Below are 55198 nucleotides of genomic sequence, written 5' to 3'. Positions count from 1 at the left end.
CATCGCGGCGATGCCGAGGGTGTCGCTCCACGCGGGCCACGCGGCGGTGCCGCCGTCGACCCACGCCGCCGACTGCCACGAACCGTCGAGGGCGATCGCCAGCTTGCTCGAGGGCAGCCAGTCGGCGGTCACGCTGGTGAAGATGTTGGGGTCGAGCGCCTGCTGCAGCGAGGGTCCGAGGCCGCCCTGGTAGACGTCCGAGACGAACTGCAGCGAGTCCTTGAAGCCCTGGCTCCCGACGACCCACTTCTTGCTGTCCGTGTCGTAGAGGGTGTCCTCGGTGCCGTATAGCAGCATCTCAAGACCCTGCATGGATGCCGCCTCACCGGCGGTCTTGCCCGAGTAGACGTTGATCGGGATGACGTCGGGGTCGGCGGCCTTGACCTTCTCGGCGGCCGAGAGCACATCGGCCCAGGTCTTGGGCTGCCACGGCACCGAGATTCCCGCCTTGGCGAAGATCTCCTTGTTGTACCAGAGGCCACGGGTGTCGGTGCCGAGCGAGACGCCGTACGTCTTGCCGTCGGGGCCGAGACCGGCCTGCTTCGCGCCCTCCGCGAACTGCGACCAGTCGTCCCACTTCGCGAGGTAGTCGTCGAGCGGCAGGAGGTAGCCGGCGGCCGCGTCGGACTGGATCTTGAACGTGTCTTCGTACTGGACGTCGGGAGCGGTGCTCGCCGACTTGTTCATCAGCGCGAGCTTCGTGTAGTAGTCGGCGCCCTCGGCCTGGATCGGGACGAGCTCGACGGTCACGCCCTTGTGCGCCGCCTCGTACTCCTTCTTCGCGTTCTCCATCAGCGTCTGCATCTGGTTGAACGTCGCCGTGGTCTGGTACGCCACGCGAATGGTGTTCGCGTCGCCCGATCCCCCGCTGCCGCCGGAGCAGCCGGCCAGGGCCACGGTCAGGGCCGTCACGGTCAGGAGACCGCCCGCCATCGTCGATTTCTTCATGGAAGCTCCTTTGCTCGGGTGGAGACACCGCGTCGCCAGAACCTTTTATAAATCAAATGGACTAACTCGGCAAGTCGTGTCGCACGACACGCGGTAACGATCAGGCCACGGGACGCTGTGAGAGGCGCGGGGATCGCTCAGATCGCGATCATCATGCGGGCGGGGCGCGCCGCGAAGGCCCCGTCCAACATGAGGCAGGCCGCGCCGACAGCGGCCACATCGGCGCCCACGCGCGACAGCCGCACGGTGATGGCGCGGGTAGCGGTCGACACCGGGTCCGACGTGACGCGCGCGCTCACGGTGTCGACCAGAACCTCCGAGAGCCGTTCCCACACGGGTCCTCCCAGCACGACCTCGTCGACGTCGAGGAGGTTGTTCGTCACGACCAGGGCTCGGGCGATCCGCTCCCCCGCGCGGCGCAGGACGTCGCCCGCGCGGGTGCCGCCCGCCGCGGCATCCCGGACCAACCGGTCGAGATCGGGACGGGTGTCGCCCGTCTCGGCGGGCACGTACCCGGCCTCGGCGAGGAGCGTCCGCGGCTCGATCGAGACCCCGAGGCACCCGCGCGACCCGCATTCGCACGCCGGACCGTCGGGGTCGACGACGACGTGCGCGATACCCCCGGCGTTGCCCGTGCGACCGCGCACCGGCGCACCGCCGATCGCCACGCCGAGACCGACACCGGCGCCGTAGTACAGGAACATCGCGTCGGTGAGGGCGTCGGACCGGTCGAACCACATCTCGCCGACCATCGCGGCGGTCACGTCCTTCTCGACGATGACCGGGAGACCGGTCGCCGCACCGAGGTCCTCGCGCACGTGGACGTTGTGCCACGCGGGCAGCAGGGGCGGATCGAGAAGCCTTCCTCCCCGGGCATCGAACGGGCCGGGAGCGGCGACGCCGACTCCGAGCACGAGTTCCCGCGGAATCTCGGCTTCGGCGACGATGCGATCGACCGCCGCACGGACATCGTCGATGAGCTCGGCGGGGGCAGCGCCGTGGCGCCGCGGGATCTCGTCGTGCGCCACGACGTCACCGGCCATGTCGACCACGACGATCGTGTCGACCACCGGGTCGAGGTGCACGCCGACGGCGAATCGGGAGCGCGGTTCGAGCTTCAGCAGCGTGCGCGGCTTGCCCGGGCCGGAGATGACCTTGCCCGCTTCGGCGATCAGCCCCTCATCGGCGAGGCGGCGCGTGACGTTGCTGAGGGTCTGAGCGCTGAGTCCGGTGCGCGCCGACAGCTCCACCCGGCTCAGCCCCTCCGGTGCGCGGCGGATGAGGTCGAGCACGAGGGTCTGGTTGTACTCGCCGACCGCCGGCAGGTTCGCCCCCGTCCGCATCGCTTCCCACTCTCGCTCGCCGGCCCGCGTCGCAGACCCCCGCTCAGCGTACGCCCGCGTAGAAGCCGTGCCCCGCCGCGTCGTCGCCCGTCAGGCGCCGAGCGCGAGCGCCGCTGCGCCCAGCAGGGGCCCGTCGCCGTCCAGGCCCGAGCCGACGATGCGACAGCGTCGCGCATAGGCGTGCACCGCCGCGGCTTCCGCCGCCACGCGCACCTGATCGACGTAGTCGTCGGCGACCTGCGAGAACCCGCCCGCGATCGCGACCGCTTCGAGGTCGCACAGCGTCGCCGCCGCGGCGATCGCCTGGCCGACCGCGGTCGCCGAGCGCGACACGGCGGCGCGGGCGATCTCGTCGCCGGCGCGGTACGACGCCGCCAGGTCGAGTCCGGTGGCGCCCTCCCAGCCCTGCGTGCGCGCCCACGCGACGGTTCCGGGACCCGCGGCCACGGCTTCGAGAGTGGATGCCACGGCGTCACCGTCGTGGATCGTGCGCACGAACGTCTGCCCGAGGTGGCCCGCGTTGCCGCTCGCGCCGCCCATCGGACGCCCGTCCAGCACGAAGCCTCCACCGACACCCGTGGACACGACGATCGCCATCGCGTTCCGGCATCCGCGCAGCGATCCCCGCCAGTGCTCGGCGAGTGCGATGCACGTGCCGTCGAGGGCGAGCGTGATCGGGCCGTCGACCAGACCGCTCAGCACCTCGTCGATCGGGAGACCGGCGGCCTGGGGAAGGTTGAGCGGCGACACCGAGCGCGACGGGAGGTCGACCGGTCCGGCACTGCCGACGCCGATCGCGCCGACACGCAGGCCGGGGACCGCAGCCAGAGCCCCCTCCGCCGCTTCGCGGACGTTGCGTGCGATGGCCTCCCGGTCGTTCTCGCGTCCGGTGGGCCGGCGTGTCACGCTCTCTCGGACCACCTCGCCGGCCATCGACACGACAGCGGCGTCGACCTTCGTCCCGCCGATGTCGACGGCGAGAACATGGGTGTACGCGGGCAGGGACGGGGTGGCATCGGACATGCGCGCTCCTCGGGTGAACGAATGCTCCCCGATCCTAGGGGCCGGTGCATCCGCCGAGTGACGCCTGTGCACCACGCTCCGCACGGCCCCGAGCCCCGCGGCGCAGGTTACGATCAGGTCACGGCGGCAACGGCTGCCGCCGCCCATCGACACGAGGGATGCCATGGACGAGACGGCCACGCCCGAGGCGGCATCGCGACTCCGCCGCACCGAGACCGCCCGCCCGGGAAGCGACGAGCCGCTCACCGCGGAATCCTTCGCCCGGCTGACCGATCAGATCACGGCATCCGTCTCGAACGTCATCGACGGCAAGCCCGAGGCCGTCCAGAGCGCTCTCATCGCGCTCCTCGCCGAGGGGCACCTGCTCATCGAGGACGTCCCCGGGGTGGGCAAGACGATGCTCGCCCGCGCGCTGGCCGCGACGGTCGACGCCGACGTGCGACGCATCCAGTTCACTCCCGACCTGCTCCCGGGAGACATCACGGGCGTCTCGGTTTTCAACCCGGTCACGCGGCAGTTCGAGTTCACGCCCGGCGCGGTGTTCGCCAACATCGTCATCGCCGACGAGATCAACCGCTCCTCCCCCAAGACACAGTCGTCGTTGCTCGAAGCGATGGAGGAGCGACAGGTCACCATCGACGGGCGGACGCACGTGCTGCCCTCTCCGTTCCTCGTCGTGGCGACGCAGAACCCCTTCGAGATGGAGGGCACCTACGCCCTCCCCGAGGCCCAGCGCGACCGCTTCCTCCTGCGCATCTCGATGGGTTATCCCGATGCCGCCGCCGAGGCGCTCATGCTGCGCCAGCGCGACTCCGTGAACCCGCTGGATGGAATCGTGCCCGTCGTGACCGCGCGGCAGGTGACCGCGATGATCGCCTGGGCCCGCGGGGTGCACGTCGCCCCCGCGCTCGAGGAGTACGTCGTGGCGCTGGCGCAGGCGACGCGGAGCCACCCCGACATCCGCCTGGGCGCGAGCCCGCGGGCCACTCTGCAGCTGGTCCGTGCGGCCAAGGTCCGGGCGGCGCTCGACGGGCGCGCGTACGTCATCCCCGACGACCTGACGTCGCTGCTCAACCCGGTGTTCGGTCACCGCCTCATCGCGAACCGCTCGGCCGCGGGCGGCCGGGCGGGAGCGGTCGTGGTGTCCGAGGCGCTCGACCGCATCGCCGCGAGCGTGCGCGTCCCGCTCGCCGCTCGAGCATGAGGGCCCGATGAGACGCTGGTGGCCGTTGACCCTCCGGGGCAGCGGTGCCGTCGTGCTCGCGGTGGCCTCCCTCGTCATCGCCCAGCGGGCCGGCATCCCCGAACTGATGTACTTCGGCGTGCTCATGGCCGCACTGCTGGCCGCGGCAGCCGTCACCCTCCTGATCGCGCGACGCACCGACCGCGTCACGCGGACCGTCCGCCCCGACGTCATCGACGTGGGATCGCGCACCGACGTCGTCGTGCGCGTCGGCCTGCAGACGGCCCTGCCGACCGCTCCCGGGCGGTGGGCCGACGCCCTCCCCGCCGGGGTGAGCGGAAACGCACGGGGTCTGTTCCCGGCGACGGCGTCGTCGCTCGGTCGCGACACCGTCCCCGTCGAGCTCCGCTACGAGATCGTCGGCCGCGAACGGGGCGTTCACGCGCTGGGCCCGCTCGAGGTCGTCACGACCGATCCGTTCGGCCTCGTCCGTCGCCGATTCAAGCTCGGACGGCCCTCCCCGATCACGGTCGCCCCCGCGATCGTCGACCTTCCGCCGCTCCCCCCGACCGGGGGCGAGGCCGGTGGCACCCGGCAGTCCTCGGCGCTGCAGCTCGGAGAGGGCGTCGACAACCTGGTCGCCCGCCCCTACGCCCCGGGCGACTCGATGCGGCGCATCCACTGGCGCGCGACCGCGCATCGCGACACCCTCATGGTGCGCCAGGAGGAACAGGAGTCCAGCCCCGCGGCGACCGTGGTGCTCGATCGTGCCCCGTCGCGGTGGTCCGCCGCGGCCGGCGAGGCGCCGAGCGCGGACATCGCCTTCGAGACGGCGGTCTCGGCATGCGTGTCGGCGGTCGCACGCCTCGTGCACGAGGGGTACACCGTCGACGTCGTCGACAGCGACGGCGAGCTCCTGGCCGAGCCCGTCGACGGCGGAGAAGAGGGAGAGGCGCGAGCACTCGCGGCGTCTTTCGCCGGCCTGACCGCGCGCGTCGACGGTTCGTCCGCGCGCGTGATCCCCGCGTCTGCCGCGGTCATGATGGGACCGGTCGTGGTCGTCACGTCCGACCCCTCGCGTGACCCCGCGCTGGTTCCCGGCGCCTTCGCGCAGCGCTCGGCGCTGCCGATCATGGTCGTGGTCGCACCCCAGCCCGACCTCGACGCTCCCCTGGCCGCGGGGTGGCGCGTGGCATCCGTCCGTCCCGGTGGCGACATCGCCGCCGCGTGGGCGGAGGCGACCGAGAGAGGACTCGCCGATGTCGGCCGGTGACGTCACGCAGCTGCGCACGCCCCGTCGTCGCCGCGACGCGTCGTTGCTGACCCTCGGCCTCTTCGCGGCGATCGCCGCGGCCATGCTCCCCGTGTTCTCGGTCATGGCTCCGGGATCGTGGACCGTCCAAGCCGCCTTCCTCACGGCGGCCCTCCTCGGTGCCGGGCTCGTCGCGCGACTGTGCGCGCTGCCGGCGCTGGTGGCCACGGTCATCGAGCTGGGCATCTGGGTCTTCGCGCTCACGGCCCTGTTCGGGCGCACCACGGCGGTGCTGGGGTTCATCCCGAGCCCTGTCACGGTGAGCACCGTCCCGGGCCTCGTCTCCGCGGCATCCGAAGAGATCCGTACCGGTGTCGCACCCGTCGCGCCGGGGGTGGGACTCGCGTTCGTGTTGGTCGCGGCGATCGGCGCCCTCGCCATCGTGCTGGATCACGTCGTGCTCACGGCCCGGATGCCGCTGCTGGCGGCCGTGGGTCTCGTCGCGGTCTCGCTCATCCCCACGATCGCCATCCCGGCCGACGTGGACGTGCCGGGCTTCGTCCTGCTCGCCCTGGCGCTCCTCTTCCTCCTGCGCGTGGACACGCGCTCGCGCCACGCCGGCAGCCGTTCGCGCGGGCGCGGGGCGTCCGCCACCGCCCTCGGAATCGCCGCAGTCGCGGTGCTCGTCGCCGTCGTCGCGACACCCCTCCTCCCCCAACCCGCCCTGCGCTTCGCCTCCGGTGGGACGGGGGGATACGGAACGACGATCAACCCCAACCTCGAGCTCGGCAACGACCTGCGCCAGCCGCGCGACGTCGACGTGCTGACGCTGCAGACGGACGCACCCACACCGCCCTACCTGCGCGCGGTGACGCTCTCGAGCTTCGACGGCTCGGTGTGGCAACCCGATCGCAACGACACCGTGAACGTCCCCGACGACGGTCCGGTGTTCGCGGCCCCCGAGATCGACCCCGACATCGCGGTCGCGCAGTACACGACCGACATCTCGGTCGGCGAGCTCGACAGCCCGTGGCTCCCCGTCCCCTCCCCCGCGACGACCGTGACGGGCCTGCAGGGCGACTGGCTCGGGATGCCGGACAACCGCACGATCGTGTCGCGTGCGGGCTCCTCGCGCGACCAGGACTACGAGGTGCAGACGTCCGCGCCCCGACCGACGCTCGAGCAGATCCGCGCGCGTCCCGTCGGAGGATCGGAGCTGGGCGATGCGGTGCGCGCCCTCCCCGCCGACGTCCCCGCCATCATCGGCGACACCGCCCGTGAGATCACGGCGGGCGCGTCATCGCCGTACGACGCCCTGATCGACCTGCAGACCTGGTTCCGTAGCAGCGCGTTCCGGTACTCGCTGGACGCCCCGGTCGAGGCGGGGTTCGACGGGGCGGGACTGGATGCCGTGGCCGACTTCCTGCAGGCGCGCACCGGATACTGCGTGCACTACGCCTCAGCCTTCGCCGTGATGGCCCGAACGCTCGACATGCCCTCGCGCATCGTCGTGGGCTACCTGCCCGGCACGCTGTCGAGCTCGGGCATCGGGCAGGAGCGGTCCACGTTCACCGTCACCTCGAGCCAGCTGCACGCGTGGCCCGAGGTGTACTTCCAGGGCATCGGCTGGGTGCCGTTCGAGCCCACCAACAGCCTCGGCGTCCCCACGAGCTTCGCCTCCGGCAGCACGGGTAGCACGACCACCGCACCCAACGCTCCGCAGCAGTCGCAGAGCGCAGCGCCGGGCAGCCAGCCCACGACCGCACCCTCGCTCGGCAACCAGGACGGCCCGGGGCTGTCGAGCGGGAGCACCTCGGGCGCGACGCGGGCGATCGGTCCGGGTCTGCTGATCGCCGCGGGCATCGCGGTGCTGCTCCTGATCCTCGCGGTTCCCGCGGTGGTGCGCTTTCTGCGACGCCGATCGCGTCTCATCGCGGCGCGAGCGGGAGACCCCGTGGCCGCGTGGGCGGCGGTGCAGGACGACGCGGTGGATCTCGGCATCCCGGTCCCGGGCGGTGAGTCGCCGCGGCGGTTCGCCGAGCGTCTGGTGCGGGACCACGGCGCCGATCCCGACGATGTCGACCTCCTGCGCGCGGCGGTCGAGCGCGTCAGCTACGCCGAGAACGCGCTGGATGCCACCGCCGGACCGCTCCTCGCCGACGCCGCCGCGCGGGTCGGCGCGAGCCTGCGCGCCCGGGTCCCCGGGCCGCGCCGCGTGCTCGCGCGCGTCGTTCCGCGTTCGCTCGTCGTGCGTCCCGGCACCGCCGCCGCGGAGGAGCGTGAACGGGTCGGCGCGTAACCGGCTTTTGCTAGGTTGTCGGGCATGAAATTGCGTCGACCTGGGATTCTCTTCACCTCTTTCGTCGGTCTCACCCTGCTCTCCGGATGCGCAGCCGCGGGCGTCTCCCCGTCCGACGACGACGCGGCCGACGACACCGGCGACGGCGACGCCGTCGCCACCGCGCCGTTCCCGGGCATCACGAGCTGCGAGCAAGTGACCGCAGCGATCCCCGGCTTCGTCGAGGGGATGAGCCTGGTCGGCGACTCCGTCGACGACGGCGCGGTCATGTGCATGTGGGCCGCGCCCGAGGGCGGCCCCTACGCCTCGATCCTCATCAGCCAGAACGACATGCCCACCGACGAGCAGGCGACCGCCGGCGCCAAGATGCTGAACCTCCAGGCGACGTCGTTCACCGACGCTCGGCTCAGTGACCTCGGGGGCGTGGGGTGGCGATGGACGGCCGACGGCTCCCCCGACACGACCGGGTACTCGACCGTCTACGTGCCCGGCGTCTCGGTCGAAATTCACCGGGGGAAGGACGGCCCGGACGGCGACACGTCGTACGCCCCCGCCGACTCGGAGGCGATCGACGTGACGCTGGCGGTCCTGAAGCTCTGACGCCTCCGCCACAACGCCGAAGCCCCGCCCGAACTCTCGTTCGGACGGGGCTCTTCGTGGCGGAAGTGACAGGATTTGAACCTGCGAGGCGAGTTACCCCGCCTACATGGATTCCAGCCATGCTCCTTAGGCCGCTCGGACACACTTCCAAGGGACGATCTTACACGGCGGCGGCACCGTCCCCCGCCGCGGGCTCCGTCAGCGGACCTCGACGCCCTTGTCGAGCAGCGACCGCGGCACACGGTGGAGGGTCACCGCCCCGATCGCGTCGAACGGGTGCAGGGGGTCGGGGTCGACCGCGCCGGTCGGCCCACCCAGCTCGGAGTCGGCGAGCGCGCTCATGACGGTGTAGGCGTCCATGGCATCCCATCCGCGGTCGACGAACGCGTCGAACGCGTCCTCGTAGCCGCGTTGCACGCTCTCCTGCACGGTGGCGCCGAGCCCGACGAAGATCCACTCGTCGGCCGTCGCGATGCGCGGGGCGCGCAGCCCCATACCCGGGACCACCTCCACCGACACGACGACCGTGCCCTCGGCCTCGATCGCGACGAACGACGACTCGCCGCGCGCCATGATCGCGTGCACGTCGCCGATCGCGAGGAGCGCCCCCTCGACCTCCACCGGCAGGTACACCGTGGCGCCGGGAGCGATGTCGGTGACGTCCATGTTGCCGCCGATCGCGTGGGCGGGCATGACGGTGCTCGCGACCCCCGCGGCGGGCGCGGTGCCGATGCAGCCCACCATGGGTCGGGGCGCGACGGTCACGGCATCCGTCAGATGCACGCCATCGGTATCGATCGGGATATGACGGGTCACGACGCGGTCGGGCATGCGGTCGCGCAGGGCCCCGACACCGGGCAGGCTCATCGCCCACCCGGTGTCGGTCAGCCGGATCTCATGGATCGTGACCGCCAGGGCGTCGCCGGGATGCGCGCCCTCGACGTACACCGGGCCGGTCACCGGGTTCAGAGGGGCCGACAGGCGCGCCAGGTCTCCGTGCTCGTGGAGCTCGCGGTACACCGCGTCGTCGGTCTGGAACGCGATACGCTCACCCGTCCCGGGCCGCACGCGGAGCACCGGCGGCACCGAGGCGTCGTGCCCCGGACGACCGTGCTCCTTGCCGAGGAAGAGCTCCGTCATCGCGCGGCCACCTCGCCGCCGCCCTCCCCGGCCGTCGCCGTCGCGTGCTCGGGCAGCGGCCCCGTCGCACCGCCGCTCTTGCGAGCGAAGATGAGGTAGACCACGCCGCCCACGACGAGCCACAGGATGCCGCCGACCTTCGCGGTGATGTCGGCGTTCAGCAGCACGTAGCCGATGATGAGGAACCCGATGACCGGCACGACGAGGTGCAGCAGGTAGTTCTTCGACTTCTTCTTGCCGAGGTAGTACACGGCGACCGACACGTGCAGCAGCAGGAAGCCGAGGAGGGCGCCGAAGTTCACCAGCGACGAGATCACCGCGATCTGGCCCACGAAGAACAGCACGAGCACGAGCGAGATCGCGCTGACCGAGAGGATTGCGGCCAACGGCACCTGGCGGGAGTTGACCTTGGACAGGAAGGCGGGGAGGCGCCGGTCGCGGCTCATCGAGTAGAGAAGGCGCGAGGTCGCGGCCTGGGCCGCCACGGCGTTGGCGATGCCGACCGCGACGACGTTGACGGCGAGGAACGCCGTGGCCCAGCCCGAACCCGCGGCCTGGGCGACGAGCAGGAAGAAGGCGTTGTTGACGTCGTCGTCCGAGAACGCGATCGTGCCGGCGGCCAGGGCGCTGGCGAACCACGTCTGCGCGATGAAGAGCACCGCGACCACGAGCAGGGCGATGATCATCGCCCGACCGCCCGACTTGCGGTCACCGGTGGACTCCTCGGCCATCGTCGAGATGCCGTCGAAGCCGAGGAAGCTCAGCACCGCGATCGAGAGGGCGGTGGCGATCAGCGCGGGGTTGACCTTTTCGGCATCCCACACCGGGGCGATCGAGAACTCGGCCCCGGGGATCGCTCCCGAGGAGAGGGCGACCATGGCGATCACGACGAAGATGACCACGAACAGCAGCTGGATGCCGAGCATGACGCGGTTCGCGAGCTTGATCGAGCCGATGCCGAGGACGTTGATGACGGTGTTGATGATCACGAACGAGACCGCCCAGATCCACTGGGGCACGTCGGGGAAGATCCCGGCCATGGACGACGCCGCGAACACGTAGAGGAGCGTGGGGACGAGCAGGTAGTCCAGCAGGATCGCCCATCCGGCGAAGAAGCCGACGGTGGGGTGGATGCCGCGCCCCACGTACGAGAAGACGGAGCCGGCGATCGGGAACGCCTTCGACATCTGCGCGTAGGCGAGCGCCGTGAAGATCATGGCCACGACGCCCGTGATGTACACGAGCGGGACCATGCCACTGGCGGCGTTGTACACGACGCCGAAGATGGCCCACGGGGCGATCGGCACCATGAAGACCAGGCCGTAGACGACGAGGTCGAGGGTGGACATGGAGCGCTTGAGCTCCTGCTTGTAGCCGAAGGACTCCAGCGACTGCTGGGCCTCGGGGGCGGTGTCGGACATGGGACTCCTGTTCGGGTGCGGTGGAGCGTAACGGGGTGGGGCGGGTCAGGGAAGCGGAGCGAGGAAGTCGGCGATGACGGTACGGAAGGCGTCGGGCATCTCCAGGTGCGTGCAGTGGCTCGCACCGGCGAACACGTGCGAGCGGGCGCCGGGGATGCGTTCGACGAACGGTGCCCAGGTCTCGGGCGTGGCCTCGTCGAACTCGCCGGCGACCACGAGCGTGGGCACGGCCACCTGCGGGAGGCGGTCGATGATCGTCCAGTCGCGGCCGGTGCCGACGACGTGGAACTCGTTCGGTCCGTTCATCGTGAAGTACACCGTCGGGTCGGCGAGCATCTGCTGCTCGCTGTCGATGAAGTCCTGCGGCATGGGCGTGATGCGGCAGACGTGGCGCTCGTAGAACACGCGGGTGGCGTCCAGGTACTCGGGGTCGTCGAGGGTGCCGTCCGCCTCGTGACGGTCGAGGGCCTCGCGGGCTTCGACGGGCAGCTCGGCGCGCAGCCGCGCGGCGCCGGCGAGCCACAGTTCCATGGATGCCGGCGAGTTGCAGATCTCGAGACTCCTCAACCCCGCCGGCTGCCGGACGGCGATCTCGGCGCCGAGCATGCCGCCCCAGGACTGACCGAGCACGTGGTACTCATCGAAGCCGAGCGCCTCGCGCAGATTGTGGAACTCGTCGACGAAGAGCTGCGGCACCCACTGGGACGCGGGAGCGTCGGGGTGGTGCGAGCTCTTGCCGCACCCGATCTGGTCGTAGTGCACGACGGTGCGACCGGTGAGGTCGGCGAGGGCGTCGAGGTTGGCGACGTAGTTGTGGGCCATTCCGGGTCCGCCGTGCAGGACGAACAGCGGAGCTCTGCCGGTCGGCTCGGCGGGCTCGGTCAGGCGGGCCCAGGTGAAGCCGTCGTGGAAGGGAACGGTGATCTCGCGGTGCATGGAGTCATCGTGGACCCCGTAATGGTTCGTTGGCAAACCTTTTCTGCGGAATTAACATGGAGGAAACGACGGGAGCCCATGGCCGAGACCGACGACGCCTCCCTGGTGGACCGCGTCACCCAGCGCCTCATCACCGCTGTCGCGGTGGGTGAGTTCCTGCCCGGCACCCGCCTGCCCGCGGAACGCGACCTCTCCCCCCTCCTGGGTGTGGGGCGCACCACGGTGCGCGCCGCTCTCGACGACCTGGCCACGCGTGGGCTGATCGAGAAACGCCGTGGCCGCGCGGGCGGCACCTTCGTCGCCGAGGAGTGGCCGGCATCGATCGTCGTCGGCGTCGACCGCTGGTTCGAACAGCGATGGAGCGACCTCGTCGACGCGTGCACCGCGAGCTCGATGCTGCACTCGTCACTCGCCCGCCTCGCCGCCGAGAGACGGACGGATGCCGACATCGCGGTCATGCGCGACCGCCTGGCCTCCTTCCACGCGGCGGATTCCGGCAACCCCAAGCAGCGCGCCGACAGCCTCCTGCACCTGTCGATCATCGATGCGGCGCACAACACGGCCCTGCGCGACATCCTCCTCGAGCACGAACGGCACCTCTCGCTGTCGGCTCCCGCCCATCCGTGGGGAGACCGCGAGAGCCATCGCCGCATGGAGTCCCGCGCGGCCCGCGAGCATGACGCGATCGTGGCCGCGATCGTGACCGCCTCCCCCGACGAGGCCGCCGAGCTCGCACGCCGACACGTGCAGATCGACCTCGAGCTGTTCACGGAAGCGCGGGAGTTCGCGCGCCGGCGCGCGGCCGCGGCCCAGGCCTGAGGTCGCGTGACCCGCAGCGGGAGGCCTCCCGCACCCTCAACCCGTGAGGCGCGCCTCCAAGCCCGCTCGAACGCCCGGCCACTCCTCGCGCAGGATCGAGAAGTAGAGCGTGTCGCCGATCGAGCCGTCCCCCGCGATGCGGTGATGACGCAGTCGACCCTCGGGCGTCGCGCCGAGGCGCTCGATCGCCCGCGCGCTGCGCTCGTTGCGCGCATCGCAGCGAAGCGCCACGCGGTTGAGCCCCCACTCCTCGAACGCGTGCTCGAGCAGCAGCATCTTGGCCGCGGGATTCGTCCGCCCGCCCTGGAAGGCGCGGCCATACCACGTCGTGCCGATCTCGACCCGGCTCTGCGCGGGCGTGAGGTCGTAGAACGTGGTGGATCCGCGGATGCCGGAGGTCTCGGCATCCCGAACCGTGAACGCGAGCATGCCGGGCGTCTCGCGCTGACGCTCGACGTGCGCGGCGTAGGCGTCGACCGACGCCGGCCATGGCGTCGTCATGCCCGCCCACAGGGGCGCGTCGGTGAGGGCCCACGCCTCCGCCGCGTCGTCTGGGTGGGCGGGGGTGAGGCGGATGCCGTGCCCCTCGAGCACGAGGTCGTGCGCGGTCATCGCGCCTCCAACTGTGCGACGAACTCATCCGCGGCGGCGACCTTGCGGCGCAGGTCTTCGCGGCGCCGCTGCGCCTCGTCTCGGATACCGGCGAAGCGCTCCCGCAGCCCGGCGTCGTCGGGATCGGCCTCGAGACCGTCGACGACGGCCAGCAGGTCGCCCATCTGCTCGAGCGAGTACCCGAGCGGCTTCATGCGGCGGATGAGCAGCAGGCGCGACTCGTCGTCGGCGGTGTAGAGACGGAAGCCGCCCTCGGTGCGGGCCGACGGACGCAGCAGACCGATCTCGTCGTAGTGACGCAGCGTGCGGATCGACAGCCCCGTGCGCTCGGCGAGCTCGCCGATCTGCATCGGACGCTCCTCGGTCATGGCATCCCCGATCCCGCAAACCTCACGTTACGGTAGAGTTCTTCTCGGTCGCGGTCGCGACCCCTCTATTCTTCCCCGCACCGTCGCGGGTTCCCCCCCCGATCCCCCTCTGGAGCATCGACATGACCGACGTCCTCGCGCGCCCGCGCCCCGAACCCACCGTCCTACAGGCCCTGCGTTCGCCTCGCCTGCTCACCCGCGAGGTGCTCGCCGGTCTCGTCGTGGCGATCGCGCTGATCCCGGAGGCGATCGCGTTCTCGATCATCGCGGGCGTCGACCCGCGACTCGGCCTGTTCTCGTCGTTCGTCATGGCGGTTGCGATCGCGTTCCTCGGCGGCCGTCCCGCCATGATCTCGGCGGCGACCGGGGCGATCGCGCTCGTCATCGCCCCCGTCGCCCGCGAGCACGGCGTCGACTACCTGCTCGCGACGGTGATCCTCGGCGGCATCCTGCAGGTGATCCTCGGCCTCGCCGGCGTGGCGAAGCTCATGCGCTACATCCCGCGCAGCGTCATGGTCGGCTTCGTCAATGCGCTGGCGATCCTCATCTTCTCCGCGCAGGTGCCGCAGCTCATCGGGGCGCCCTGGGCCGTGTACCCGATCGCAGCGGCGGGCCTGCTGATCATGTACCTGTTGCCGCGCCTGACGAAGGCCGTGCCCGCCCCACTCGTGGCCATCGTGCTGCTGACGGGCGCCGTCGTGGTGCTCGGCATCTCGGTGCCTACTGTCGGCGATCAGGGGGCGCTGCCCGAAAGCCTGCCGGCGCTGCTGATCCCGAACGTCCCGTTCACCCTCGAGACGCTCGGCATCATCTTCCCCTTCGCGCTCGCCATGGCCATCGTCGGACTGCTCGAGTCGCTCATGACCGCGGCCCTCGTCGACGACATCACCGACACCCCCTCGTCGAAGACCCGCGAGTCGCTCGGTCAGGGCGCCGCGAACGTGCTGTCGGGGCTGTTCGGCGGCATGGGCGGTTGCGCGATGATCGGCCAGACGATGATCAACGTCAAGGCCTCGGGGGCGCGCACCCGGATCTCGACGTTCCTCGCGGGCGTCTTCCTGCTCATGCTCGTGCTCGTCTTCGGCGACGTCGTCGCGATCATCCCCATGGCCGTGCTCGTCGCCGTCATGATCGTCGTGTCGATCGCCACCTTCGACTGGCACAGCATCCGCCCCTCGACCCTTCGCCGGATGCCGCTCAGCGAGACCATCGTGATGGTGCTCACGGTCGCGATCACCGTGTGGACGCACAACCTCGCGATCGGTGTGGGGGTCGGCGTCGTCGCGGCTGCGGTGCTGTTCGCGCGCCGTGTGGCTTCGCTGACGAGCGTCACCCGATCGGTCGACGGCGACACCGCCCGCTACGTCGTCGAGGGTGAGCTGTTCTTCGCCTCGAGCAACGACCTCACCACGAAGTTCGCGTACCACCGCGACCCCGCCCGCGTCGTGATCGACCTGTCGCGTTCGCACGTGTGGGATGCCTCGACGGTCGCGGCCCTGGATGCCGTGCAGACGAAGTACGCCCACCTCGGGACGACCGTCGAGCTCGAGGGGATGAACGCCGCGGCGGCGCGGTTCCACGAGCGCCTCAGCGGGGGTCTCGGCGCGGGGCACTGACGCTCGCCGGCTACGCGCGCGTGACGAGCGGAGGACCAGGGACGACGGGAGGATGCCACGGCCGAAACAGCCCTCCGCCGGTCACATCTCCTCCCTTCGACACAGGGGGGGCGACGCCGACGCCGGGCGCCGCGTGCGACGCCCGCGGGCACGAAGTCGTGCGCAACGGAGGAGCAGGGACGAGAGGAGGATGCTACGGGCGCAAACGCCCTCCCCTGATCCCCGCCCCTCCGCCCATCGCCGCGCAGCGTCAGCCGCGCGTCACACGACGCCGGAGACCGCCGAGTCCGCCGTCGCCTGAGCGAGCACAAAGGCGTCGAGCAGACGCTCCGTGTCGGCGAGTTGGTCGTTCCAGACCGCGCGCACGATGTCGATACGGTCGTCCTCGGCCTGGAGTCCCGCGAGATATGCCGAGAGCGGCACGTACCCGCCCGGAGCGGACTCGTGCAGCGCCACCATGCGAAGGGCGAGCGCGGCCTGCACTCCGTAGACGGGGATCTGCGGTCCGCGCGGGGCCGACAGTCCGATGTAGTAGAGCTTGTCGAGCCCCGCGGGCACGATGCCGGCCGCCAACCGGAGCGGAACTCCGTTGCGCCGGGGCACCAGCGCTTCGTCGAGGAACGGCAACGAGGCATGGAAGCCGGTGGCCCAGAGGATCGTGTCGTACTCGCGGGCCTCGCCGTCGGCGAAGTGCACGGTCCGCCCCTCGATGCGCTCGATCGCCGGCCGGACGCCGATGCGGCCGTGCTGCACCCAGTACAGCAGCAGCTCGTTCACGACCGTGCGGCCTTCGGCGAGCGTACGGTACGCCGGCTCCGGCAGGCCCGGATAATCCTTCGCCTCACCGATCGACACGCGGGCCAGGAGGCGGGCGATGAGGTCCTGCTCGTCAGGCGCGAACTGCCCCATCCACGGGATCTCCTGACGGGGGACGCCGAAGTAGCTCTTCGGCTGGAAGTAGACCCCCTCGCGGATGACGATGTCGACCTCCAGCCGGTGCTGGGCCGCGTCCGCGGCGAGGTCGCATCCGGAGTTGCCCGCCCCCACGACCAGGACGCGCGTGCCCTCGATGTCGCCCGTGTTGCGATACGACCCCGAGTGCACCTGCTTCCCGGTGAAGTCGGCCGAGATCGCGGGACGCTTCTGGTCCCACAGGTGGCCGTTGGCGACGAAGACGCCGTCGTAATCGATGCTCTCGCCGGTGTCGAGGGTGACAGTCCAGCCCGCGGACCCGACCGCGCCGTCTCCGGGCCGCGGCACGACCGAGACCACCGCGGTCTCGAAGCGGATGACGTCGTAAAGACCGTGCTCGCGCGCGTACGACTCGAGGTAAGCGCGCACCTGGTCGCGGCGAGGGAAGTGCGGGTACTCCTTCGGCATCGGGAATCCCTCGAAACCCGTCATGTCGCGAGAGGTGATGAGGTGCAGCGCGTCGTAGTCGGTGTGCCAGTGACCGCCGACACGGTCGGTCTTCTCGAAGCAGTCGGCGTCGTAGCCGGCCGCGCGAAGGCGCTGGAGGGTCGAGATGCCGGCGGCGCCGGCTCCGATCACGCAGTAACGGGTCATGCGGGTGTCCTTTCGGGTGACGGGGTTCCGTCGGAGAGACGTCGGGCGGCCGCGGCGAGAGCGCTCGCGCGCTCGCCGCGGGGTCGGGGAAAGCCGCGGTCCGTCGGCCTGATGCCGACGGCCGCCAGCCGTGAGAGCGAGAGCACGTGCTCCATCGCGAGCGCGTTCGGATCCCACACCGGCACATCGGGGGCACCGCCGACGGCGGTGTACCCGTGTTCGGCGAACAGGGCGCCGAGGTACGCGCACCCCGCGATCACGGCATCCGCTCCCCCGTCGACCGCGCGGCGGGCCGCGGTGTCGAAGCGTGCGATCAGGTCGGCGGGGTCGGTGACCGCCCGCGTCACGTCGGCGAGAGTCGACTCGGGTTCGTACGCACGCACGGTCAGACCGCTCGCGCCGTGGGCGATGAGGTCGTCGGCGAACAGCGGCGCCAGGACGGGGGCGACGGTGACCACCGCCGCACGACGGGCGAGCGAGCCCGCCGCGCGAGCGACCGCATCGGTCAGCGTCGACGCCGGCACCGTCACGGCGTCGCGCACGGCGAGCGTCGGCGCACCCCAGCAGCCCACCACGATTGCGTCGCTCGAGGTCTCGGCATCCATGGCCGTGGTGAGCACGGATGCGTCGCTGAGCAGGCGGTTGGCGGGGGTGCGGATGCCGCCGGCGTCCGTGACGACGTGACGCAGCCGCACCTGAGCGCGCCCGGCCGCCAGCCGTTCCACATGGGCCGCGAGCAGCTGCCACAGCGGCGCGTGGGCCGGATGGCCCACCGTCGCCTCGATCCAGGTGAGGCGTATCACGCGTGCCCCCGCGCGAGACGGTGTTCGACCCATACCGACGCCCACGTGGCGGGCACGGCGATGACCGCGTAGATCAGGCCGGTCACGACGTACACGGTGAGATAGGCGAAGGTGAGCGAGCTCACCTGGTACGCCTGGCTCATCAGCTCGTTCACCGAGATCGAGTACGCGAGCGACGTGCCCTGGAACGACTGGATCGCAAGGCCCATCAACGCGGGAATCGACGAGCGCAGCCCCTGAGGCAGGATCACACGCGTGAAAGCGGGAAGCCGTGACAGCCCGAGGGCGGCGGCTGCCTCTCCCTGCCCGCGCGGCACCGACTGGATGCCGGCGCGGATCATTTCGGACGAGTAGGCGGCGACGGTGAAGGTCAGGCCGGCCGCCGCGGCCCAGAAGCTGCTGAACAGCACCCCCACGGCGGGCAGCCCGTAGTAGACGATGTAGAGCACGACGAGGGCCGGGATGCCGCGACCGATCTCGACGACCACGAGAGCGGGCCAGCGCAGGCCGCGGTGGATCGACGACACCCCGAGCGCGAAGAGCAGTCCGAGGGCGTACCCGAGGACGACCGAGATCGCGGTCAGCTGCAGGCTGACGCCGAGCCCGTCGAGCAGGCGGGGAAGGTACAGCGAGAGATCCATCAGGCGCTCCTCCTCAGACGGGAGTCCAGGCGACGGGCGACGATCGCGAGCGGGATACTGATCGCGACGTACACGGCGGCCGCGACGAAGAACGGGGTGAGCCCGGCGGTCATCGGGTTCTGCCGCACGAAGGTGTTGGCGGCGAACACCATGTCGGTGACGCCGATGGTGGAGGCGATCGAGGAGTCCTTCACCAGCGCGAGCAGGAACGTCGTGATCGAGGGCAGTGCCGTGCGAGCCGCCTGCGGCGCGAGCACGCGGACGAAGGTGGCGCGGCGGCCGAGCCCGAGGGCCCGGGCGGCTTCGGTCTGTCCGGTGGGCAGGGTCGCGAAGCCCCCGCGGTAGATCTCAGCGACGTAGGCGGCCGAGATGACGCCGAGCCCGACGATCGCCGCGGCCAGCGCATTGAAACGGAACGCGCCGATCGACACACCGAAGAACAGCACGAAGAGCCACACGATCGGCGGGATGCCGCGGATGAGGTCGACGACGAAACGCACGACGAGCCGCACGACACGATGGCGGGAGCGCAGGCCCAGCATCAGCGGGATGCCGCCGATCAGGCCGATCGCGAAGGCCGCGGCCGTGACGAGCAGGGTCATGGGCAGTCCGAGCAGGACCGCGACGATGGCCTCCACGTCAGCGCTCCAGGACGGCCGAGAGGAAGCGGCGCGTACGCTCCTCGCGCGGCGCGGCCATGATCGCGCGAGGGTCTCCCTCCTCGATGATGTGGCCGTCGGCCATCACCACGAGGTGGTCGGACACGTCGCGCGCGAACTGCATCTCGTGGGTGACGACGATCATCGTCATCCCGCTGTCGGCGAGCTCGCGCATCACGGCGAGGACCTCGACGCCGACCTCGGGATCGAGGGCGCTCGTGGGCTCGTCGAACAGCATGGCGCGGGGGTTCAGCGCGAGTGCCCGGACGATCGCGATCCGCTGCTGCTGGCCGCCGGAACAGCGACCGGGGTGCTGCTGCGCTTTGTCGCGCAGGCCCACGCGCTCCAGCAGCGTGAGCGCGCGCTCCTCGGCCTCCGCGCGGGAGCGGCCGAGGATCCTCTCCTGCGGGTAGGCGACGTTGCGCAGCACCGTCATGTGGGGGAACAGGTTGAAGGACTGGAACACCATGCCCACCTGTCGGCGCAGCGCGAGCAGGGTGCGATCGGTGACCTTGGCCCCGGCCTCGATGGTCGTCGAGCCGACCGTGATCGACCCCCGATCGGGCTGCTCGAGCAGGTTGACGCAGCGCAGCAGCGTGCTCTTGCCCGAGCCCGAGGGTCCGATCAGCGCCGTGACGCTTCCGGGGGCGACGGTCATGGAGATGTCGTCGAGCACGAGGTTGGTGCCGAAGCTCTTCGACAGGTGCGAGATGGTGACGCCCGCGGTGGCGAGCTCGTTGGCCTCGGTGATCAGCTGGGGCATGGGGTGCCTCTCGGAGGAAGCGGGGCGCCCGCGCACGGCGGGCGCCCCGGCGGGTCATCGAATGGAGGTCGCCGCGACGTCGGCGGGCACCAGCAGGTCGGCCGGCAGCTTGTATGTCGCCAGCAGATCGGCGAGAGTGCCGTCGGTGCGGTACTGGTCGATGAGCGCGCTGAGGGCGTCGGAGAGAGCGGTGTTGTCCTTCGACACGGGGAACGCGATCAGGGGCTTGGTCTGGGTGATCGACACGCGGGGATCCGCCTGGATGGGCTCGACCTTGTAGTCGGTGTCGGCGTAGGCGGCCACCGCGACGGCGTACCCGTCGAGCGCGGCCTGGATACGCCCGGCGACGAGGTCCTGCTTCATCTCGACCGTGCCGGGGTACTGCTGCAGCTTGCTGCCGAGCAGGGGCGCCAGCTCCTCGTTCCACGAGAAGCCCGTGCCGGTGCCGACCGTTCCGACCGTCTCGAGCTCGTCGACGGTGTCGATGCCGTCCTTCGAGACGACGCCCATGGTGTCGTACATCGTCGGAGTGGTGAAACCGACCTGCTCGGCACGCTTGGGCGTGACGTACCAGCCACCGGTGATGATGTCGGTCTTCTTCTGCTCCGTGATCATCGGGATGCCGTTGGCGTAGGTGATGGGCACGTAGCTGACGGCGAGGCACTCGGCGTCGGCGAGCTTCTTGATGATGTCGATCTCGATGCCGGAGGCGCCGCCGGAGCCGTCGGTCTCGGTGTACGGCGGGTTCTCGGGGACGCCGACGGTGAGGGTTCCGGCGGTGAAGGTCGTCAGCCCCTCGTCGGCGGGGGTGCAGTCCGCCGCGACCGTCGACGCGGGAGCCGCGGAGGCGCAGCCGGCGAGGGCGAGACCGGAGGCGGCGAGGAGGACGAGAACACGGGCGGAGCGACGGGGCATGGTTCGGGTCATGGTGCTGTTCCTTCGGGTCGGGTGACGGGGTGGTGCAGGTCTCAGGCGGCGGTCAGGCCGCCGTCGATGGTCAGGACGGAGCCGGTCACGAACGCGGCGTCCTCGCCCACGAGGTAGGCCACGAGAGGGGAGATCTCGTCGGCCCTGGCGCGACGACCCAGCGGTGCGGTCGAGCTCGACCCGCCGGCGGGTTCGTCCTCGTTCATCGCCGTGGCGACGCCGCCGGGGCAGACGGCGTTGACGCGCACGCGTGGAGCGAGTTCCACTGCGGCGGTGCGCGTGAGTCCGAGGAGCGCGGCCTTCGACGCCGAGTACGCGGCGTAGCCGGACGATCCGACGAGGGCGGCCGTCGACGAGACGTTCACGATGGATCCCCCGTCGACGAGCAACGGGGCGAGGGCACGGATGCCGAGGAACGCGCTGCGCGCGTTCACCGCCATCTGCAGCTCCCACTCGTCGAGGGAGGTGTCGGCGAGGGGGCGGTGACGCAGGACGCCGGCGTTGTTCACCAGACCCCGCAGGGGGACTTCGCTCGAACGGATCTCCTCGGCGAGACTGCCCCAGTCCGCCTCGGACGTGACGTCGAGGTGCCGGTAGGTGACGGTGGCCCCGCTCGCGCCGAGGCTCTCCGCGGTGTGCTCGCCCTCGGCGTCGAGGACGTCCGCAACGAGGACGGCGTACCGGTGCTCGGCGAGCAGGCGCGCGTGCGCGGCACCCTGCCCGCGGGCTGCTCCGGTCACGACGACGAGGCCGTGCATCAGCGCATCACGTCCCCACCCGAGAGCACGATGGTCTCGCCCGTGAGGAAGGCGCCGTAGTCCGGCTGCGAGATGAGCCACACCCACGCCGCGATCTCCTCGGGCTGCGCCACGCGTCCGAGCGGGATGGATGCCGCCGCGGCATCCATCCGCCCCGTCGCGGCGTTGCCGGGGGTGGCCACCCAGCCCGGAGCGATGCCGTTGACGCGGATGCCGTCGGGCGCGAGCTCGAGCGCGAGGGACTTGGTCAGCATGACCACCGCCGCCTTGGAGGCTCCGTAGAGCAGCTGCCCGCGCGACACCTCGAACGCGTCGACCGAGGCGAAGTTGACGATCGAGGCTCCGCGCGACAGACGCGGGCGGGCTGCGGCGATGACGTTCAGGATGCCGAGGACGTTGATGTCGAAGATGCGATGGAAAGTGGCCTCGTCGTAGGTGTCCAGGGTGGTCGGCGGGTAGATCCCGGCGATGTTCGCGACCACGTCGACGGCGTCCTGCAGTTCGAGGGCGTCGCCGATCGCCGCTTCGAGCGCGGAGCGGGACCGCACATCGGCGACCACCGAGACGTACGACGCCTCGAACCCCCGGGGTGCCGACGTGGACGCGACGTCGACGCCCAGCACGCGGTACCCGCGCTGAAGGAACAATGCAGCCGCGCTAGCGCCCATGCCGCTCGCGGCACCCGTGATGAGGGCGATACCCGCCGTTCCGTGCATGCACTGTCTCCGTTCCTGTCGGTGATGACGTGGATCCAGTGCACCAGCGCCTCGAGATAAGAGCCAGGCTTGTTTCGCTATGGTGAGCACAGGTAAAACCTTGGAGGCGAAGTCATGCCATTGCCCACCGTGCGTCAACTCGAATACTTCGTGACGGCCGCGCGCGTCGGCACATTCGCCGCCGCATCGGCCGAACATCACATCGCGCAGCCGAGCCTGTCCGAGCAGATAGCGGCACTCGAACAGAACCTCGGCCTGCGCCTTTTCAGCCGCACGGCGCGCCGACTCACTCTCACCGACGCGGGACGACAGCTCCTGCCACTGGCGGAGCGCGCGGTCAACGACGTCGTCGAGCTCGCCGACTTCGGCCGCCGAGTGAAGAGCCTCGAAGAAGGCACGGTGTCGTTCGGCACGTTCAACAGCGCGCATCTGTACCTCTTGACCGACCTCATCCGAGAGTTCCACGCTCAGCATCCCGGCGTGCGGATCCGCGTGACGGGGTTGAACTCGTCCGAGGTCGCCGACGCGGTCCGCGGGGGCGATCTCGAGGCAGGTCTGGTGCAACTCCCGGTGAACGATCGGGACCTCGTCGTCTCGCAAAGCGTGTTCGTCGATCAGGTGGTCTACGTCTCCCGAAACCCCGCACACACCGCCGCGCCGGTCGCGATCGAGGCCCTGGCCACCCGCCCCCTCATCCTTTCCGAAGCCCGCTGGTCACAGGATGATCCTTTGCGTGTCTCCATCCTGCAGCGCGCGCAAGCCGCCGGACTAGGCATGCAGCCGATCATCGAGGTCGAGTTCCAGACCCACGCGCTCGAGCTGGCGGCGCAGGACGTCGGCGACTCGCTCGTGTCGTACCACGTGGGGCGATCCGTCATCGCGGAGCGCGGGTTGCATTGGACGACGCTCGCACCGCCCGTCAACGAGCACTACGCCTTCATCACACGGCGCGGCGGAACCGTCTCCCCGGCGACGACCGAGTTCATGAAGCTCGCGCACCGCGTGCTCGCGCGGCTCACCGCGAACAGTCCGGTGCTGCCCTCCCCGATGACCTGAGCCGCTCAGGAGCGCAGCGTCGTCGACGGCGTCTCGCCGAACTCCCCGCGGTACATCGCGGCGAAGCGACCGAGATTGGAGAAGCCCCAGCGCGCCGCGATTGCCGCGACCGTGTCGACGGACGGGTCGGCGCTGCGCAGATCGGCGCGCGCCGCGTCCAGGCGCACACGCCGTAGGTACTGCATCGGGGTGCGTCCGGTGGAGGCCCGGAAGGCATACTGCAAGCCGCGAGGCGACAGCCGGGCCGCGGCGGCGATGTCGGCCAGAACGACCGACTCCGCCGCGTGGGCTTCGATGTACGCCTTCGCGCGGCGCACGGGTGCCGGCAGCGGGCGGGCGGGGCGGCCCGCGGCGAGCGCATCGGTGAAGGTCGTGGGGAAGGTGAGCAGCGCCGCCTCGAGCATGAGCATCCGCGCCTGCTGCTGAATCAGGGGGGTTCGCTCGGGGGAGCGCAGAAGGACGTCCCTCGCGTACTCCCACGTGCGCGTCCAGTACCGCAGGCGCTGCTCGCTGACCGGGGCGTACCCGGTCGCGCGGACCCGGAGTCCCTCATCACCCGAAAGCCGACGCGCGCCGTCCTCGAAGTCGGAGCGCGAGAACGAGACAGCGGTCCCGACGATGCGTCCGGTGAAGGCGACCTCGAGTGGGCGATCGACGACCATGAAGGGGACCGCCGTGTCGATGCGTTCACGGCGATACGTCCCCGCCACGCGCGACCCCGCGATCCGTCCCACGACGACCTGATCGAGAGGGTCGGACTCGACGAGCATGGTCGATCCGATCGTGTAATCGCAGAAGGCGAATCCCGTATCCGAGACGGCGTGCCAGTTCAATGCGGGCTGAATGGCGTCGGCGCGCGAGATACGAGCCCCCGGAACGACCGTCTGCCACATCTCTTCGACGATGGCGGCATCCCTGGTCTCGATGTTCGTATGCTCCACGGGGCTTTCCTAAATCGTCCGGAAACGTGCGGCAACACCGTTGCTTTCTCACGCGAAATGTGCGTGGGATCGCTCTCAGGACATCGGGGGGATATCGGCGAGAAAGGATGCCGGGGGATCCTTTCACCGTATCGTTCCCGGTCGCCGGCAAGAAACGAGCCAGCGCAGCCGTGGGGCAGCGGTTGCGCGCAGGTCGTGGTCTCTCGACCCGCGACCGATACGGCGGGTCGCATAATTGGTGAGGCGCGCGTTCCGGCGGCCATCGATCGACGGGATGCCGAATGACCTTCCGCACCATGGCGACTCTGCAATCGTGGGTCGACGATTTCCGAGCCCTGGGGTACCACGACGCCGACATCCTGCGGGTCATTCCTCAGGATCTGGACGACGATCTGGATCGAGGACTGATCGCGGCGCAACTGCGCAGCGTCTCGACGACGTTCTTCGTGGCCCCCGGCGCTGCGGCCGGATCGACGGACTGGGCCGTGACCTTCGAGCCGCGCGAGAACGCCGCTCCCCTGCCCGCCGGGAAGGTGCTCGCCCTGTCAGGAGAACTCGCGATGCTCTCGGCGCTCTGCTCCTTCCTGCAGGCGCGCTCCGAAGCATTCCTCGCGGGGCAGTAAGGGTCGTCAGTCCGCTCGCGTGGCCTCGGCGACGACGCGTTCGAGAATGTGCGCGACTCGCGCGCTCTCGTCCGGATCGAGCGCCGCGATCGCCCGCTCGATCGACCGGTCGAAAGCGCGCAGCAGCGACCAGGGGTACGCGTCGAGGTCGATGATCGCCGTGATGTGGTTCACCCGACGATCCTCGGTGTCGAGGTCGCGACGCACCGCACCGCGCTGCACCAGTCGATCGATCAGCGTCGTCACGCCGGCGGAGGTGATGCCGAGGTGGTCGCGCACGTCCGAGGGACGTGCGCCCGGGTTGTCGACGACGAAGAGCAGGGCGCGAGCGTCGAGTTCGTTCAACGACAGCTCTCGACGCGCCTCGGCCACCGCGGTGCGACGCGCCTCGCCGTAGGCGAGCAGGGCGCGGCCCATCGGTGAATCCGGGGCGGAGCCGGATGGCGAATCGGGTGACGACGACACGACCGTACATCGTACTCATCCCCGCCCAGTCCCTTTCGTCACGCCGCGCCGGGTAAAACCGGTCGTGCCGACGCCTCGACCCGACGGACGATCCACGCGCCGCTCCCGTGCCGACCCCGGGTGTCCCGTCGTTCACACGATGGTCTTCGAGGCGTAACCCGCAGCCCGGGGTCGAGCCTTCAGCATGAGACAACCGCGTCAGACGACGCGGCGCCCCTCCCCCGGAAGGCGATCCCATGACTCGACCCGTGCGCGTGCTGTCGCTCTACGAAGGATTCTTCGCCGGAGGGGCGCGGATCCTGCACTCCGACGTCGTCGCGAGCCTCGCGACGACCGGCGGCCAGGAGCATCACGTCCTGTCGCTCACCTCCGCGGCCCGTCGCGACGGCTCGGTGCAGGACGCCCGGGACGACGCGAGATACCACCGGCTCCGCGACGCGGGTGTCGGGATCACGACGTTCGACCGCATCGCCGGCGATCGACCGATCACGCCCGATGCGTTCAGCGCCGCCGAGCTCGACCACGCCGCCGCTCTCTTCGACGAGGCGGACATCGTGCTGTCGCTGAAGGAGCAGCCCCTGAGCCTCGTCCTCGCGCTCGATCAGGCGGGTCTGCTGCCCGTTCGTCCGACGGCCGCGTGCCTGCACCGCTCCGACCCCGCTCACTCGGGACCGGCCCTGGGATGGCTGACGGATGCCGCGGCCGCCGGCATCGTGTCGGCGACCATCTCGTGCGCCGCCTCCACGTCCGACGCGTACGCCCGCGCCGGTGTCGCCGCCGGCGAGGCGTGGATCATCGACAACGGCATCGACACACGGCGGTTCCGGCCGGGGACGCGGCTCGAGCGTCGACGGATCCGCGCGGGTCTCGGCATCCCGGAGTCGGCGCACGTCGTGCTGCTGGCGGCGCGGTTCGACGCGATGAAGGATCCGGGTCTCTTCCTCGCGGCGGTGGCGCGGCACGCGCGGCGCTTCCCCGACACGCACTACGTGATGTGCGGATCGGGGATGACCCGCGACAACACCGGTTTCGCCTCCCTCGTCGCCGAGAGCCGCCTCGCGGACGGGACGCACCTTCACTCACTCGGGCTCCGCGAGGACATGCCCCAGCTCTACCGCGTGGCCGACGTCGTCGCCCTCACCAGCGCCTTCGGCGAGGCCTCACCGCTCTGCCTGGCCGAGGGGGCGGCATCCGGGGCCGTCCCCGTGACCACCGACGTCGGCGACGCCGCTCGCGTCGTCGAGGGCTTCGGCCTCGTCACGCCGCGCGACGCGGACGCGATCGCGGACACCTGGGAGCACGCCCTCGCCCACCGTGGCGCGCTCCGCGCCGCCGCGATCCGGGCGCGGGGTCGTCTCGACCGACGCCGGATGGTCGACGACTACCGTGAGGCCCTTTCGGGCCTGCTGCTCCGGGACGCCGTCGCCGCGTAACCGGGTCGGGTCGCGCGAGGTGCCGTCCCGGCGCTGAGTGTCCAAAACACCCGGACGAGTTTTCCGAACGTCCGGGTGTTCTGGACACTCACGCCTCAAGGGGGAGGGAGAGAGAGGGACGCGCAGGCGCCGCGCCGCACCATAGACGGCGGGCGACACCCGCGCCATCCCCGCAGCCGACCCGGGAAAGCGTGTCTACAGTGAGGCATGACCGCGCGCATCCTCTCGATCGGCACGGCCCTGCCCGAGACGCGCGTCGACCAGGCCACGCTCCGCGACCTCTTCGCGGCCCAGCCCGGGTTCGACCGGAAAGCGCAGCGGCTGGTCGGCGCGGCCTTCGACGCGGCGGCGATCGACACGCGGCACGTCGTCCTCCCCCAGCTCGCCGGCGAGGGCGGCGGAGCCCTCGGTGTCCGCGACGGCGACACCCTCCTCATGCCGCCGACGGGCGCCCGCAACGACGAGTACCGCCGCGCCGCTCCCCCTCTGTTCGCTCAGGCCTCGCGCGCCGCGATCGCCGGGTCGGGACGAACGCCGGATGCCATCACCCACGTCGTGACCGTCTCGTGCACCGGGATGTTCGCGCCCGGCCCCGACTACCGGCTCGTCCGCGACCTGGGTCTCGCCACCACGGTCGAGCGGTACCACCTCGGATTCATCGGGTGCGCCGCGGCGATCCCCGCGCTGCGCCTGGCCGCGCGCATCGTCGCCGCCGACGCCGACGCCGTCGTGCTGGTGGCGTGCGCCGAGCTGTGCTCGCTGCACTGGCAGACCTCGTCGCACCCCGATCAGATCGTCGCCGCCTCGGTGTTCGCCGACGGTGCCGCGGCGGCGGTCGTGGCATCCGAAGATCCCGGGCACGAGGGCTTCGACCTCGACGGCTTCGCCACCCACCTCACGGGCGAAGGCGAACGAGACATGGCGTGGACCGTCGGCGACTCGGGCTTCGAGATGACGCTGACGCCCGAGGTCCCGCGCATCATCGGCCGAGAGATCGTCGGTATCGCCGCCGACGTGGTCGGCGACCTCGACGGGGTCGACGCGTGGGCCGTTCATCCCGGGGGTCGCAGCATCCTCGACCGCGTCGAGAGCGCCCTGGATCTGGATGCCAGCGCCCTCGCGCCCTCGCGGGAGGTCCTGCGCGCGCACGGCAACATGTCGAGCGCGACCCTGCTGTTCATCCTGCGCGACCTCCTCGCCGACCCCTCGCGCGACGACGGCGACCGCGTGGCCGCGCTGGCCTTCGGCCCGGGACTCACGGTGGAGGCGGCGCGCCTGACGCTGCGGCGGCCGTGACCCGCGCACCGGGAGCGTGGCGAGGGCTCGCCGAGCGCGACACCGCCCTCACCGAGCTGATGGACGACCCCGACTGCGACCCCCGCGCCCTCGCCGCGACGTACCGCCGGTTCGGCCTCGTGAATCGGCTCGTGTCGGCGTGGGGTCACGTGTACCGCTCGCGCGTGCGCCCCGAGCTGCGGGCGCTCGGTCGCCCCGCCCGCGTGCTCGACCTCGGGTGCGGCGGCGGCGACGTGGTGGTTCGCCTCGCGACCCTCGCCGCGCGCGACGGCCTCGATGTCGAGTGGGTGGGGGCCGACCCCGATCCCCGGGCGTTCGAGGCGGCACGCGAGAGGGAACGCCCCGGGGTCCGCTTCGTCGCCCAGGGGTCGCGCGCGCTGATCGACGCCGGCGAGTGCTTCGACCTCGTGCTGTCGAACCACGTCCTGCACCATCTCGACGCCGGGGCACTGCAGCAGTTCGCCGACGACTCGCTCACCCTGTCGCGCGGGCCCGTGCTGCACGCCGACATCGCCCGCGGCCGCCTCGCCTACGCGCTGTACGCCGTGGGCATCGCCCCCCTGTCGGCGGGAACCTTCCTGCGGGTCGACGGGCTCCGCTCCATCCGCCGCAGCCACCGCGCGCCCGAACTGGCCGAGGCCCTCGGCTCGCCGTGGCGCGTCGAGACCCCCGCGCCCTTCCGGGTGCTCGCCGTCGCGAGAGGACGCGCGGATGCCTGAGGTCCTCGTCGTCGGGGCGGGCCCGGTCGGTCTCGCCCTCGCCGCCGACCTGCGCGCGCGGGCGGTCGAGGTCGACGTCGTGGAGAAGCGGACGGCGATCGGCGGGGGGACGCGGGCCATCGGCATCCACTCCCCCGCCCTCGCGCACCTCGAGGCCTCGGGCGCGACGGACGAGCTGCTCGCGCGAGCGGTGCGCATCGAACGCGGCGAGGCGCGCGCCGACGGGCGGCTGCTGGCCGAGATCCGCTTCGACCGGCTGCGCGCGCGGCACCCGTACGTCGCCGCGCTCCCGCAGGCCGACACGGTCGACGTCCTCACCCGGCTCGCTCCGCCGGTCCGGCGCGGGGTCGCCGTCACGGCGCTGATCGACGACGGCGCGTCGGTGCGCGCACGAGCCGTAGGCCCGCACGGCGACGAGGAGATCCGGGCCCGGTTCGTCGTCGTGGCATCCGGGTGGGCGGGGAGAGAACTCGTCTACCGCCCCGGCGCCGTGCGCACGCATGAGTACCCCGACCGGTACGCGATGGCCGACGTCGTCGCTCCCGGCGGTCCCGTCGCGCGCGTCCACCTCGAACGCGCGGGCGTGCTCGAGTCGTTCCCGCTTCCCGACGGTCACCGTCGTCTCGTGGCCTGGGCGGGCACCGACGAGATCCCGGATGCCACGGCCTTCCTCCGCCGCGCCGTCACCGACCGCGCCGGGCTCGACGTCGACATCCCCGCGGCGACGACCTTCCGGGTCCGCCGCGCCGTGGCTCCCGCGCTCCGGCGGGGCCGGGTGATCGTCGTCGGCGACGCGGCGCACGAGGTCAGCCCGATCGGCGGTCAGGGCATGAACCTCGGGCTGCTCGACGCGCTGACCCTCGCCCCGCTGCTCTCGCGCTGGCTGCGGACGGACGCACCGGACGGGCTCGCCCGCTGGGAGCGCGATCGTCTCGCGTCGGCGAGGCACGCGGCCCGCTTGGCCGCGCTCAACACGTTCCTCGGGCGAGCGCTCGGCCCGGGCGCGCACGCGGCCAAGACGGCGGCGCTGCGCACGGTCCTGCGCGGACCGGGCGGCGCCGCCTTCACCCGCGCGTACGCGATGCAGATGGATCGGGCCGCCCGCAGCTAGCGGTCAGTCGAGATGGAAGATCTCGGGGAGCTCGTGCCACCACTCGCCCTCGCGCCGGTCGGGCACGGGGCTCTGCAGGGGTTCTTGCACCGACCACCAGCGCTGCGTCTCGGGGTCGGCCGCCATGGCCGCCATGTCGGCCTCGTAGTCGTCGCCGACGTATTCGTAGTACGCGAAGAGCAGCTCGCCGTAGCGGTAGATCGAGTAGTTGCGGATGTTGCTCCGCGTGATCTGCTCGAGCACGCCGGGCCAGACGGCGGCGTGGTACCGCTCGTACTCCTCGCGGTTCTCGGGCGAGACGCCGATGACGGACGCGAACCTTCTCACGTGTTCTCCTGGGGGTCGGGGACGGCCACGGGGACGCCCTCTCGGTCTGCGGAAGCGTAGGCGGCCTCGACGACCGCCATGGTGTGCAGCACGTCGTCGACCGCGGTCGGCAGCGTCGACACCGACCCCTCGACGAAGCGCTGCACGGCACCCATCGAGCCGATGAACGCGTCGGGGAACCACGACCCCTCGAAGGGGACGGGCTGCCACCCGGCATCCTTCTCGTCGAGCAGCACCATCTCGAGCGAATCGGGACCGCCGTCCGGGTAGTCGAGCAGGAGGCCCATCTGCGCGCGGATCGCCCCGCGCGTGCCCTCCCACTGCACGAAGCTCTCCTCGTGCCCCGGCCCGAAGGCGTGGTCGTGATTCGTGCTGACGGTGACCCGCAGGGGGCGATCCCGGTAACGCATCAGGATCGTCGAGCGCGTGGTGGCGATCTCGGGCTTCTCGGGATGCCGGACGGTCACCGCGCTGACCGCGTCGGGGTCGCCGAAGAACGAGCGCACGAGGTCGAGGTAGTGGACGCTGTGCATCGTGATCTCGAGGCGGTCGAGCCCGAACACGTGCGGGAAGAGATGCCACGGGGTGTCCACCGCCACCCGCACCTGCATGTCGTACACCTCGCCGATGGCCCCCTCCGCGATGAGACGGCGCGCCTCGGCGATGTAGGGGGCGAAGCGCAGCTGCGTGTTGACCGCGGCGACGAGCCCCTTCCGTCGACAGACGTCCCGCAGGGCCACCCCCTCGGCGAGCGAGTGTCCGAGCGGCTTCTGGATCAGAACCGCGGCCCCGTCGGGCAGCGCCTCGAGGGCGTCGAGGTACTGCTCGGGCATGAGCGCGATGTCGTACACGGCGTCGGCGGGCGCCGCGGCCACCGCCTCGGCGACCGTTCCGAAGACGTGGGCGATGCCGTACTCGTCGGCGAGCGCCCGGGCGCGCTCGACCGTGCGGTTCACCAGGCCCCAGACGGGGAACCCCGCCTTCCGGTACGCGGGGAGGTGGGCGTCTTTCACGATCCCGCCGGTGCCGATGATCACGATGGGACGCGGGTCCTCCACCGCGCGCAAGGTGTACGACGGGGCGGGATGCCGCTCGGGTTGGTCGCTCACGCGCTCAGCCCTTGACCGCGCCGACGGTCTGCCCGCGCACGAGGAAGCGCTGCGCCCCGATGAACACGATGAGCAGCGGGATCATCGAGATGACCGTCGCGAGCGCCAGCTGCGGCATGTAGAGCTTGACGTCGAGCCCCGCGGCCACGGTCGCGTTGAACAGCGGGCTCGCGCCGATGAGCTCCTGGATGCCGATCGAGATCGTCTTGTTCTGCTGGTTCGAGGTCAGCAGCGCCAGCGGCAGGAAGAAGTTCGTCCAGTTGGCCACGAAGGAGAAGAACGCCACGAGCGCGATCGCCTGCTTCGAGATCGGCAGGCCGATCTTGAAGAAGATCGCCAGCTCCCCCAGTCCGTCGATCCGCGCGGCCTCCACGAGCTCGGGCGGCATGGTCGTCATGAAGTGGATGTAGCTGAGGTACACCCCGAACGGGAAGAAGCCCATGATGACCGCCACGGGCCAGAGCTGCCCCACGGCGCCGATCGCGTTGACCTCGAGGAAGAGCGGGATGACCAGGACCGTGTTGGGCATGACCATCGCCAGCAGCGTCGCGAACAGCCACGCCTTGCGCCACCGGAACCGCAGTCGGGCGAGCGCGTAGCCCGCGGGGAGAGCGGCGACCAGAGCCAGGATGCCGCCCGCCACAGCGAGGATCAGGGAGTTGAGGATCCACCGCTGGAAGAGTCCGCCCCCCGAGGGGCCGAAGCCGGTGATCTGCGACCAGCTGTAGACCGCGTGATCCCAGGAGAGGCCGCCGAGCCCGAGGAAGCCGTCGCTTCCGGCGGCGACGTTGTCCTGGTCGCGGAAGGCCATCGCGATGAAGCCGACGATCGGGATCACGAACATCGCGGCGACGACGAGCATCACCGTGATGCGCGACACCCGACCGACGCTCCAGCGCGTCGACGGGGCCTTGTTGCCGGACGGAGTGCGGGTCGCGACGCTCACTTGGACTTCTCCTCTTCGCCGAACAGGCCGCTCTTGAACACGATGAACATGCCGATCGCGAGCGTGATCACCAGCAGGATGATCGACATCGCCGCGGCGGCCGGGAAGTTGCGGTTGGTGAAGGCGAACGCGTAACCCAGCTGCGTCGGCGCCCACTCGGCATCCACCGATCCCGACGAGATCTGCCGCAGCAGGTAGGGCTCGAGGAACAGCTGGAAGCCGTAGGCGAGGTTCATCAGCGCGGCGTAGCCGATCCAGGGGCGGATGAGCGGGAGCTTGATGCTCCACGCGAGCTGCCACGAGTTGGCCCCGTCGATCTTGGCCGCCTCGAAGACCTCTTCGGCGATGCCGTTCAGGCCCCCGTTGACGATGACGATCCACGTTCCGACGCCCTGGAAGAACAGCATGGCGGTGAGGATCCAGGGAAGGTTCTCGGTCGTCGTGACCTCTTTGAGGTTGTTGACTCCCAGGCCCTGCCAGAGGAACGCGATCGGCGAGATCGAGGGGTTCAGCAGGTAGACCCACAGCACGAAGTTGGCGATGCCGGCGAGGGCGCCGGGCAGGAAGTACACGAAGCGCATCGCGCCGCCGAAGCGCCCGGGGCTCGCGTGCACGAGCAGCGCGAGACCGACGATGCCCACGATCATCAGCGGCAGCCACACGATCATGACCGTGAAGATGTTGATGAACGTGTCGAAGAACCGGAAGTCGGTGACGGCGGTGATGTAGGCGTCCAGGCCGCCGAACCCGGACTTCGGGTTGACCATGGTCGGCGCCTTCTGGAGCGAGATCCAGAACGCGTAGCAGATGGGGATGGCGGCGGCGACGAGGAACAGCGCCGCGTACGGCGCCATGAGGATCCAGGCCCCGCGGGCCTCGACACGGTGGGGAGCGCGCCGACGCCCCGAGGTGCGGCGGGGCAGAGCCCCGCGTCGCTCGGCTGTGGTGAGCGTTTCTGTGGCGGTGACGGTCATGACTTCTTTCCTGGGGAATCGACTTCCGGGGGAAGACAGGGGGCCAGGGCGCCGGTTCTCACCGGCGCCCTGGCCGCGGGATCACTGAACGGTGTAGCCGACCGACTTGGCCTGGTTCACCAGCTCGTCGCCGAACTTGGTGATCGCGTCCGGGATGCTGCCGCCCGAGATCAGCGTGGGGCTGACCGTCTCGGTCCAGACCGAGCCGGTGTCGTACAGCATGTACGAGTACGGCTGCACCTCACCCAGGGCGGTCTTGAACGACGCCTGCGTCGTGGGCACGTCGGCGAAGTACTTGTCGGCCTCGAGCTTGGCGAGCCACGCGTCCTGGACGGGGCCGTAGCCGGGAAGGCCCGTGGAGAGGTCGACCTGCCAGCGCGGGTCGGTCGCGACGAACTTCATGAACGTCAGCGTGTTCTCGAGCTCCTTGCCCGTGATGTGCGACGAGGCGCCCCAGAGGCCACCGCCCTCGTTACCGGTCGACGGCTTCGAGTCGCCCTTCCAGGGCAGCGGAGCCGCCGCGGTCATCTGGCCGGCCGGGATCTTCCAGGTGTCGCGGAAGAGGTAGTTTCCCCACCACGCCGCTCCGGGGCTCATCACGAGGTTCTGGCCCTCGGTCGCCGCGTCGCCGTCGAAGATGCCCTGGGTGCTGAGCGCCTTGCCCTTGTACATCTTGTCGAGCAGATCGGTCGCCCGGGTGCAGGTCGAGTCGGAGAGGTCGATGTGCGCCTCGCTCTCGGACACGCGGTCGTTCGTCGGGCAACCCGAGGCCTGCAGGTAGCGGTTGATCGCGTAGGCGTCGCCGAGGAAGCCGCTGATCTCGCCGGGGTGCTCGGTGGCGATCTTGACCGCGAGGTCGCCGTACTCCTCCCACGTCGTGGGCAGCGTGTAGCCGTTCTCGTCGAAGAAGGCCTTGTTGTACCAGAACACGTCGGGTGCCGCGTCGTTGCGCAGGCACCGGATCTTGCCGTCGATGTTGCAGAACGACAGCACGGCGGGGTCGTAGCCCGAGATCGTGTCGGCCATCAGATCGGTGAGGTCGGCCGCGTAGTTGCTGGTCGAGTTCGTCGCCCAGGCGATGTCGTCGTTCGATGGGAAGAAGATCGCGTCGGGCCAGCCGGACCCCGCGGCGTCGAAGTTGGCGAACGACTGCTTCACCGTCTTGCCGCCCACCGTGCCGTCGATCTGCACGACGTCGATCGGGATGTCGGGGTACGCCTTCTGGAATGCCTCGGCGGCGGGCACGCGGGGCGGGTCGACCCAGACGGTGATCTTTCCGCCCGAGTCGGTCTGCGCCTGCGACGCCGTCCCGCCCGTGGCATCGCCGGAACATCCGGCGAGCGTGAGCGCGGCGACGGCGAGCGCCGCCCCGGCCGCGAGGATGCGTGTTGTCTTCATTGACACTCCTTTGTGTGAGCTGCCGCTTCGCCCAGTTGATCGGGAGCTGTGACGACCCGAGCGAATTGGTCAAACGTTATCCCGCGGCACGTATTTGATCAAACGTTTGCTTGCTCGTCCGATCTCGCAGCCTCAGGCTTAGGTCCGACGATACATCAGATGAATTGTTGTTTCCACGATTTTTTGCCGATTCTGATCGACTTCAGCCGGAAAGGCCGAGTCGACCCGCGTCGAGGCGGTAGAACTCTGCCGCCGTGCGCCCCAGGACCCGCTCGCGGGCGTCGGCGTCGAACTCGTCGAACAGGGGTCGCAAACCGTTCCACACGCGCGTGTATCCGCCGGAAAGCACGGAGATCGGCCAGTCCCCGCCGTACATCAGGCGCTGGGGCCCGAACATCTCGAGAGCCCTGTCCACGAACGGGCGGATCTGGTCGGTCGTCCACGCCGAGCTGTCGCCCGTCGCCGAGTACAGTCCACTCACCTTGGCGTACACGTTCGCGTTCTCCGCGGCGGCACTCATCAGACGACCCCACTCCGCCCCGTCGCTCACGCCGATCGGCGGCTTCGCGAGGTGGTCGATCACCATCCGCAGGCGGGGATGGCGAGCGGCGACCAGTGGGACGATCTCGACGTGGCGCGGCAACACCGCGACCACGTCGAACGGGAGGCCGCGCTCCTCGAGGAGCCCGAGCGAGGCGTCGACCTCCGGGCGCAGCAGCCAGTCGGGGTCGGGCTGGTTGTGGATGAGGGTGCGCACACCCACCATGAGCGGGTCACCCTCCCACGACGCGAGGGTGCGCTCCGTCCGCTCGGGATCCTCGAGCGGGGCGTACCCGACGATGCCGGCCACCTCGGGGTGAGCGGCGGCGGACTCGCGCATCAGTTGCGTGTCCTCCGGGTTGTCGGCGGACTGCACCTGCACGGTGAAGTCGACGCCGGCCGCGCGCAGCTCGGGAGCGACGTCGGCGAACGTCATGACCCCGTCGATCGGGGCGGCATCCGGCGTCAGCCAGTCGTACTCGGCGCGGGACGGGTCCCACACGTGCTGATGGGCGTCGATCACGGGAAAGGTCATGCGTGCCTCCTCGGGCGGGTTCGGACAATCATCATCGGAGGTTTTCGCCACCGACGGGGGTGTTTCGAGCGGAATCGGCGGAATTCCTCCGATGAATCCTTCCAGTCCGTAGACTGACCGCCATGACCGACGACTTCGTCTCCGCACCGCGTTCCCAGACGGACGTGGTCATCGACGGCATCAAGACGATGCTGACGCGAGGGGAGCTCGGTCCCGGGTCGCGCCTGCCGATCGAGAAAGACCTGGCGGCGCAACTCGGCGTCTCGCGCGGCTCGCTGCGCGAGGGCGTCCGGGCGCTCGCGACGCTCGGAGTACTCGAGACGCGACAGGGCGACGGCACGTACGTGACGGCGCTCGACCCCCGCACCCTGCTGAGCCCGCTCGGCTTCCTCGCCGACCTCCAGCAGCCCGCCCACGCCGCCGACCTGCTGGCGGTGCGACGCATGCTCGAGGCCGAGACCGTCTCGCTCGCCGCCACGCGTCTCACCGACGAGGAGCTGCAGCAGCTCGACCGGACGCTCGGGGTCGTCGACACGATCCTCGAGAACGAGCCCGACATGGACCTCGAGGGCTTCATCGACGCCGACACCGAGTTCCACCGCATCATCGCCCGCGCGAGCGGCAATCCCGCGCTGGCCGCCATCATCGACACGCTCGTGGGACGCACGTTCCGCGCGCGACTCTGGCGCGCCATCACGCACCGCGGATCGGTGCGCGAGACGCAGGCCGAGCACCGGGCGATCCTCGACGAACTCGTCCGTCGGGATCCCGCCCGGGCTCGCATCCGCATGCAGGTGCACCTCCTGGGCGTCGAGGAGTTCAGCGCCGCACACGCGGACGAAGACCCCGAAGCCCAGTAGCCGTCACCGGCTCGCCCAGTACGTTCCCTCGGGGAAGGTGTACTCGGCCAGAGACGCGTCGTACATCTCGGCGCTGTAACCGGGCAGCGCGGGGAGCACGTACGCGCCGTTCTCGACGATGCACGGGTCGACGAAATGCTCGTGCAGGTGGTCGACGAACTCGGTGACACGGTTCTCGAGCGTCCCGGACACGCACACGAAGTCGAAGATCGACAGGTGCTGCACGAGCTCGCACAGACCGACGCCGCCGGCGTGCGGGCACACCGGCACTCCGAACTTCGCCGCCATCAGGTAGACCGCGATGATCTCGTTGACGCTCGCGAGGCGGGCGGAGTCGAGCTGGCAGAAGTCGATCGCCTCGGCCTGGAACATCTGCTTGAACAGCACCCGGTTCATCCCGTGCTCGCCGGTCGCGACCCCGATCGGGGCGACGGCCTTGCGCACCGCGGCGTGCCCGAGAACGTCGTCGGGGCTCGTGGGCTCTTCGATCCACAGCGGCTTGAACTCGGCGAGGTGGCTCATCCACTCGATCGCCTCGGGGACGTCCCAGACCTGGTTCGCGTCGATCATCAGGTTGGCATCCCACCCGATCACCTCTCGCGCGATGCGCAGACGCCGGATGTCGTCGTCGAGGCTCGCGCCGACCTTGAGCTTGACGTGGCGGTACCCCTCGTCGACGGCCTCCTGCAGCAGACGCCGCAACTTGTCGTCGCTGTACCCGAGCCAGCCGGCGCTCGTGGTGTAGCAGGGGTAGCCGCCACGGCCCTCGAGCTCGGCGATGCGCGCCGCGCGCGTCGGAGCGAGCTCGGTCAGGATGGTGATGGCCTCCTCGCGCGTGAGGGCGTCCGACAGGTAGCGCATGTCGGCGACGTCGACGAGCTGCTCCGGGGTCATGTCGGCCAGCAGGCGCCAGAGGGGCTTCTGGGCGACCCGTGCGGCGAGATCCCACATGGCGTTCATGACCGCGGCCATGCCGAGGTGGACGACGCCCTTCTCGGGACCGAGCCAGCGCAGCTGCGAGTCCGAGGCGAGTTCGCGGTAGACGCCCCCGAGGTCGGCGACGGCATCTTCGACCGAGCGTCCGACGAGGGGCAGTCCACGCTGACGCGCCGCCTCCACGCACAGGTCGTTGCCGCGTCCGATGGTGAACGTGAAGCCGTACCCCTTCAGCTCGGGGTCGTCGGTGTGCACCACCACGTAGGCGGCGGAGTAGTCGCCGTCCTTGTTCATGGCATCCGACCCGTCCATGCTGAGCGAGGTCGGAAAGCGCACGTCGTGCGCGGTGACGGCGGTGATCGTGGTCATGCGTCTTCCTTGGAGATGAGGTCTGCCTCGGCGAGGTCGCGCCAGAGGTCGTCGGGGATGGGGGTGGCGGCGCGATCGAGGTTCTGGGTCACCTGGCGGCGTCCTCGCGCGCCGAGAACGACGGACACGACCGCGGGATGCCGCAGGGCGAAGGCCACGGCGACGTCGGGCAGGGTCACCCCGTGGCGCTCGCTGATGTCGGCGATCGCGTTCGCCCGCGCGATGAGCTCCGGCGGCGCGGGCTGGTAGTCGTAGGTGGCGTCCGCGGGCGGACGGGGCGCGCTCAGCAGCCCGGAGTTGAAGACCCCGGCGGCGACCACACCGACCCCGCGCTCCTGGGCGAGCGGAAGGAGTTCCGCGGCGGCGGAGTCGTCGAGGAGCGTGTAACGCCCCGCACACATCACGACGTCGATGTCGGCGCGTCGGATGAGCTCGGCGAGCGGGTCGGCCGCGTTCATCCCGGCGCCGACGGCCGAGACGACCCCCTGCTCGCGCAGCTCGATGAGCGCGCCGATGCCCTCGGTGGACGCCTGGGCGAAGTGATCGTCCGGGTCGTGCAGGTAGAGGATGTCGAATCGGTCGAGACCCGTGCGCCGGAGGGAGTCCTCGACCGAGCGCAGGATGCCGTCACGGCTGAAGTCCCACCGGCGGACGACGTCGCGCGGCACGTCGAACCCGTCGTCGTCGCGGAGGTGCGCGGTCTCGGGGCTCGGCTCGAGCACCCGACCGACCTTGGTGGAGATCACGAACTCGTCGCGCGGGCGGCTCGCGAGGCGCGCGCCGAGGCGTCGCTCCGAGAGACCGAGCCCGTAGTGGGGGGCGGTGTCGAAGTACCGGACACCCCCGTCCCACGCGGTGTCGACCGACTCGTCGACCTCTGCCTCGGTCGTCTCGCGATACAGGTTCCCGAGTTGAGCCGCGCCGAGGCCGATCTCGGTGAGCAGTGTTCCGTGCCGCAATGCACGAGTGCGCATGGTCGCCTCCTTTTCCCCCAGCCTACATCACATTCATCAGATGACTAGGAGGAATCGAGGGCTCAGAGCCACACATCGACGAGGAATCGACGGAATAGATCAGTTCTTTTCGCGGGGCTCCGCCGTCGACGCCCGCTCCACGAGGTTCGGGGCCGGGTCGGTCACCACGACGTCCGCGCGAGCCCCCGACGCGAGGTTCTCAACCACCGCTCGCAGCGCCGTCGCTCCCACCTCGCGCAGCGGCATCCGGACCGTCGTGAGGGGTGGCCACGTGTGCTCGGCCGTCCACGCGTCGTGGATCGCCACCACCGACAGGTCCTCGGGGACGCTCAGCCCGAGGCGCCGCGCCGCGGCGAGCGCGCCGTACGCGGCGTTGACGTTCGCCACCACGACGGCGGTCGGTCGCTCCTCCCGTGCCCGCTCCTCGCCGGCCCGCTCCTCGCCGGCCCGCTCCTCGCCGGCCCACAGGAGGGTCAACGCCTCCGCGCCCCGCGCGGGTTCGTATCCGAGGCGCGTGACATCGCGTTCGCCGACCTCGAGCCCCGCGCGCTCCATCGCGGCACGGAATCCGCCCTCGCGCCGGCGCGCTGTATCGGACGAGGCCAGGCCGCTGATGAGCGCGATGCGGCGGTGCCCGAGCCCCACGAGGTGGTCGACGGCGACAGCCGCGCCGCGCTCGTCGTCCAGGACGACCGACCCCGCACCCTCGGGATGGATCGAGTTGACGAACACGACGGGCATCCGCCCCGCGATCAGGCGGTTGATGTCGCTGTCGGGCATGGCGTCGCCGGTCTGCACGATCAGCCCATCGACGCGGCCCTCGCCGATCAGTCGTCCGATGATGTCGACGCCCTCGGGCAGACCGTCCGCCCGCGCCAGGAGGACGACGTAGCCGAGGCGGTACGCCTCGTCTTCGACGCCGTGCAGCAGCTCGGTGAAGACGGCGTTCGTCACGTCGGGCACGACGAGACCGACGACGTGGGTGCGCGCGGACTTGAGCGCGCGCGCCGCGAAGTTCGGGCGATACCCGAGTTCGGCCGCCGCCTCTTGGATCCGCCGTCGCGTGCTCTCGCTCACGCGGGTGTTCGGTGCATCGCTGAGGACGCGGGAGACGGCCGAGACCGACACCCCGGCGCGCGCGGCGACGTCGCTCAGCCTGACCATCCGCCCAGTGTAGGGATGGCGAGAGGTAGGGATGCCGCGAGCCCACCCCCGCGTCACACGTCGCGCTCCCCCGCGGGACGGCGGTTGACGAGGTACACGTGCGTGAGCACCATGACGGTGTCGCCGTGCTGGTTGCGCACGGTGACGAGTTCGTCGACGTAGCCGGTGGCATCCGGGGTCCTGGCGTGGGGGCGCAGGGCGGTGATCTCGGCCGTGACGCGGATCGTGTCGCCGATGAACACGGGGCGGATGAAGCGGATCCGGTCATACCCGTAGCTCATGGACTGCGGGTTGATGTCGCCGGCGGTCATGCCGACCGCGACCGAGAGGACGAGCGTGCCGTGGGCGATGCGCTGCCCGGCGGGTTGCGTCGCCATCCACTCGGCATCCATGTGATGGGGGAAGAAGTCCCCGGTCTGGCCGGCGTGCAGGACGATGTCGGCCTCGGTGATGGTGCGCCCCACCGTCTCGCGCGCTTCTCCGACGACGTGGTCCTCGTACCAGCGGTCCATCGTCCTCATCGGTCCCCCTCGGTGGCGCGGACGCCGGCGTCCAGGCGCGCGCGCAGCTCGTCGTCGGTCAGCTCGTCGCGCAGGGCCGCCGTCACGAGGGGCGACAGGGCGTTCTGCAGCTCGATGTAACGGGACCACCGCGGTCGCACGTACGCACCCTCGAGCGTCGCGCGAGTTCCGCGGAAGAAGTCGAGGCTGTGGGCGTTCGTGCGGTCGTCGTCCCATGCGACCGCGTTGCCCGGTTGCCCACCGGCGTCGTAGTAGACGCCCGACTGCACCTCGGCCGAGGCGAGCCAGAAGGCGTGGGCGATCGCCTCGGCGGTGTGGCGCGACCGCGACGAGACGGCGATGCCGGCCCCGCCCAGCAGCGACCCGCGCACCCCACGACGGGATGCCGGGATGTCGACGTACCGCAGACGGTGCGCGCGGAAGCCCGGGCGGCTGTAGTTCGAGTAGCCGAACAGCAGCGGGGCGTAGCAGTACCGCGTGCCCTCGCTGAGCGCGTCGGCGGTCTGGATGGGGTTCCACGTCGCGCACTCCGCAGGCACGGCCCGGGCGAGGGCCCGGAGAGTGTGCATCGACTCCGCGAGAGCGTCCGCGGACAGGAACACGCCGGGAGTCCGCATCGCATCCTCGCCGTTGCCGGCGGCGACCGTGATCAGGCTCGAAAAGGCGTCGACCGGCTTGTACGGCCAGAGCACCTTCCCCTCCGCGGCGAGGGCGAGCACGCCCGGCCAGTCGCGGGGCGGCTCGGGAAGCAGGTCGGGGCGGAAGGCCGCGACCTGGGCCGCCGCATCCGTCGCGAGGCCCCACTGCCCGCCGGCGTGCGCGTACGACGCGTGCGACGAGCCGACCGATTGCGCGGCGAGCAGCGCGAGCTCGTCGTCGTGACCGCTGCCGTCGAGGCGGGCGAAGAGGCCCTCCTCGGCCGCGAAGGGGATGTGCGGGTGATCGATCACGAGAAGGTCGTAGTCGCGCACGAGCTCTTCGAGCGGCTGGTCGGCGAAGGACTGCAGCGAGCGCTGATCCCATCGCACCTCGACGTCGGGAGCGACCTCACGGTACGCCCGAGCCGACGCCGCGACGCTGCCGTACCCGCGCTCGTGCTCCCACGTGATGCCGCGCAGCTCGACGCTCATGCGCGGGCCCCGTCTTCCGTCCGGACGTCGCTCGACAGGAACTCCGCGCGGATGCGCGCGCCGTCCTCCCCGAGCAGGGGCGCGGCCTTCTCGCTGCGCAGCACCTGCCCGTCGATACGGAGCGGGCTCCGAGTCGTGGCGATCCTCGTCCCCCGCCGCTCGACTTCTTGCGTCATGTCGATCGCCGCGAACCCATCCGAGGCCAGCAGCTCGTCGAGCGTCAGCACCGGCGCACACCAGACGTCCGCGGCATCCAGGATGCCGAGCCAGTGCGCCGTGGACCCCGTGGCGAAGCGCGCCGCGAGGAGCGCCTCGATCTCTTCCTGGCGGTCCCAGGCGTCGCGCGGATCCGTCAGGGCCGCGAGCTCGGGAAGATCGAGGAGGCGACCGAGTTCGGGGATCGGGTTCATCGCGAGGGCGAGGTACCCGTCGAGGGTGGGGTACGTGCCGTAGGGGGCGGCGAGGAAGGCGTGTGCGGAGTGCTCTCCGTGGCGCCGCACCTGGATGGTGTCGTCGTTGAGCTTCGTGCTGAGGAGCTCGAACTGCAGGTCGAGGACGGCTTCCAGCAGGCTCGACTGCACGAGTCCCCCCTGCCCCGTGCGGAAGCGGCGGACCAGCAGCGCGGTCACTCCCTGAGCGATGTGGCAGCTGAGGAGGTGGTCGGCGATCGAGAGGCCGAGCGGCACGGGGCCGTCCTCCCGGGAGCCGCTCAGCCACGGCAGCCCCGAGATCGCCTGGGCGAGCAGGTCTTGACCGGGACGGTCGCGCCACGGACCCTCGTCGCCGTAGCCGCTCGCGCTGGCGTAGACGATCGAGGGGTTGATCTCTTTCACCGAGGCGTAGTCGAGACCGATGCGCTCCATCACCCCCGGGCGGAAGTTCTGGATCATGACATCGGCGCGCGCGACGAGCCGACGGACGTCTTCGAGGTCGTCGGGGTTCTTGAGGTCGGCGGCGACCGACTCCTTGTTGCGGTTCATCGCGTGGAACGACACCGTGTCGCCGTCGATCGAGCGACCGGCGAACGCGAGGGTCCGTCCGATGTCGCCGACGCCGGGGCGCTCGATCTTCACGACCCGCGCGCCGAGATCCGCGAGGCGGAGCGCCGCGACCGGACCGGCGAGGAACTGACTGAAGTCGAGGACGAGAAGACCGTCCAAGGGTCTGATGATCTGCTGTGTCATGAGGATCGCGCGCCTTCGCGTCGAGGAGAAAACGTCGTGAGACGTCGTGGTCAATCGTTTGTTCACCGTAGCGCTGCGGGGTTTCGGGTGCAACCGAGACATATGACGATTTGTGAGGCATGATTGATCGGAGAATTCATCTGATCTTTAGGAGAGTCAATGCTGACAGCGGCCTACGTGGGCGATCACACGATCGACATCCGGGAGGCGGATGCCACGCCTCCCGCTCCCGGCCAGGTCCAGGTGCGGGTGGCCTATACGGGCCTCTGCGGGACCGACCTGCACATCCTCCACGGCTCGATGGATGCGCGAGTCGCCACCCCGCTCGTCTTCGGCCACGAGATGAGCGGCACGATCGCCGCGGTCGGCGAGGGCGTGGACGGCTGGAGCGCCGGAGACGGTGTCACGGTGATGCCGCTGGCCTGGGACGGCACCTGCCCCGCGTGCCGCGCCGGCAACGAGCACATCTGCCAGAACCTCGACTTCATCGGGATCGACTCCCCCGGCTCACTCCAGGGCCTGTGGAACGTGCCGGCCGAGACCCTCGTGCGTCTTCCCGAGGGGATCGCCCTCGACCATGCCGCTCTCGTCGAGCCGGTCGCGGTCGCCGTCCACGACGTGCGCCGCTCCGAGCTGGCCCCGGGCGACAAGGCCGTCGTCATCGGCGGCGGTCCCATCGGCGTCCTCATCGCGTGCGTCGCCCGTCACACCGGGGCCGAGGTGCTCGTGATCGAGCTCGACGAGAAGCGCCGCGCGCAGATCGAGGAGCTCGGCTTCGCGACGCTGGACCCCCGCGAGCGCGACCAGGTCGCCGTGGTCGAGGAATGGACCGACGGGGCCGGAGCCGACGTCGTCTTCGAGGTCTCGGGGGCCGCCGCCGCCGTGCGCGGGGCCACGGGGCTGGCGAAGGTGCGCGGCACCATCGTCGTCGTGGCGATCCACCCCACCCCGCGCGAGGTCGACCTGCAGCGGATGTTCTGGCGCGAACTGCGCCTGCTCGGCGCTCGGGTGTACCAGCGCCCCGACTTCGAGACCGCCGTCGAGCTCGTCGCGGGCGGCGTCATCCCCACCGATCTGCTCATCACGCGCATCGTGCCCCTCAGCGCCACCGCCGAGGCCTTCGCCGACCTCGAGGCCGGCCGCGCGATGAAGATCCTCGTCGACGTGGGAGGCCAGGCATGAACGGGCTCTTCTCGCTCGAGGGCACCACGGCCGTCGTCACGGGCGCGCGCCGAGGGATCGGCTTCGCCATGGCGCTCGGTCTCGCCGAGGCGGGCGCCGACATCATCGGGGTCAGCGCCTCGCAGTCGACGTCGGGCAGCGAGATCGAACGCGCGGTGACGGCCACCGGTCGCTCGTTCACCGGCATCGCGTGCGACTTCAGCGATCCGTCCGCGATCGACGTGCTGGGGGCGGACCTCTCCGGACGCCACATCGACATCCTCGTCAACAACGCCGGCACCATCGAGCGCGCCCCGGCGGCGGAGCACCCGCTGGACGCGTGGGACCGCGTGCTGCAGATCAACCTCAGCAGCCAGTTCCGTCTCACTCAGACCGTCGCCCGCCAGATGCTCGAACGCGGGCGGGGCAAGGTCATCTTCACCGCCTCGCTGCTGAGCTTCCAGGGCGGCATCAACGTCCCCGGCTACACGGCGGCCAAGTCGGGCATCGCCGGACTCACCAAGGCCCTCGCGAACGAGTGGGCGTCCAAGGGCGTCAACGTCAACGCGATCGCGCCCGGCTACATCGCCACCGACAACACCGAAGCCCTCCGCGCCGACAGCGCGCGCTCGACCGCCATCCTCGACCGCATCCCGGCGGGCCGCTGGGGCGAGGCATCCGATCTCGCCGGAGCGACGGTGTTCCTCGCCTCACGGGCCTCCGACTACGTGTCGGGCATCACCCTGCCGGTCGACGGGGGGTGGCTCGGGCGATGAACGACTCGTCGTCCTCGCTCACCGAACGCCTCAGCTCCATCGGTATCGTCCCCGTCGTGGTGCTCGACGACGCCGATCGTGCGCGCGACCTGGCCCTCGCCCTGCGTGACGGGGGCGTCGGCTGCGCGGAGTTCACCCTGCGCACGCCCGCGGGTCTCGCGGCGATCTCGGCGACCGCCGGCATCGACGGGTTCCTCGCCGGGGCGGGGACGGTGCTGACCGTCGAACAGGCGGATGCCGCGATCGACGCGGGCGCGACGTTCGCCGTCACGCCCGGATACGACCCCGCCGTCGCCGACCGGCTGCGCGCCGGCGGCGTGACGGTCGTTCCGGGCGTCGCGACCCCGACCGAGGTCCAGCGGGCGCTGTCCGACGGCTTCTCCGACGTGAAGGTCTTCCCGGCCGGACACCTCGGCGGAGGGAGCTACCTCGACGCGCTGCACGGACCGTTCCCCGACGTGCGGTTCATCCCCAGCGGAGGCGTCGATCCGGGCAGCCTCGGCGACTACCTCCGCCGTTCGTGGGTGCTCGCGGCGAGCGGCAGTTGGATGGTGCCCCGCGACGCGATCGCCCGCGGCGACTTCGAGACGATAGCCGCCGCGGCCGCCGAGTGCGCGCGCATCCGCGACGAGGCACGGTCCGCCCGATGAGCCGCGTCGTCACGCTCGGCGAGAGCATGGGGCTCGTCCTCGGTGCCGGTGTGGGCGGCTGGGAGCACACGTCCCAGGCGCACATCGCGACGGGAGGGGCCGAAGGAAACACCGCGATCGGACTGGCCCGCCTCGGCGTCCCCGTCACGTGGCTCGGTCGCGTCGGCGACGACGCTCTGGGTCGTCGCGTGGTGGGCGACCTCCGCTCCGAGGGCGTCGAGGTGCGCGCCCTCCTCGACGCCGGCGCCCCGACCGGCCTCATGCTCAAGTCGACACCGCGCGCGGGCGCCACGACCGTCGACTACTACCGCCGCGGCAGCGCCGGCAGTCGACTCGAGCCCGCCGACCTCGAGGACCTTCCCCTCGAGACCGGTGACATCCTCCACGTGACCGGCGTCACCCTCGCTCTGTCGGACTCGGCGCGCGAGACGGTGATCGCCGCGGTCGACCGCGCTCGCGCCACAGGCGCGCTCGTGTCGTTCGCGGTCAACCACCGCAGCAGGCTCTGGGACCCTGCCGAGGCCGTCGAAGCGTACGCGCACGTCATCGGGCTCGCCGACATCGTCTTCGCCAGCGACGACGAGGCGCGGATGCTGCACCCCCACACCGCGCCCGAGGAGCTCGCCCGGGCGCTGGCCGCGGCGGGCCCCGCCGACGCGGTCGTCACCCTGGGCGGCGACGGAGCGATCGCGGTCATCGACGGCGAGCTGCACCGCGTCGCCGCGGTCCCCATCACCCCGGTCGACACGGTCGGCGCGGGAGACGCGTTCGCCGCCGGGTACCTGTCCGAGCGATTCGCCGGGAGTGACCCCGCGGGGCGCCTGCGCACCGCTGCCCTGGCCGGCGCCTACGCCTGCCTGCACCCCGGCGACTGGCAGGGCGGCATCCGTCGATCCGAGCTCGAGGGCGCGGCATCCGCCGACCCCGTCACCCGCTGACCCCTGAACCACCCACCCCAAGGAGAATCCATGTCCTTCGCTCGACTCGGCGATCCCGGCGCCGAGATCCCCGTCCTGCGCCACGACGGCTCGGTCTACGACCTGCGTCCACTCACGGCCGACATCACGGGCGCCTTCCTCGCCGACGACGGCCTCGCCCGCGCTCGCGCCGCCGCCGAGAACGGCGAGCTGCCGATCCTTCCGGATGCCGCATCCCTCCGCGTGGGAGCGCCCATCGCGCTCCCCGGCAAGATCGTCTGCGTCGGCCTGAACTACCACGATCACGCGGCCGAGACGGGAGCCGCCGTCCCCGCGGAGCCCGTCGTGTTCATGAAGGATCCCTCGACGATCGTCGGTCCCTTCGACGACGTGCTCATCCCCCGCGGGTCCACGAAGACCGACTGGGAGGTCGAGCTCGGGGTCGTGATCGGCACAACTGCGCGCTACCTCTCCTCCCCGGAAGAGGCGCTCGCCCACGTGGCGGGATACGTCGTCTCGCACGACGTCTCCGAGCGCGAGTTCCAGCTCGAGCGCGGCGGCCAGTGGGACAAGGGCAAGAGCTGCGAGACCTTCAACCCGCTCGGACCCGACCTCGTGCCGGCATCCGACGTCGGCGATCCGCAGGCTCTCGGTCTGCGTCTCTCGGTGAACGGCGTCGAGCGGCAGAACGGCTCGACTTCCGCGCAGATCTTCCCGGTCGCGTACGTCGTCTGGTACCTGTCGCAGTTCATGGTGCTGCGCCCGGGTGACCTGGTGAACACGGGAACCCCCGCGGGCGTCGCCCTGGGTCTCCCCGACACTCCCTACCTCCGGGCCGGCGACGTGGTGGAGCTCGAGATCGACGGCCTCGGCCGCGCGCGTCAGACGATGGTGCAGGCATGAGCGCCGGCGAGTTCGACGGTCTTTCCGTCGTGGTGACCGGCGGGGCTTCGGGCATCGGTCTGGCGACGGCGCAGGCGTTCGCCGCGCGGGGGGCGCGAGTGTCCGTGCTCGACCTGGTCACCGACCATCTCGACGAGGGGCTGACCGGATTCGGTGCGGACGTGACCGACCGGGACTCCGTGGATGCCGCTCTGGCCGCCGTCGCGGACCGGTTCGGCGGCGTCGACGTGCTGGTGAACAGCGCGGGTGTGAGCTGCGTGGGAACCGTCGAGGAGGCCACCGAGGCCGACTGGGACCGCGTGCTGAACATCAACGTGCGCGGCACCGCCCGCGCGTGCGCCGCAGCACTCCCGTACCTCAAGCGCTCGGAGCACGCGTCGATCGTCAACGTGTGCTCGATCGGGGCTCTCAACGGCCTCCCCCAGCGCGCCGTCTACAACGCCTCGAAGGGGGCGGTCCTCTCACTCACCTACGCGATGGCGACCGACCATGTGCGCGAGGGCGTGCGGGTGAACTGCGTGAGCCCCGGCACGGTGTCGACGCCCTTCGTCGAGCGGATGCTGCAGAACTTCCCCGACCCGGTCGCCGAGCGTGCCGCGCTCGACGCTCGGCAGGCGACGGGCCGCATGGTCACGCCCGACGAGGTGGCGGGCGCGATCCTCTACCTCGCGAGCCCGCTGTCGGGGTCGACCACGGGCACGGCTCTCGAGGTCGACGGCGGCGTGACGCACCTCCGGGTGCGCCCGCAGTAGTCCGCGGTCGGGGCGGGGCGTGGAGGCGGCTGAATCCGTCGACGCCCCGCCCCGCCCGCCGCAACACAGGTGGGTGATCCATCACCGCGACACAGGTGACTGAGCCCGTCGAAGCCACCGGACCCCGCCCCCACCGCCGCAACGCAGGTGGCTGAGCCTGTGGAAGCCACCCGGCCGTCGCCGAACGGCCCGAGCGCCGTCACGCCGCGACGAGCTGCGCGGCGAGCAGCAGCGCCGCCAGCATCGTGAGCTGGAACACCGCCCGCCCCGGCGACCTCACGAACACCACGACCACCGCGGCGACCGCGACCGCCGCGACGGCGACGAAGAAGACCAGGCCGAGGGCTGTGGCATCCGTCCCCAGGAACACCGCGATCGCGCCGGCGAGGATCCCGCACGCGGCCAGCACGACCGACGCGCGCGCCCCGAGCCGGTGCGGGAGTCCCCTCACGCCCGTTCGGCGGTCGTCGTCGAGGTCGCGCACGACGTTGGTGAGGTGGACGGCCGCTCCGAGCGCCGCCCCGGCGACGGACGCCCAGGGCGCCGCGAGCGCCGGCGGGACAGCCGACAGCGTCGCGAACGAGGGGAAGAGCCCGAAGCTCAGCACGAAGGGCGCGATCGAGAACGGCGTCGACTTCAGCCCGGCGTTGTAGGCCCACGCCGACGCGAGCGCGATCGCGTGCGCCGCAACGAGACCCGAGCCCAGCGGCACCGAGAGCGCCACGGCGAGGATCGCGGATGCCACGGCCACCGCGAGCGCGCGCTGCGGGGTGACCGCTCCCCCCGCGATGGGCTTGTCGGTGCGGCCGACGGCGGCGTCACGCGCCCCGTCGATCGCGTCGTTGGAGAGGCCCACCGAGACCTGACCCGCGAACACGGCCACGACGAGCAGCGCGAGGCGCGCGGGCTCGACGCCCGCGGCGATCCCGAGCGCGAGGGAGAGGACGGTGACCACGAGCGTGGGACCGGGATGGGTCGCGCCCCAGAGGGCCCGCACGAGGTGCGGCTTCGCCGCGGCATCCGTCACCCGACGACGCTATCGCGCGGGGAGGGCGGACGGGGCGGCTCGGGAGTCCGGGCGCGGCGTGCCGTCGTGCGGAGTTTCCGCCCGGCGCGGCGTGCCGTCATGCGGAGTCGGGGCGCGGCGCGCCGGTGCCGGGGCCCTGATCCCCGGCGCGTCGCCGACGGACTCCGCGCGACGGTACGAGTTCTGCCGCTTCATCTGCCGCACAACCTCCCGAGCCGCCGTACCGTCGAGCGGAGTTCACGTCCGACACGCCGATCCCTGAGGCCGACGCACAGGCGTGTCTCCCCTCAACTCCGCGCGACGGTACGCCGTGGGGAGCAGACGGAAAAGGGAAGGGACTCGGATGCCGTGGCATCCGGGTTTCATCCCCGAAAAGCGTGACAACCACGCGTGCGAACCCTTGGCACTCTCGCCATGCGAGTGCTAATCTGAGGTCAGTTGAGCGAACTCGACTCAACTTCAACGGACCGATCGAAAAGGAGTATCGACATGGCCAATTACGACCCCTTCCGCGACCTCGACCGCCTCGCGTCGACCCTTCTCGACGCTCGCCGCGGCGGCGGACCGCGACGGATGCCGATGGACCTCTACCGCGATGGCGACCACTACGTCCTCGCCGCCGACCTCCCGGGCGTCGACCCGGGATCGGTCGACATCGACGTCGACGGTCAGCTGCTGACGATCCGCGCCGAACGCACGCTCTCCTCGGGCGAGGGCGTGAAGTGGATCACGCGCGAACGCGAGACGGCCTCGTTCGTGCGGCAGCTCAACCTCGGCCAGGGCATCGACACCGACAACATCAGCGCCTCGTACCGTAACGGCGTGCTGAGCGTGACGATCCCGGTGAGCGAGAAGGCGAAGCCGCGCCGCATCGCCGTCTCGACCGACGACCACGACGGCGTCATCGAAGCGCACGAGAGCACCCCGCAGCTCATCGAGCAGTGAGATTCACACGCAGAGAGGGCCGGTCCTTCGGGGGCCGGCCCTCTCTGCGTGCGCACCGTTCTGTGCGCACGGTTCTGTGCGCACGGTCGAATCCCGCGCGAGTGGGGCTCAGAGGTCTTCGGGGGCGAGGTCGCCCTGACCCTCCTCGCCGAGCTCGACGATGCCGGGGTCTTCGCCCTGCGAGTCGGTCCCGGTCGACTCCGGGTGGATGTCCTCGAGCGGGATGTCGCTGTCGTCCGCGGGGATCTCGGCCGGATCGGCACCCGTCGCCGTCGCGGGGTTGATGTCCTCGGGGTCGACACCGGCATCGACGGCCGTCGTGGCATCCCACTCGGCCTGCGCGGGGTCGAGCGCGGGGTCGGGCTCGATGGAGGTGTCGCCGTCGCGCAGCGGCTGAGCCCCGGAGAGCCCGCCGTCGGGGTCGGTGACGGGAACGTCGGGGGTGGACGGGTCGATCGAGGCGTCGCTCATGAGAGGTCCTTTCGTTGGCAACCCCTTCATCCCATCGCGGGTCTCGCGCCGCGGGGCGCCCCTTGACAGCCCTTCCGCGGCGGAACCCGACTACTGGGAAAACTACGCAGGACGCGTCACGCCCCGGCAGCAAAGTGCGGGGACTCGTACGCAAAGCCGCCGTCCTTCGGCGCGCGCCGAGCCGCGTGGCTCTCGCGAGCGACTTCGATGGCACGGACACAGCAGCGGGATCGTCCGCGGAGAGGGAGACGTGGGCAAGTTCATCTACGAGGGCGGCGTTCGCAACGAGTTCGAGGATCGCCTCCTGGCGCACCTCCAGGTCGTGATCGGCAACAAGCTGCGGCGGGGCGAGCCGTTCTACTTCGTGTGGAAGGACGACATCAGCACGGGCGGCGGACGGACCGCGGTGTGGCTTCATCCCCGGGCGAACCTCGTGTTCAAGTTCAACGGCGGGCGTCCACCGGCGGTGAACCGCGCGTGGCTCGAAGCGCTCATGTCGACGGCGAACTCCCCCACCGGCCTGTACGTCGTGCCGGAACCCGCGGACGACAGCCTCCCCGCCGCGACCTTCGCGTAGGCGCGTCACCCACCGCGGCTGTCAAGGCGCTGGCGCGGGTCCACGACATGACGTTGCGTGAGGGCATGACGAATCCCCGCATTGTCGTGGTCGGCGGCGGCAACGCCGGACTGTCGGTCGCCGGGCGCCTGCACCGCGCCGGTCTGGCCGACATCACGGTCATCGAACCGCGGACGCTCCACGTCTTCGCCCCCCTCCAGTCGCACATCGCCGGCGGGGCTGCCCGCGCCTCGGAAGCCGCGCGGCCACAGGCGGACGTCATCCCTCCGGGGGTGCGGTGGCTGCGCGACGAGGTGTTCACGGTGGATGCCGAGACCCGGCGCGTCCACCTCATCTCGGGCGGGCGCGTCGATTACGACCAGCTCGTCGTCTGCGCCGGGATGCGCATGGCGTGGGAGCAGGTGCCCGGCCTGACGGAGGCGATGGCCGCGGACTCCGGCGTCTCGAACTACGAGTACTCCCTGGCCGCGAAGGCATCCGTGGTCTTGCGCGATCTGCGGTCGGGGACGGTCGTGTTCACGCAGCCGTCGGAGCCGGCATCCTGCGGCGCGGCCGCGCAGAAGCCCATGTACCTCGCGTGCGACTGGTGGCGCGCGATCGGCGTACGTGACGACATCCGCGTCGTCTTCGTCTGCCCCGACCCCGTGCCCTTCGGCATCCCGGCCGTCGATCGCGAGCTGCAGCGCAAACTCGACGAGTACGGAATCGAGGTGCGTTACAGTCGCGACCTTCGATCCGTGGATGCCGAGACGAGCACGCTCACGATCGGTCGCGGCGACGCGGAGGAGACGCTGGAGTACGACGTGCTGCACGCCGTGCCCCCTCAGCGGGCGCCCGAGTGGATCGCGGGCAGTGGGCTCGCGGCATCCGATGATCCGCACGGGTTCGTCGACGTCGATCCCGAGACGCTGCAGCACGTGCGGCACCCGGAGATCTGGGCCGTCGGCGACGCGGCGGCGGTCGCCACCCGGCGCTCGGGCGGCGCGATCCGTCAGCAGGCCAAGGCGCTCGTGAAGAACCTGCGCGCCGTTCTGGGGGGACGCGCGCCCACGCAGAAGTACAACGGGTACAGCGTGGTGCCGTTCACGGTGTCGCGCGGCACGGTCGTCTTCGCGGAGTTCGACCGGTGGGGTCGGCTGCAGCCGACGATCCCGTTCTGGCGCTCGCTGTACCGGGAGCGGTATCTCTCATGGATCGCCGACCGCCGCGTCCTGCCCTGGGTGTACTGGCACCTGATCCTGCGGGGGCGTGCCTGACACGGGGGGCTCCCGGGGGGTGCGACCCGGCGCCCGGGGCGTTCGCACGCGCGACCGCGCAGCGCCGACCCGGCGCCCGGTGGCGCCCGCCCGCGCATAAACACGATCCGCGACCATAAACGCGCTCTCCTCGCGTTTCTGCGCGCGAATCGCGTTTATGGCCGCGCCCCCACGCCATCGCCGCCGCGCCCAACGCCGTCGCCACGGCACCCGCGCGTATAGGTCATCCGTGCCGATCCCTCAACCCCGGGGGCAGGTCGACCATGACGGCCGAAGACTGGAACAGCCCCGGAAACCACACGAAAGAGGACACCATGGCACAGGTCATCGAAACCATCGACGTCAACGTTCCCGTCCGCGTCGCGTACAACCAGTGGACGCAGTTCGAGGAGTTCCCGCACTTCATGAGCTTCGTGGAGTCCATCACGCAGAAGAGCGACACCCTCACGCACTGGAAGGTGGAGATCGCCGGGGCCGAGCGCGAGTTCGACGCCGAGATCACCGAGCAGCACCCCGACGAGCGGGTCGCGTGGAACAGCATCGGCGGTGACGAGAACCACGCCGGCGTCGTGACTTTCCACCGCCTGTCGGACGACGAGACGCGGGTCACGGTCCAGATCGACTGGGCACCCACCGGCGTCCTCGAGAAGCTCGGCGCGGTCTTCGGCGCCGACGATCACTCGGTCAAGAAGGACCTCGCGAACTTCAAGGAGTACATCGAGTCGCGCGGCGCCGAGTCCGGCGCCTGGCGCGGCGACGTCAGCTGACGTCTCCTCCCCACGACGAAGCCGGGTCCGCCCCATGAGCGGACCCGGCTTTCGTCATGCGCGGGTCACCACTGCGGGTGGATCTCGGCCCGCAGTCGGCGGTCGTACACGTCGCGGACGAGAGCGTCGAACGCGTCGAGGTCGAAGCCGCCCTCGAGCAGCGCGGCGGCCTGGGCGTTCGCCGTGGCCTGAGACACCGAGCGTGCGCCGGGGATCACCGAAGTGACGCCTTCGCGCGACGCGATCCACGCGAGCGTCGCCGCGGGCAGCGTCACCCCCTCGGGGAGGGATGCCTTGAGCTCGTCGGCCGCGGCAACGCCCTCGTCGAACGGGACGCCCGAGAACGTCTCGCCCTTGTCGAACGCCTCGCCGTTGCGGTTGTACGAGCGGTGATCGTTCTCGGCGAACGTCGTGGACCGCGAATACTTGCCCGAGAGCAACCCGCTCGCGAGCGGCACGCGCGCGAACACGGCGACGTTCTTCTCGGCCGCGAGCGGCAGCACCTCGTCGAGGGGCTTGAGACGGAACGGGTTGAAGATGATCTGCAGGTTGGTGAGGTTCGGCCGTGTCAGGGCCGACAATGCCTGGTCCATCGTCTCGACCGAGGCGCCGTACGCAGCGATCACCCCTTCGGACACGAGCTGGTCGAGGGCATCCCACGTGGCATCGTCGTCGATCACCGCGGACGGCGGGCAGTGCAGCTGCACGAGGTCGAGGGTCTCGGTGTCGAGCAGGCGCCGCGAACGGTCGAGCCAGCCGCGGAAGTTCTCCATCACGTAGTTCTCGGGCACCTGGTCTTCGCGGCGGCCCATCTTGGTGGCGACGGTGATGTCGTCGGCATTCCGACTCTTCAGGAATGCCCCGATGATCTGCTCGGACCGGCCGTCACCGTAGACGTCGGCCGTGTCGAAGAGCGTGACGCCGGCCTCGGCGGAGGCTGCCAGCACGGCCCGCGCGTCGTCTTCACTGACGTCTCCCCAGTCGGCACCGAGTTGCCAAGTACCGAGACCGATCGCCGAGACCTCGCGGCCGGTGCGGGAGAGGGGGCGCTGCTGCATGGGGTGTCCTTTCGACGCTGTTCTCGAGCCTAGCCAGCGCTTCCGACATCGGGGCGGTGGGATGTCGCGGCCCGACGGGTCTGCCGCCGCGGGTACCTCGACGCCTCCCGCGCACCTCGGTCGGCCGGTTCGAGGATGACCGCGACGATCCCGCCCGTCGCGGCGACAGGGGGAAACAGCGTCCCTCAGAATGTGAGCGTGAGCACTCCTCCCTCCGCGCGCGCCACACCGCTGCGCTACGTCATCGCGACGCCTGAAGCCATCTACGGCACCATCCTCGTCTCAGGCGTGCTGGCCGGTACGCAGCCGGGGGTTTCGCTGACCGATGTCTTCTTCTCCGGCATTCTCGCCTCCACCGCGATCTGGACGGCCCACGTGGTGGCCGTGACCATCGCCACGCACGGCGTCCGCGGCAATACCTTCTCAGGGGTGCGCGCGTCGATCTCGCTGGCGCTGACCCACTCGAGCGGCATCCTGATCGGTCCGATCGTGCCGATCGCGCTGCTCGCCCTGGGTGTCGTCGGCGTGCTGCCCGAGACGGCGTCGTTCGCGAGTGCCTCGGTGTCGGGACTCGTGATCCTGGCAGTGCTGGGGTGGCTGGCGCTCGCCGAACGCGGGGCGAGGTGGTACGTGCGCCTGTTCGGCGCTCTGCTGACGGCACTCGCCGGCCTCGTCGCGGCGATTCTGAAGGGACTGATCTGACCATGGCGCACGCCCCCGTCGCCCGTCTCGGTCGACTGCTCGGAACCCTGTACCTCGTCGGGTCGCTCGGGCTGCTGCTCAGCGCATTCGGCTACGCGGTCTTCGACCCCGCGCCCTCGCCGGACGCGCCACGCCACGCCCTGGCATCCATCGCCCTGGTGCTGTCGTGGGCGGTGCTCGTCGCGGCGGCGCTGCTCACGATCGTGCGGGGTCGCCGCGACGAGCACCGCCC

Annotated in this window: 58 protein-coding genes and 1 tRNA gene (1 of these 59 cut by a window edge); 25 read left to right on the top strand and 34 right to left on the bottom strand. The window is 70.7% G+C overall.

Going from position 1 to position 55198, the window contains the following annotated elements; all coding sequences use genetic code 11:
* The 3 genes from NS283_RS12075 to NS283_RS12065 all read right to left on the bottom strand — a co-directional run.
* Positions 1–948, bottom strand: partial view of an extracellular solute-binding protein gene (locus NS283_RS12075; RefSeq protein ID WP_058597109.1) — the 5' portion only. Its footprint begins 411 nt before the window's first position; 948 of the gene's 1359 nt are visible here — the first part of the coding sequence; its start codon is at positions 946–948; the stop codon falls past the left edge of the window.
* A 137-nt stretch (positions 949–1085) separates the two neighbouring features.
* Complete coding sequence (locus NS283_RS12070) at positions 1086–2240, bottom strand: ROK family transcriptional regulator (RefSeq protein ID WP_440589446.1); 1155 nt, start codon at positions 2238–2240, stop codon at positions 1086–1088.
* A gap of 141 nt (positions 2241–2381) precedes the next feature.
* Positions 2382–3314 carry an ROK family protein gene (locus NS283_RS12065; protein WP_058597107.1) on the bottom strand — a complete coding sequence of 311 codons (933 nt, stop codon included), beginning with the start codon at positions 3312–3314 and terminating at the stop codon, positions 2382–2384.
* Between the two features lie 163 nt (positions 3315–3477).
* On the opposite strand from NS283_RS12065, the gene NS283_RS12060 reads away from it, so the two are divergent.
* Genes NS283_RS12060 through NS283_RS12045 form a run of 4 tightly spaced genes read left to right on the top strand, consistent with a single transcriptional unit; the run spans position 3478 to position 8648 of the window.
* Entirely contained in the window at positions 3478–4518 is a 1041-nt protein-coding gene (locus NS283_RS12060) for an AAA family ATPase (RefSeq protein ID WP_193752676.1), read from the top strand.
* Positions 4519–4525: 7 nt separating this feature from the next.
* Entirely contained in the window at positions 4526–5770 is a 1245-nt protein-coding gene (locus NS283_RS12055; protein ID WP_058597106.1) for a DUF58 domain-containing protein, read from the top strand.
* Positions 5757–8048: a transglutaminase TgpA family protein gene (locus NS283_RS12050; RefSeq protein WP_058597105.1), complete on the top strand. Its 2292-nt coding sequence runs from the start codon at positions 5757–5759 to the stop codon at positions 8046–8048. The genes NS283_RS12055 and NS283_RS12050 overlap by 14 nt, the downstream gene beginning before the upstream one ends.
* A gap of 24 nt (positions 8049–8072) precedes the next feature.
* Positions 8073–8648: a hypothetical protein gene (locus tag NS283_RS12045; RefSeq protein WP_058630034.1), complete on the top strand. Its 576-nt coding sequence runs from the start codon at positions 8073–8075 to the stop codon at positions 8646–8648.
* 57 nt (positions 8649–8705) lie between these two features.
* Here NS283_RS12045 and NS283_RS12040 read toward each other — a convergent pair.
* The 4 genes from NS283_RS12040 to NS283_RS12025 form a co-directional block, all read right to left on the bottom strand.
* Positions 8706–8797, bottom strand: a tRNA-Ser gene (locus NS283_RS12040).
* 49 nt (positions 8798–8846) lie between these two features.
* Positions 8847–9788, bottom strand: a complete 942-nt coding sequence (locus NS283_RS12035) for an acetamidase/formamidase family protein (RefSeq protein WP_058597103.1) — start codon at positions 9786–9788, stop codon at positions 8847–8849.
* Positions 9785–11209 carry an APC family permease gene (locus NS283_RS12030; RefSeq protein ID WP_058597102.1) on the bottom strand — a complete coding sequence of 475 codons (1425 nt, stop codon included), beginning with the start codon at positions 11207–11209 and terminating at the stop codon, positions 9785–9787. The genes NS283_RS12035 and NS283_RS12030 overlap by 4 nt, the downstream gene beginning before the upstream one ends.
* Positions 11210–11254: 45 nt before the next feature.
* The gene (locus NS283_RS12025; protein ID WP_058597101.1) at positions 11255–12145 is read right to left on the bottom strand and encodes a proline iminopeptidase-family hydrolase; all 891 of its coding nucleotides are present in this window, start codon (positions 12143–12145) and stop codon (positions 11255–11257) included.
* A 78-nt stretch (positions 12146–12223) separates the two neighbouring features.
* Between NS283_RS12025 and NS283_RS12020 the strand changes: the two genes are divergently transcribed.
* Entirely contained in the window at positions 12224–12964 is a 741-nt protein-coding gene (locus NS283_RS12020; RefSeq protein WP_058597100.1) for a FadR/GntR family transcriptional regulator, read from the top strand.
* Positions 12965–13000: 36 nt separating this feature from the next.
* Here the strand turns inward: NS283_RS12020 and NS283_RS12015 are convergent, their stop codons facing one another.
* Complete coding sequence (locus tag NS283_RS12015; RefSeq protein WP_058597099.1) at positions 13001–13576, bottom strand: GNAT family N-acetyltransferase; 576 nt, start codon at positions 13574–13576, stop codon at positions 13001–13003.
* Positions 13573–13944, bottom strand: a complete 372-nt coding sequence (locus NS283_RS12010; RefSeq protein ID WP_058597098.1) for a MerR family transcriptional regulator — start codon at positions 13942–13944, stop codon at positions 13573–13575. Before NS283_RS12010 ends, NS283_RS12015 begins: the two co-directional genes overlap by 4 nt.
* Before the next feature lie 122 nt (positions 13945–14066).
* Between NS283_RS12010 and NS283_RS12005 the strand changes: the two genes are divergently transcribed.
* Complete coding sequence (locus tag NS283_RS12005) at positions 14067–15560, top strand: SulP family inorganic anion transporter (protein WP_058597097.1); 1494 nt, start codon at positions 14067–14069, stop codon at positions 15558–15560.
* 261 nt (positions 15561–15821) lie between these two features.
* Here NS283_RS12005 and NS283_RS12000 read toward each other — a convergent pair whose 3' ends face one another.
* Genes NS283_RS12000 through NS283_RS11965 form a run of 8 tightly spaced genes read right to left on the bottom strand, consistent with a single transcriptional unit; the run spans position 15822 to position 22393 of the window.
* Positions 15822–17126, bottom strand: a complete 1305-nt coding sequence (locus tag NS283_RS12000) for a flavin-containing monooxygenase (protein WP_058597096.1) — start codon at positions 17124–17126, stop codon at positions 15822–15824.
* Positions 17123–17929, bottom strand: a complete 807-nt coding sequence (locus NS283_RS11995; protein WP_058597095.1) for an aspartate/glutamate racemase family protein — start codon at positions 17927–17929, stop codon at positions 17123–17125. Before NS283_RS11995 ends, NS283_RS12000 begins: the two co-directional genes overlap by 4 nt.
* On the bottom strand, positions 17926–18570 hold the full coding sequence (locus NS283_RS11990) for an amino acid ABC transporter permease (protein WP_058597094.1): 645 nt from the start codon (positions 18568–18570) through the stop codon (positions 17926–17928). Before NS283_RS11990 ends, NS283_RS11995 begins: the two co-directional genes overlap by 4 nt.
* Positions 18570–19208, bottom strand: coding sequence for an amino acid ABC transporter permease (locus tag NS283_RS11985; RefSeq protein WP_081317411.1), 639 nt, complete (start codon positions 19206–19208; stop codon positions 18570–18572). Before NS283_RS11985 ends, NS283_RS11990 begins: the two co-directional genes overlap by 1 nt.
* Position 19209: 1 nt before the next feature.
* Positions 19210–19992, bottom strand: coding sequence for an amino acid ABC transporter ATP-binding protein (locus NS283_RS11980; protein WP_153003353.1), 783 nt, complete (start codon positions 19990–19992; stop codon positions 19210–19212).
* 54 nt (positions 19993–20046) lie between these two features.
* On the bottom strand, positions 20047–20919 hold the full coding sequence (locus NS283_RS11975) for a substrate-binding periplasmic protein (protein WP_058597093.1): 873 nt from the start codon (positions 20917–20919) through the stop codon (positions 20047–20049).
* A 41-nt stretch (positions 20920–20960) separates the two neighbouring features.
* Entirely contained in the window at positions 20961–21677 is a 717-nt protein-coding gene (locus tag NS283_RS11970; RefSeq protein ID WP_058597092.1) for an SDR family NAD(P)-dependent oxidoreductase, read from the bottom strand.
* Positions 21677–22393, bottom strand: coding sequence for an SDR family NAD(P)-dependent oxidoreductase (locus NS283_RS11965; RefSeq protein ID WP_058597091.1), 717 nt, complete (start codon positions 22391–22393; stop codon positions 21677–21679). Before NS283_RS11965 ends, NS283_RS11970 begins: the two co-directional genes overlap by 1 nt.
* Before the next feature lie 114 nt (positions 22394–22507).
* On the opposite strand from NS283_RS11965, the gene NS283_RS11960 reads away from it, so the two are divergent.
* A complete protein-coding gene (locus NS283_RS11960; RefSeq protein WP_058597090.1) occupies positions 22508–23449 on the top strand; it encodes a LysR family transcriptional regulator in 942 nt (313 codons plus the stop codon).
* 5 nt (positions 23450–23454) lie between these two features.
* On the opposite strand, the gene NS283_RS11955 is transcribed toward NS283_RS11960, so the two are convergent.
* Positions 23455–24390, bottom strand: coding sequence for an AraC family transcriptional regulator (locus NS283_RS11955; protein ID WP_058597089.1), 936 nt, complete (start codon positions 24388–24390; stop codon positions 23455–23457).
* 281 nt (positions 24391–24671) lie between these two features.
* On the opposite strand from NS283_RS11955, the gene NS283_RS11950 reads away from it, so the two are divergent.
* Positions 24672–25013, top strand: coding sequence for a hypothetical protein (locus tag NS283_RS11950; protein WP_058597088.1), 342 nt, complete (start codon positions 24672–24674; stop codon positions 25011–25013).
* A gap of 6 nt (positions 25014–25019) precedes the next feature.
* On the opposite strand, the gene NS283_RS11945 is transcribed toward NS283_RS11950, so the two are convergent.
* The gene (locus NS283_RS11945; protein ID WP_241490589.1) at positions 25020–25430 is read right to left on the bottom strand and encodes a MarR family winged helix-turn-helix transcriptional regulator; all 411 of its coding nucleotides are present in this window, start codon (positions 25428–25430) and stop codon (positions 25020–25022) included.
* A 284-nt stretch (positions 25431–25714) separates the two neighbouring features.
* Here NS283_RS11945 and NS283_RS11940 point away from each other — a divergent pair, with 284 nt between their 5' ends.
* The 4 genes from NS283_RS11940 to NS283_RS11925 all read left to right on the top strand — a co-directional run bounded on the left by NS283_RS11940 (position 25715) and on the right by NS283_RS11925 (position 30037).
* On the top strand, positions 25715–26911 hold the full coding sequence (locus NS283_RS11940) for a glycosyltransferase (protein WP_058597086.1): 1197 nt from the start codon (positions 25715–25717) through the stop codon (positions 26909–26911).
* A gap of 207 nt (positions 26912–27118) precedes the next feature.
* The gene (locus NS283_RS11935; protein WP_058597085.1) at positions 27119–28207 is read left to right on the top strand and encodes a type III polyketide synthase; all 1089 of its coding nucleotides are present in this window, start codon (positions 27119–27121) and stop codon (positions 28205–28207) included.
* Positions 28204–28926: a methyltransferase domain-containing protein gene (locus tag NS283_RS11930; RefSeq protein ID WP_081317410.1), complete on the top strand. Its 723-nt coding sequence runs from the start codon at positions 28204–28206 to the stop codon at positions 28924–28926. Before NS283_RS11935 ends, NS283_RS11930 begins: the two co-directional genes overlap by 4 nt.
* A complete protein-coding gene (locus tag NS283_RS11925) occupies positions 28919–30037 on the top strand; it encodes an FAD-dependent oxidoreductase (protein WP_058597084.1) in 1119 nt (372 codons plus the stop codon). Before NS283_RS11930 ends, NS283_RS11925 begins: the two co-directional genes overlap by 8 nt.
* Before the next feature lie 3 nt (positions 30038–30040).
* On the opposite strand, the gene NS283_RS11920 is transcribed toward NS283_RS11925, so the two are convergent.
* From NS283_RS11920 to NS283_RS11895, 6 genes are all read right to left on the bottom strand, one after another.
* A complete protein-coding gene (locus NS283_RS11920) occupies positions 30041–30364 on the bottom strand; it encodes an L-rhamnose mutarotase (protein WP_013585670.1) in 324 nt (107 codons plus the stop codon).
* The gene (locus NS283_RS11915) at positions 30361–31473 is read right to left on the bottom strand and encodes a Gfo/Idh/MocA family protein (RefSeq protein ID WP_081317409.1); all 1113 of its coding nucleotides are present in this window, start codon (positions 31471–31473) and stop codon (positions 30361–30363) included. The genes NS283_RS11920 and NS283_RS11915 overlap by 4 nt, the downstream gene beginning before the upstream one ends.
* A 4-nt stretch (positions 31474–31477) precedes the next feature.
* Complete coding sequence (locus NS283_RS11910) at positions 31478–32419, bottom strand: carbohydrate ABC transporter permease (RefSeq protein WP_058597083.1); 942 nt, start codon at positions 32417–32419, stop codon at positions 31478–31480.
* Positions 32416–33393 carry a carbohydrate ABC transporter permease gene (locus NS283_RS11905; RefSeq protein ID WP_058597082.1) on the bottom strand — a complete coding sequence of 326 codons (978 nt, stop codon included), beginning with the start codon at positions 33391–33393 and terminating at the stop codon, positions 32416–32418. The genes NS283_RS11910 and NS283_RS11905 overlap by 4 nt, the downstream gene beginning before the upstream one ends.
* 81 nt (positions 33394–33474) lie before the next feature.
* A complete protein-coding gene (locus NS283_RS11900; RefSeq protein WP_058597081.1) occupies positions 33475–34791 on the bottom strand; it encodes an ABC transporter substrate-binding protein in 1317 nt (438 codons plus the stop codon).
* 202 nt (positions 34792–34993) lie between these two features.
* Positions 34994–35866, bottom strand: coding sequence for an amidohydrolase family protein (locus NS283_RS11895; RefSeq protein ID WP_058597080.1), 873 nt, complete (start codon positions 35864–35866; stop codon positions 34994–34996).
* Positions 35867–35988: 122 nt separating this feature from the next.
* Here NS283_RS11895 and NS283_RS11890 point away from each other — a divergent pair, with 122 nt between their 5' ends.
* Positions 35989–36726, top strand: coding sequence for a FadR/GntR family transcriptional regulator (locus tag NS283_RS11890; RefSeq protein WP_058597079.1), 738 nt, complete (start codon positions 35989–35991; stop codon positions 36724–36726).
* A 3-nt stretch (positions 36727–36729) separates the two neighbouring features.
* Here the strand turns inward: NS283_RS11890 and NS283_RS11885 are convergent, their stop codons facing one another.
* The 6 genes from NS283_RS11885 to NS283_RS11860 all read right to left on the bottom strand — a co-directional run bounded on the left by NS283_RS11885 (position 36730) and on the right by NS283_RS11860 (position 42980).
* Positions 36730–38031: an L-fuconate dehydratase gene (locus NS283_RS11885; RefSeq protein ID WP_058597078.1), complete on the bottom strand. Its 1302-nt coding sequence runs from the start codon at positions 38029–38031 to the stop codon at positions 36730–36732.
* A complete protein-coding gene (locus tag NS283_RS11880; RefSeq protein ID WP_058597077.1) occupies positions 38028–39005 on the bottom strand; it encodes an aldo/keto reductase in 978 nt (325 codons plus the stop codon). Before NS283_RS11880 ends, NS283_RS11885 begins: the two co-directional genes overlap by 4 nt.
* Positions 39006–39104: 99 nt before the next feature.
* Positions 39105–40169, bottom strand: a complete 1065-nt coding sequence (locus NS283_RS11875; protein WP_058597076.1) for a LacI family DNA-binding transcriptional regulator — start codon at positions 40167–40169, stop codon at positions 39105–39107.
* Positions 40170–40222: 53 nt separating this feature from the next.
* Positions 40223–40690 (bottom strand): MaoC family dehydratase, encoded by a 468-nt coding sequence (locus tag NS283_RS11870; RefSeq protein ID WP_241492241.1) that lies wholly within the window; start codon positions 40688–40690, stop codon positions 40223–40225.
* On the bottom strand, positions 40687–41820 hold the full coding sequence (locus tag NS283_RS11865; protein WP_058597074.1) for an extracellular solute-binding protein: 1134 nt from the start codon (positions 41818–41820) through the stop codon (positions 40687–40689). The genes NS283_RS11870 and NS283_RS11865 overlap by 4 nt, the downstream gene beginning before the upstream one ends.
* Positions 41817–42980, bottom strand: coding sequence for a CaiB/BaiF CoA transferase family protein (locus NS283_RS11860; protein WP_241492240.1), 1164 nt, complete (start codon positions 42978–42980; stop codon positions 41817–41819). The genes NS283_RS11865 and NS283_RS11860 overlap by 4 nt, the downstream gene beginning before the upstream one ends.
* A gap of 183 nt (positions 42981–43163) precedes the next feature.
* On the opposite strand from NS283_RS11860, the gene NS283_RS11855 reads away from it, so the two are divergent.
* Genes NS283_RS11855 through NS283_RS11830 form a run of 6 tightly spaced genes read left to right on the top strand, consistent with a single transcriptional unit; the run spans position 43164 to position 48163 of the window.
* The gene (locus NS283_RS11855) at positions 43164–44186 is read left to right on the top strand and encodes a zinc-dependent alcohol dehydrogenase (RefSeq protein ID WP_058597072.1); all 1023 of its coding nucleotides are present in this window, start codon (positions 43164–43166) and stop codon (positions 44184–44186) included.
* On the top strand, positions 44183–44941 hold the full coding sequence (gene kduD, locus NS283_RS11850) for a 2-dehydro-3-deoxy-D-gluconate 5-dehydrogenase KduD (RefSeq protein ID WP_058597071.1): 759 nt from the start codon (positions 44183–44185) through the stop codon (positions 44939–44941). Before NS283_RS11855 ends, kduD begins: the two co-directional genes overlap by 4 nt.
* Complete coding sequence (locus NS283_RS11845; RefSeq protein WP_058597116.1) at positions 44938–45591, top strand: bifunctional 4-hydroxy-2-oxoglutarate aldolase/2-dehydro-3-deoxy-phosphogluconate aldolase; 654 nt, start codon at positions 44938–44940, stop codon at positions 45589–45591. Before kduD ends, NS283_RS11845 begins: the two co-directional genes overlap by 4 nt.
* Positions 45588–46529, top strand: coding sequence for a sugar kinase (locus NS283_RS11840; protein ID WP_058597115.1), 942 nt, complete (start codon positions 45588–45590; stop codon positions 46527–46529). Before NS283_RS11845 ends, NS283_RS11840 begins: the two co-directional genes overlap by 4 nt.
* Before the next feature lie 30 nt (positions 46530–46559).
* Entirely contained in the window at positions 46560–47411 is an 852-nt protein-coding gene (locus NS283_RS11835; RefSeq protein WP_058597070.1) for a fumarylacetoacetate hydrolase family protein, read from the top strand.
* Positions 47408–48163, top strand: coding sequence for an SDR family NAD(P)-dependent oxidoreductase (locus NS283_RS11830; protein ID WP_058597069.1), 756 nt, complete (start codon positions 47408–47410; stop codon positions 48161–48163). Before NS283_RS11835 ends, NS283_RS11830 begins: the two co-directional genes overlap by 4 nt.
* 199 nt (positions 48164–48362) lie before the next feature.
* Here NS283_RS11830 and NS283_RS11825 read toward each other — a convergent pair whose 3' ends face one another.
* On the bottom strand, positions 48363–49190 hold the full coding sequence (locus NS283_RS11825; RefSeq protein ID WP_081317408.1) for a UbiA family prenyltransferase: 828 nt from the start codon (positions 49188–49190) through the stop codon (positions 48363–48365).
* A gap of 489 nt (positions 49191–49679) precedes the next feature.
* On the opposite strand from NS283_RS11825, the gene NS283_RS11820 reads away from it, so the two are divergent.
* Positions 49680–50135, top strand: coding sequence for an Hsp20/alpha crystallin family protein (locus NS283_RS11820; RefSeq protein WP_058597068.1), 456 nt, complete (start codon positions 49680–49682; stop codon positions 50133–50135).
* 108 nt (positions 50136–50243) lie between these two features.
* Here NS283_RS11820 and NS283_RS11815 read toward each other — a convergent pair whose 3' ends face one another.
* On the bottom strand, positions 50244–50606 hold the full coding sequence (locus tag NS283_RS11815; RefSeq protein ID WP_058597067.1) for a hypothetical protein: 363 nt from the start codon (positions 50604–50606) through the stop codon (positions 50244–50246).
* Between the two features lie 250 nt (positions 50607–50856).
* Between NS283_RS11815 and NS283_RS11810 the strand changes: the two genes are divergently transcribed.
* From NS283_RS11810 to NS283_RS11800, 3 genes are all read left to right on the top strand, one after another.
* Complete coding sequence (locus NS283_RS11810) at positions 50857–51183, top strand: DUF7882 family protein (RefSeq protein ID WP_058597066.1); 327 nt, start codon at positions 50857–50859, stop codon at positions 51181–51183.
* Positions 51184–51248: 65 nt separating this feature from the next.
* Positions 51249–52439, top strand: a complete 1191-nt coding sequence (locus NS283_RS11805; RefSeq protein WP_058597065.1) for an NAD(P)/FAD-dependent oxidoreductase — start codon at positions 51249–51251, stop codon at positions 52437–52439.
* Between the two features lie 314 nt (positions 52440–52753).
* Positions 52754–53206 (top strand): SRPBCC family protein, encoded by a 453-nt coding sequence (locus NS283_RS11800; RefSeq protein WP_058597064.1) that lies wholly within the window; start codon positions 52754–52756, stop codon positions 53204–53206.
* Positions 53207–53271: 65 nt separating this feature from the next.
* On the opposite strand, the gene NS283_RS11795 is transcribed toward NS283_RS11800, so the two are convergent.
* Complete coding sequence (locus tag NS283_RS11795) at positions 53272–54264, bottom strand: aldo/keto reductase (RefSeq protein WP_058597063.1); 993 nt, start codon at positions 54262–54264, stop codon at positions 53272–53274.
* A 198-nt stretch (positions 54265–54462) separates the two neighbouring features.
* Between NS283_RS11795 and NS283_RS11790 the strand changes: the two genes are divergently transcribed.
* Both NS283_RS11790 and NS283_RS11785 read left to right on the top strand, forming a co-directional pair.
* Positions 54463–54966, top strand: a complete 504-nt coding sequence (locus NS283_RS11790; RefSeq protein ID WP_153001363.1) for a hypothetical protein — start codon at positions 54463–54465, stop codon at positions 54964–54966.
* 2 nt (positions 54967–54968) lie between these two features.
* On the top strand, positions 54969–55198 hold a 230-nt coding region (locus NS283_RS11785; RefSeq protein WP_153003352.1), incomplete at its 3' end, for a hypothetical protein.

It is taken from the genome of Microbacterium testaceum, assembly GCF_001476285.1.
GTDB classification, from domain to species: Bacteria; Actinomycetota; Actinomycetes; order Actinomycetales; family Microbacteriaceae; genus Microbacterium; species Microbacterium testaceum_B.
Note: the sequence above shows the minus strand (reverse complement) of the source record. Positions and strands in the feature narration are given on the sequence as shown.

Coding starts and splice junctions, on each gene's coding strand:
- NS283_RS11885 (WP_058597078.1), bottom strand. CDS start 38,031: ATGACCACGATCACCGCCGTCACCGCGCACGACGTGCGCTTTCCGACC.
- NS283_RS11940 (WP_058597086.1), top strand. CDS start 25,715: ATGACTCGACCCGTGCGCGTGCTGTCGCTCTACGAAGGATTCTTCGCC.
- NS283_RS11880 (WP_058597077.1), bottom strand. CDS start 39,005: ATGCGCACTCGTGCATTGCGGCACGGAACACTGCTCACCGAGATCGGC.
- NS283_RS11980 (WP_153003353.1), bottom strand. CDS start 19,992: ATGCCCCAGCTGATCACCGAGGCCAACGAGCTCGCCACCGCGGGCGTC.
- NS283_RS11890 (WP_058597079.1), top strand. CDS start 35,989: ATGACCGACGACTTCGTCTCCGCACCGCGTTCCCAGACGGACGTGGTC.
- NS283_RS11905 (WP_058597082.1), bottom strand. CDS start 33,393: ATGACCGTCACCGCCACAGAAACGCTCACCACAGCCGAGCGACGCGGG.
- NS283_RS11970 (WP_058597092.1), bottom strand. CDS start 21,677: ATGCACGGCCTCGTCGTCGTGACCGGAGCAGCCCGCGGGCAGGGTGCC.
- NS283_RS12010 (WP_058597098.1), bottom strand. CDS start 13,944: ATGACCGAGGAGCGTCCGATGCAGATCGGCGAGCTCGCCGAGCGCACG.
- NS283_RS12005 (WP_058597097.1), top strand. CDS start 14,067: ATGACCGACGTCCTCGCGCGCCCGCGCCCCGAACCCACCGTCCTACAG.
- NS283_RS11990 (WP_058597094.1), bottom strand. CDS start 18,570: ATGGATCTCTCGCTGTACCTTCCCCGCCTGCTCGACGGGCTCGGCGTC.
- NS283_RS11960 (WP_058597090.1), top strand. CDS start 22,508: ATGCCATTGCCCACCGTGCGTCAACTCGAATACTTCGTGACGGCCGCG.
- NS283_RS12045 (WP_058630034.1), top strand. CDS start 8,073: ATGAAATTGCGTCGACCTGGGATTCTCTTCACCTCTTTCGTCGGTCTC.
- NS283_RS11835 (WP_058597070.1), top strand. CDS start 46,560: ATGTCCTTCGCTCGACTCGGCGATCCCGGCGCCGAGATCCCCGTCCTG.
- NS283_RS11840 (WP_058597115.1), top strand. CDS start 45,588: ATGAGCCGCGTCGTCACGCTCGGCGAGAGCATGGGGCTCGTCCTCGGT.
- NS283_RS11815 (WP_058597067.1), bottom strand. CDS start 50,606: ATGAGCGACGCCTCGATCGACCCGTCCACCCCCGACGTTCCCGTCACC.
- NS283_RS12025 (WP_058597101.1), bottom strand. CDS start 12,145: ATGCACCGCGAGATCACCGTTCCCTTCCACGACGGCTTCACCTGGGCC.
- NS283_RS11805 (WP_058597065.1), top strand. CDS start 51,249: ATGACGAATCCCCGCATTGTCGTGGTCGGCGGCGGCAACGCCGGACTG.
- NS283_RS11895 (WP_058597080.1), bottom strand. CDS start 35,866: ATGACCTTTCCCGTGATCGACGCCCATCAGCACGTGTGGGACCCGTCC.
- NS283_RS12050 (WP_058597105.1), top strand. CDS start 5,757: ATGTCGGCCGGTGACGTCACGCAGCTGCGCACGCCCCGTCGTCGCCGC.
- NS283_RS12020 (WP_058597100.1), top strand. CDS start 12,224: ATGGCCGAGACCGACGACGCCTCCCTGGTGGACCGCGTCACCCAGCGC.
- kduD (WP_058597071.1), top strand. CDS start 44,183: ATGAACGGGCTCTTCTCGCTCGAGGGCACCACGGCCGTCGTCACGGGC.
- NS283_RS11935 (WP_058597085.1), top strand. CDS start 27,119: ATGACCGCGCGCATCCTCTCGATCGGCACGGCCCTGCCCGAGACGCGC.
- NS283_RS11830 (WP_058597069.1), top strand. CDS start 47,408: ATGAGCGCCGGCGAGTTCGACGGTCTTTCCGTCGTGGTGACCGGCGGG.
- NS283_RS11925 (WP_058597084.1), top strand. CDS start 28,919: ATGCCTGAGGTCCTCGTCGTCGGGGCGGGCCCGGTCGGTCTCGCCCTC.
- NS283_RS11855 (WP_058597072.1), top strand. CDS start 43,164: ATGCTGACAGCGGCCTACGTGGGCGATCACACGATCGACATCCGGGAG.
- NS283_RS11800 (WP_058597064.1), top strand. CDS start 52,754: ATGGCACAGGTCATCGAAACCATCGACGTCAACGTTCCCGTCCGCGTC.
- NS283_RS11945 (WP_241490589.1), bottom strand. CDS start 25,430: ATGGGCCGCGCCCTGCTCGCCTACGGCGAGGCGCGTCGCACCGCGGTG.
- NS283_RS11950 (WP_058597088.1), top strand. CDS start 24,672: ATGACCTTCCGCACCATGGCGACTCTGCAATCGTGGGTCGACGATTTC.
- NS283_RS12035 (WP_058597103.1), bottom strand. CDS start 9,788: ATGACGGAGCTCTTCCTCGGCAAGGAGCACGGTCGTCCGGGGCACGAC.
- NS283_RS11865 (WP_058597074.1), bottom strand. CDS start 41,820: ATGAGCGTCGAGCTGCGCGGCATCACGTGGGAGCACGAGCGCGGGTAC.
- NS283_RS11975 (WP_058597093.1), bottom strand. CDS start 20,919: ATGACCCGAACCATGCCCCGTCGCTCCGCCCGTGTTCTCGTCCTCCTC.
- NS283_RS12030 (WP_058597102.1), bottom strand. CDS start 11,209: ATGTCCGACACCGCCCCCGAGGCCCAGCAGTCGCTGGAGTCCTTCGGC.
- NS283_RS12015 (WP_058597099.1), bottom strand. CDS start 13,576: ATGACCGCGCACGACCTCGTGCTCGAGGGGCACGGCATCCGCCTCACC.
- NS283_RS11875 (WP_058597076.1), bottom strand. CDS start 40,169: ATGGTCAGGCTGAGCGACGTCGCCGCGCGCGCCGGGGTGTCGGTCTCG.
- NS283_RS11795 (WP_058597063.1), bottom strand. CDS start 54,264: ATGCAGCAGCGCCCCCTCTCCCGCACCGGCCGCGAGGTCTCGGCGATC.
- NS283_RS12000 (WP_058597096.1), bottom strand. CDS start 17,126: ATGACCCGTTACTGCGTGATCGGAGCCGGCGCCGCCGGCATCTCGACC.
- NS283_RS11870 (WP_241492241.1), bottom strand. CDS start 40,690: ATGAGGACGATGGACCGCTGGTACGAGGACCACGTCGTCGGAGAAGCG.
- NS283_RS11965 (WP_058597091.1), bottom strand. CDS start 22,393: ATGCACGGAACGGCGGGTATCGCCCTCATCACGGGTGCCGCGAGCGGC.
- NS283_RS12065 (WP_058597107.1), bottom strand. CDS start 3,314: ATGTCCGATGCCACCCCGTCCCTGCCCGCGTACACCCATGTTCTCGCC.
- NS283_RS12060 (WP_193752676.1), top strand. CDS start 3,478: ATGGACGAGACGGCCACGCCCGAGGCGGCATCGCGACTCCGCCGCACC.
- NS283_RS11820 (WP_058597068.1), top strand. CDS start 49,680: ATGGCCAATTACGACCCCTTCCGCGACCTCGACCGCCTCGCGTCGACC.
- NS283_RS11900 (WP_058597081.1), bottom strand. CDS start 34,791: ATGAAGACAACACGCATCCTCGCGGCCGGGGCGGCGCTCGCCGTCGCC.
- NS283_RS12055 (WP_058597106.1), top strand. CDS start 4,526: ATGAGACGCTGGTGGCCGTTGACCCTCCGGGGCAGCGGTGCCGTCGTG.
- NS283_RS11845 (WP_058597116.1), top strand. CDS start 44,938: ATGAACGACTCGTCGTCCTCGCTCACCGAACGCCTCAGCTCCATCGGT.